Origin of the sequence: Cellulosimicrobium sp. Marseille-Q4280, assembly GCF_943181405.1 — a bacterium.
Lineage (GTDB): Bacteria > Actinomycetota > Actinomycetes > Actinomycetales > Cellulomonadaceae > Cellulosimicrobium.
Window position 1 is genome coordinate 686,166 of record NZ_CALPBY010000001.1, and the last position, 57,309, is coordinate 743,474.

At 73.3% G+C, this 57,309-nt stretch carries 54 protein-coding genes and 1 tRNA gene (2 of these 55 running past the window's edge); 15 read left to right on the plus strand and 40 right to left on the minus strand.

All coding sequences use genetic code 11. The features are described from left to right. Positions 1-41: the final stretch of a LacI family DNA-binding transcriptional regulator gene (locus NFS20_RS03060; protein ID WP_251150256.1), read on the plus strand. Its footprint begins 964 nt before the window's first position; only the last 41 of its 1,005 coding nucleotides appear in the window; the start codon falls outside the window, past its left edge; the stop codon is at positions 39-41. A gap of 109 nt (positions 42-150) precedes the next feature. Here NFS20_RS03060 and NFS20_RS03065 read toward each other — a convergent pair whose 3' ends face one another. The 3 genes from NFS20_RS03065 to NFS20_RS03075 are packed head-to-tail and all read right to left on the minus strand — an operon-like array spanning position 151 to position 3,843. Continuing rightward, entirely contained in the window at positions 151-1,146 is a 996-nt protein-coding gene (locus NFS20_RS03065) for a carbohydrate ABC transporter permease (RefSeq protein ID WP_251150257.1), read from the minus strand. Further along, complete coding sequence (locus tag NFS20_RS03070; RefSeq protein WP_502800771.1) at positions 1,143-2,192, minus strand: ABC transporter permease; 1,050 nt, start codon at positions 2,190-2,192, stop codon at positions 1,143-1,145. Before NFS20_RS03070 ends, NFS20_RS03065 begins: the two co-directional genes overlap by 4 nt. Before the next feature lie 7 nt (positions 2,193-2,199). After that, a complete protein-coding gene (locus NFS20_RS03075) occupies positions 2,200-3,843 on the minus strand; it encodes an extracellular solute-binding protein (protein ID WP_251150258.1) in 1,644 nt (547 codons plus the stop codon). A 294-nt stretch (positions 3,844-4,137) separates the two neighbouring features. Here NFS20_RS03075 and NFS20_RS03080 point away from each other — a divergent pair, with 294 nt between their 5' ends. Beyond that, the gene (locus NFS20_RS03080; protein ID WP_251150259.1) at positions 4,138-7,185 is read left to right on the plus strand and encodes a glycoside hydrolase family 3 protein; all 3,048 of its coding nucleotides are present in this window, start codon (positions 4,138-4,140) and stop codon (positions 7,183-7,185) included. Positions 7,186-7,267: 82 nt separating this feature from the next. Here NFS20_RS03080 and NFS20_RS03085 read toward each other — a convergent pair whose 3' ends face one another. The 26 genes from NFS20_RS03085 to argS all read right to left on the minus strand — a co-directional run bounded on the left by NFS20_RS03085 (position 7,268) and on the right by argS (position 34,019). After that, the gene (locus tag NFS20_RS03085; protein WP_251150260.1) at positions 7,268-8,539 is read right to left on the minus strand and encodes an N-acetylglucosamine-6-phosphate deacetylase; all 1,272 of its coding nucleotides are present in this window, start codon (positions 8,537-8,539) and stop codon (positions 7,268-7,270) included. 47 nt (positions 8,540-8,586) lie between these two features. After that, positions 8,587-9,108 carry a DUF1990 domain-containing protein gene (locus tag NFS20_RS03090; protein WP_251150261.1) on the minus strand — a complete coding sequence of 174 codons (522 nt, stop codon included), beginning with the start codon at positions 9,106-9,108 and terminating at the stop codon, positions 8,587-8,589. Continuing rightward, positions 9,105-10,106 carry a YndJ family protein gene (locus NFS20_RS03095; RefSeq protein ID WP_251150262.1) on the minus strand — a complete coding sequence of 334 codons (1,002 nt, stop codon included), beginning with the start codon at positions 10,104-10,106 and terminating at the stop codon, positions 9,105-9,107. Before NFS20_RS03095 ends, NFS20_RS03090 begins: the two co-directional genes overlap by 4 nt. After that, entirely contained in the window at positions 10,103-10,789 is a 687-nt protein-coding gene (locus NFS20_RS03100) for a TetR/AcrR family transcriptional regulator (protein WP_285821095.1), read from the minus strand. Before NFS20_RS03100 ends, NFS20_RS03095 begins: the two co-directional genes overlap by 4 nt. Positions 10,790-11,167: 378 nt before the next feature. After that, positions 11,168-11,863, minus strand: a complete 696-nt coding sequence (nucS, locus tag NFS20_RS03105; RefSeq protein WP_251150263.1) for an endonuclease NucS — start codon at positions 11,861-11,863, stop codon at positions 11,168-11,170. 43 nt (positions 11,864-11,906) lie between these two features. Beyond that, positions 11,907-12,326 carry a DUF2550 domain-containing protein gene (locus tag NFS20_RS03110; RefSeq protein WP_251150264.1) on the minus strand — a complete coding sequence of 140 codons (420 nt, stop codon included), beginning with the start codon at positions 12,324-12,326 and terminating at the stop codon, positions 11,907-11,909. 19 nt (positions 12,327-12,345) lie between these two features. Next, positions 12,346-12,615: a F0F1 ATP synthase subunit epsilon gene (locus tag NFS20_RS03115; protein ID WP_251150265.1), complete on the minus strand. Its 270-nt coding sequence runs from the start codon at positions 12,613-12,615 to the stop codon at positions 12,346-12,348. 170 nt (positions 12,616-12,785) lie between these two features. After that, complete coding sequence (gene atpD / locus NFS20_RS03120; protein WP_251150266.1) at positions 12,786-14,267, minus strand: F0F1 ATP synthase subunit beta; 1,482 nt, start codon at positions 14,265-14,267, stop codon at positions 12,786-12,788. A gap of 97 nt (positions 14,268-14,364) precedes the next feature. Beyond that, on the minus strand, positions 14,365-15,261 hold the full coding sequence (locus tag NFS20_RS03125; protein WP_251150267.1) for a F0F1 ATP synthase subunit gamma: 897 nt from the start codon (positions 15,259-15,261) through the stop codon (positions 14,365-14,367). Positions 15,262-15,263: 2 nt separating this feature from the next. Beyond that, a complete protein-coding gene (atpA, locus tag NFS20_RS03130; protein ID WP_251150268.1) occupies positions 15,264-16,895 on the minus strand; it encodes a F0F1 ATP synthase subunit alpha in 1,632 nt (543 codons plus the stop codon). A 116-nt stretch (positions 16,896-17,011) separates the two neighbouring features. Then, entirely contained in the window at positions 17,012-17,827 is an 816-nt protein-coding gene (locus NFS20_RS03135; protein WP_251150269.1) for a F0F1 ATP synthase subunit delta, read from the minus strand. After that, on the minus strand, positions 17,827-18,432 hold the full coding sequence (locus NFS20_RS03140) for a F0F1 ATP synthase subunit B (RefSeq protein ID WP_251150590.1): 606 nt from the start codon (positions 18,430-18,432) through the stop codon (positions 17,827-17,829). Before NFS20_RS03140 ends, NFS20_RS03135 begins: the two co-directional genes overlap by 1 nt. Beyond that, positions 18,432-18,665 (minus strand): ATP synthase F0 subunit C, encoded by a 234-nt coding sequence (locus NFS20_RS03145; RefSeq protein ID WP_141389322.1) that lies wholly within the window; start codon positions 18,663-18,665, stop codon positions 18,432-18,434. Before NFS20_RS03145 ends, NFS20_RS03140 begins: the two co-directional genes overlap by 1 nt. A gap of 108 nt (positions 18,666-18,773) precedes the next feature. Beyond that, a complete protein-coding gene (atpB, locus tag NFS20_RS03150) occupies positions 18,774-19,568 on the minus strand; it encodes a F0F1 ATP synthase subunit A (RefSeq protein WP_251150270.1) in 795 nt (264 codons plus the stop codon). 217 nt (positions 19,569-19,785) lie between these two features. After that, a complete protein-coding gene (locus tag NFS20_RS03155) occupies positions 19,786-20,325 on the minus strand; it encodes a Cg1360 family ATP-synthase-associated protein (RefSeq protein ID WP_251150271.1) in 540 nt (179 codons plus the stop codon). 1 nt (position 20,326) lies between these two features. After that, positions 20,327-21,550: a glycosyltransferase family 4 protein gene (locus tag NFS20_RS03160; protein ID WP_251150272.1), complete on the minus strand. Its 1,224-nt coding sequence runs from the start codon at positions 21,548-21,550 to the stop codon at positions 20,327-20,329. Beyond that, positions 21,547-22,275: an L-threonylcarbamoyladenylate synthase gene (locus NFS20_RS03165; RefSeq protein ID WP_251150273.1), complete on the minus strand. Its 729-nt coding sequence runs from the start codon at positions 22,273-22,275 to the stop codon at positions 21,547-21,549. Before NFS20_RS03165 ends, NFS20_RS03160 begins: the two co-directional genes overlap by 4 nt. Beyond that, complete coding sequence (gene prmC, locus NFS20_RS03170) at positions 22,272-23,207, minus strand: peptide chain release factor N(5)-glutamine methyltransferase (RefSeq protein ID WP_251150274.1); 936 nt, start codon at positions 23,205-23,207, stop codon at positions 22,272-22,274. Before prmC ends, NFS20_RS03165 begins: the two co-directional genes overlap by 4 nt. A gap of 148 nt (positions 23,208-23,355) precedes the next feature. Next, positions 23,356-24,447, minus strand: a complete 1,092-nt coding sequence (gene prfA / locus NFS20_RS03175) for a peptide chain release factor 1 (RefSeq protein WP_251150275.1) — start codon at positions 24,445-24,447, stop codon at positions 23,356-23,358. A gap of 191 nt (positions 24,448-24,638) precedes the next feature. Beyond that, on the minus strand, positions 24,639-24,857 hold the full coding sequence (rpmE, locus tag NFS20_RS03180; protein WP_251150276.1) for a 50S ribosomal protein L31: 219 nt from the start codon (positions 24,855-24,857) through the stop codon (positions 24,639-24,641). 181 nt (positions 24,858-25,038) lie between these two features. After that, positions 25,039-27,135, minus strand: a complete 2,097-nt coding sequence (gene rho, locus NFS20_RS03185) for a transcription termination factor Rho (protein WP_251150277.1) — start codon at positions 27,133-27,135, stop codon at positions 25,039-25,041. A 269-nt stretch (positions 27,136-27,404) separates the two neighbouring features. Then, positions 27,405-28,340, minus strand: a complete 936-nt coding sequence (gene thrB / locus NFS20_RS03190) for a homoserine kinase (protein ID WP_251150278.1) — start codon at positions 28,338-28,340, stop codon at positions 27,405-27,407. Beyond that, entirely contained in the window at positions 28,340-29,443 is a 1,104-nt protein-coding gene (thrC, locus tag NFS20_RS03195; protein WP_251150591.1) for a threonine synthase, read from the minus strand. Before thrC ends, thrB begins: the two co-directional genes overlap by 1 nt. 13 nt (positions 29,444-29,456) lie before the next feature. After that, complete coding sequence (locus NFS20_RS03200) at positions 29,457-30,812, minus strand: homoserine dehydrogenase (protein ID WP_251150279.1); 1,356 nt, start codon at positions 30,810-30,812, stop codon at positions 29,457-29,459. Between the two features lie 142 nt (positions 30,813-30,954). After that, positions 30,955-32,331 carry a diaminopimelate decarboxylase gene (lysA, locus tag NFS20_RS03205; protein ID WP_251150592.1) on the minus strand — a complete coding sequence of 459 codons (1,377 nt, stop codon included), beginning with the start codon at positions 32,329-32,331 and terminating at the stop codon, positions 30,955-30,957. A gap of 2 nt (positions 32,332-32,333) precedes the next feature. Continuing rightward, complete coding sequence (argS, locus tag NFS20_RS03210) at positions 32,334-34,019, minus strand: arginine--tRNA ligase (RefSeq protein WP_251150280.1); 1,686 nt, start codon at positions 34,017-34,019, stop codon at positions 32,334-32,336. 147 nt (positions 34,020-34,166) lie between these two features. Here argS and NFS20_RS03215 point away from each other — a divergent pair. Next, positions 34,167-34,239: transfer RNA gene (locus tag NFS20_RS03215), tRNA-Arg, on the plus strand. A 63-nt stretch (positions 34,240-34,302) separates the two neighbouring features. Beyond that, a complete protein-coding gene (locus NFS20_RS03220; RefSeq protein WP_251150281.1) occupies positions 34,303-34,935 on the plus strand; it encodes a CYTH domain-containing protein in 633 nt (210 codons plus the stop codon). Positions 34,936-34,978: 43 nt separating this feature from the next. Here NFS20_RS03220 and NFS20_RS03225 read toward each other — a convergent pair whose 3' ends face one another. From NFS20_RS03225 to NFS20_RS03240, 4 genes are all read right to left on the minus strand, one after another. After that, complete coding sequence (locus NFS20_RS03225) at positions 34,979-35,581, minus strand: hypothetical protein (protein WP_251150282.1); 603 nt, start codon at positions 35,579-35,581, stop codon at positions 34,979-34,981. Between the two features lie 35 nt (positions 35,582-35,616). Beyond that, positions 35,617-36,432 carry a M15 family metallopeptidase gene (locus NFS20_RS03230; protein ID WP_251150283.1) on the minus strand — a complete coding sequence of 272 codons (816 nt, stop codon included), beginning with the start codon at positions 36,430-36,432 and terminating at the stop codon, positions 35,617-35,619. Positions 36,433-36,631: 199 nt separating this feature from the next. Further along, positions 36,632-37,672, minus strand: a complete 1,041-nt coding sequence (locus tag NFS20_RS03235; RefSeq protein ID WP_251150284.1) for a hemolysin family protein — start codon at positions 37,670-37,672, stop codon at positions 36,632-36,634. Then, positions 37,669-39,027, minus strand: a complete 1,359-nt coding sequence (locus NFS20_RS03240) for a hemolysin family protein (protein WP_251150285.1) — start codon at positions 39,025-39,027, stop codon at positions 37,669-37,671. Before NFS20_RS03240 ends, NFS20_RS03235 begins: the two co-directional genes overlap by 4 nt. Before the next feature lie 140 nt (positions 39,028-39,167). On the opposite strand from NFS20_RS03240, the gene NFS20_RS03245 reads away from it, so the two are divergent. From NFS20_RS03245 to NFS20_RS03255, 3 genes are all read left to right on the plus strand, one after another. After that, positions 39,168-39,959 (plus strand): response regulator transcription factor, encoded by a 792-nt coding sequence (locus NFS20_RS03245; RefSeq protein WP_251150286.1) that lies wholly within the window; start codon positions 39,168-39,170, stop codon positions 39,957-39,959. Next, positions 39,956-41,131 carry a sensor histidine kinase gene (locus NFS20_RS03250; RefSeq protein ID WP_251150287.1) on the plus strand — a complete coding sequence of 392 codons (1,176 nt, stop codon included), beginning with the start codon at positions 39,956-39,958 and terminating at the stop codon, positions 41,129-41,131. The genes NFS20_RS03245 and NFS20_RS03250 overlap by 4 nt, the downstream gene beginning before the upstream one ends. A 313-nt stretch (positions 41,132-41,444) precedes the next feature. Continuing rightward, entirely contained in the window at positions 41,445-45,296 is a 3,852-nt protein-coding gene (locus NFS20_RS03255) for a multifunctional oxoglutarate decarboxylase/oxoglutarate dehydrogenase thiamine pyrophosphate-binding subunit/dihydrolipoyllysine-residue succinyltransferase subunit (RefSeq protein ID WP_251150288.1), read from the plus strand. 96 nt (positions 45,297-45,392) lie between these two features. Here NFS20_RS03255 and NFS20_RS03260 read toward each other — a convergent pair whose 3' ends face one another. After that, positions 45,393-46,388, minus strand: coding sequence for an aldo/keto reductase (locus tag NFS20_RS03260; protein ID WP_251150289.1), 996 nt, complete (start codon positions 46,386-46,388; stop codon positions 45,393-45,395). A 108-nt stretch (positions 46,389-46,496) separates the two neighbouring features. Here NFS20_RS03260 and NFS20_RS03265 point away from each other — a divergent pair, with 108 nt between their 5' ends. Both NFS20_RS03265 and NFS20_RS03270 read left to right on the plus strand, forming a co-directional pair. Next, entirely contained in the window at positions 46,497-47,411 is a 915-nt protein-coding gene (locus NFS20_RS03265) for an aldose 1-epimerase family protein (protein WP_251150290.1), read from the plus strand. 95 nt (positions 47,412-47,506) lie between these two features. Next, on the plus strand, positions 47,507-48,130 hold the full coding sequence (locus NFS20_RS03270; protein WP_353050408.1) for a GDSL-type esterase/lipase family protein: 624 nt from the start codon (positions 47,507-47,509) through the stop codon (positions 48,128-48,130). A gap of 34 nt (positions 48,131-48,164) precedes the next feature. On the opposite strand, the gene NFS20_RS03275 is transcribed toward NFS20_RS03270, so the two are convergent. From NFS20_RS03275 to NFS20_RS03285, 3 genes are all read right to left on the minus strand, one after another. After that, the gene (locus NFS20_RS03275) at positions 48,165-48,980 is read right to left on the minus strand and encodes a DUF4097 family beta strand repeat-containing protein (protein WP_251150292.1); all 816 of its coding nucleotides are present in this window, start codon (positions 48,978-48,980) and stop codon (positions 48,165-48,167) included. Between the two features lie 113 nt (positions 48,981-49,093). Further along, a complete protein-coding gene (locus tag NFS20_RS03280; RefSeq protein ID WP_251150293.1) occupies positions 49,094-49,693 on the minus strand; it encodes a PadR family transcriptional regulator in 600 nt (199 codons plus the stop codon). Further along, complete coding sequence (locus tag NFS20_RS03285; protein ID WP_251150294.1) at positions 49,693-50,616, minus strand: DUF4097 family beta strand repeat-containing protein; 924 nt, start codon at positions 50,614-50,616, stop codon at positions 49,693-49,695. The genes NFS20_RS03280 and NFS20_RS03285 overlap by 1 nt, the downstream gene beginning before the upstream one ends. A 247-nt stretch (positions 50,617-50,863) precedes the next feature. On the opposite strand from NFS20_RS03285, the gene NFS20_RS22350 reads away from it, so the two are divergent. Next, complete coding sequence (locus tag NFS20_RS22350) at positions 50,864-50,938, plus strand: 50S ribosomal protein bL37 (protein ID WP_375791718.1); 75 nt, start codon at positions 50,864-50,866, stop codon at positions 50,936-50,938. 87 nt (positions 50,939-51,025) lie between these two features. On the opposite strand, the gene rsrA is transcribed toward NFS20_RS22350, so the two are convergent. Beyond that, entirely contained in the window at positions 51,026-51,361 is a 336-nt protein-coding gene (rsrA, locus tag NFS20_RS03290; protein WP_251150295.1) for a mycothiol system anti-sigma-R factor, read from the minus strand. Further along, positions 51,358-52,086: a sigma-70 family RNA polymerase sigma factor gene (locus NFS20_RS03295; protein ID WP_251150296.1), complete on the minus strand. Its 729-nt coding sequence runs from the start codon at positions 52,084-52,086 to the stop codon at positions 51,358-51,360. The genes rsrA and NFS20_RS03295 overlap by 4 nt, the downstream gene beginning before the upstream one ends. 240 nt (positions 52,087-52,326) lie before the next feature. On the opposite strand from NFS20_RS03295, the gene NFS20_RS03300 reads away from it, so the two are divergent. The 5 genes from NFS20_RS03300 to hisN all read left to right on the plus strand — a co-directional run bounded on the left by NFS20_RS03300 (position 52,327) and on the right by hisN (position 57,247). After that, entirely contained in the window at positions 52,327-52,872 is a 546-nt protein-coding gene (locus NFS20_RS03300; RefSeq protein ID WP_251150297.1) for a ferritin, read from the plus strand. A gap of 240 nt (positions 52,873-53,112) precedes the next feature. Further along, the gene (locus NFS20_RS03305) at positions 53,113-53,793 is read left to right on the plus strand and encodes a DoxX family membrane protein (protein WP_251150298.1); all 681 of its coding nucleotides are present in this window, start codon (positions 53,113-53,115) and stop codon (positions 53,791-53,793) included. A 190-nt stretch (positions 53,794-53,983) separates the two neighbouring features. Next, entirely contained in the window at positions 53,984-55,366 is a 1,383-nt protein-coding gene (gene aroA / locus NFS20_RS03310; protein WP_251150299.1) for a 3-phosphoshikimate 1-carboxyvinyltransferase, read from the plus strand. Continuing rightward, a complete protein-coding gene (gene rsgA / locus NFS20_RS03315) occupies positions 55,366-56,415 on the plus strand; it encodes a ribosome small subunit-dependent GTPase A (protein WP_251150300.1) in 1,050 nt (349 codons plus the stop codon). The genes aroA and rsgA overlap by 1 nt, the downstream gene beginning before the upstream one ends. 37 nt (positions 56,416-56,452) lie before the next feature. Beyond that, entirely contained in the window at positions 56,453-57,247 is a 795-nt protein-coding gene (hisN, locus tag NFS20_RS03320) for a histidinol-phosphatase (protein ID WP_251150301.1), read from the plus strand. A gap of 37 nt (positions 57,248-57,284) precedes the next feature. Here the strand turns inward: hisN and NFS20_RS03325 are convergent, their stop codons facing one another. Continuing rightward, positions 57,285-57,309 carry the final stretch of a DUF6912 family protein gene (locus tag NFS20_RS03325; protein WP_251150302.1) on the minus strand. Its footprint extends 509 nt past the window's final position, so the window shows 25 of its 534 coding nt (coding positions 510-534); its start codon lies off the right edge, out of view — the gene reads right to left on this strand; the stop codon is at positions 57,285-57,287.

Consider the following 57,309-nt stretch of genomic DNA (forward strand, 5'->3'; position numbering starts at 1 on the left):
TCCTCACCGAGCGCGGGTCGACGCGCGCGGCTGCCCGCTGACGCGGCCCCGCACCACGACCGCAGCCCCGCACCACGACGAGCGGCCGACCGGCCGGCGCAGGGGCGTGCGCCGTCCGGTCGACCGGCCCGTCGGGCTGCCGGGCCGTGCTCAGCCCTTGATGGCCCCGAAGATCACGCCCTTCGTGAAGTGGCGCTGCACGAACGGGTAGACGAGGAGGATCGGGACCACTGCGAGCACCATGATCGCCATCTTGACCGGCAGGCCCGTGACCGCACCCGTCGCGACGTCGACCTGGCCCGTGCCGCTGCCCGGGAGCGTGACGCCCTGCAGGACGTACGAGCGCAGCACGAGCTGCAGGGGCCACTTCGCGTTGTCGTTGATGTAGAGCATCGCGTTGAAGAAGGCGTTGAAGTAGCCGACGCCGTAGAACAGCGCGACCACGCTGATCGCCGCCTTCGACATCGGGGCGACGATCTGCCCCATGATCCGCCAGTCCCCTGCCCCGTCGATCCGGGCCGCGTCCGTGATGGACGCGTCGATGTTCATGAAGAAGTTGCGCAGGATGAGGACGTTGAACGCCGAGACCGCCCCGGGGAGGATGAGCGCCCACAGGCTGTCGATGAGGCCGAGGTTGCTCACGAGCAGGTACGTCGGGATCATGCCGGCGCCGAAGAACATCGTGATGAGGAAGACGAACAAGATCGTCCGGTGCCCCAGGCTCGACGGCCGCGAGAGCCCGTAGGCCGCGAGGACCGAGACCACCGTGGAGAGCACGGTGCCGATCGTCGTGACGACGATGGAGACCATCGCGGCCCGCGTGACGATGCCGCCGGACAGGATCTGCTGGTAGGCCGCGGTCGTGAAGTCGCCGGGGACGACGACCATCCCGCCCGAGCGGTTGATGTCGGCCTGCGTCGAGAACGACGTGAGGACGACCGTGTAGAGGGGGAAGAGGACGACCAGCACGATGAGGAGGAGCGCCAGCCCCTTCCCGGCCTGGCCGAACGGGCTCGGCGTGCCCTCCCACGCCGCGCGGTGCGGCGAGCGGCGCCGCCGGCGACGAGCCGCCGTCGGCGGAGCCGGGAACGGCACAGCGTCGGGGTGGCTCAGGGGCCCCTGCCCCGTGTCGTTGGTGATGCTCATGATTTCTTGTACACCCCTGCCTCACCGAAGACGTGCGCGAGCTTGTTCGCGCCGAGGACGAGCGCGAGCGAGACGAGACCCTTGACGAGCCCGGCCGCCGCGGCGAATGCCCAGTCGCCGTTGACGACGCCCTGGTAGTAGACGAAGGTGTCGATGACCTCCGACACCTCGGAACCCACTGCGGCGCGCTGCAGGATGAGCTGCTCGAACCCGACCGTGAGCGCGTCGCCCAGGCGCAGGATGAGGAGCAGGACGATCGTGGGCCGCAGCGCGGGCAGCGTGATGTGCCACGTGCGGCGCATCCGGCCCGCCCCGTCCATCGCCGCCGCCTCGTGGAGCGCCGGGTCGACCGTGCTCAGGGCGGCGAGGAAGATGATGATCCCCCAGCCCGCGTCCTTCCACACCGACTGCATGGTGATGAGGACGAGGAACGTGTCGGGGTTCGTCATGAGGTCGAACCCGGCGTACCCGTGCTCGGCGAGGACCCGGTTCACGAGCCCGGCGCCGCCGAAGAGCTGCTGGAAGATCGTCACGACGAGCACCCACGAGAAGAAGTGGGGCAGGTAGACGATCGACTGGATGGTCGTCCGGATCGCGGGCGTGATGACGCTGTTCAGCAGGAGCGCGAGCGCGATGGGGATCGGGAAGTAGAAGACGAGCTGGAACGCCGTGATGGCGAGCGTGTTGCCCACCGCCTCGAGGAACAGCGGGTTCGTGAAGACCCGCTCGAAGTTCCACCAGCCGACGAACGGCGAGTCGAGGATGCCGACGTAGGGCGAGTAGTTCTGCCACGCGATGACGTTCCCGAGCATCGGGACGTAGGCGAACACGACGAGCAGCAGCACGCCCGGCAGCGTCATGAGGAGCAGCGACCGGTCGCGGCGCAACCGCGCCCGCCACGACAGACGACGCTGCCCGGCCGCGTCCGGTCGTGCCGGCCGCGCCGTGCGGGCCCTCCGGCCCGGCGTGCCCGCCGGGCCGGAGGGGTCCTTCGTCGCCGCGTCCGCGCTCGGCGCGTCCGTGACGTCGGAGATCTCGGTGCTCACGACGAGCTCACTCGCCGTCGGTCTCTGCCGACCCGCCGTCGAGGATCTCCTGGTAGTACGCGCGCAGCTCCTCACCGCCCGACGTCCGCCAGGTCTCGACCGCCGCGTCGAGGTCGTCGAGGGACTTGCGCCCGCGGGCGATGTCCTTCTCCAGGTCCTCGAACGGCTGGCCGAGCGACGCGTACTGCGCCGGCTCGGTGATCTGCAGACCGTAGAAGAGCGGCTCCTCGACGTAGGGCGCGGCGTCGGCCATCCACGTCGTGAAGTCCTCGACGAAGCCCGGGTACTGGACCTTGGCGTTCACCATGGGCGGGCCGACGAGGAAGATGTACGACGGCTGCACCTCGGTCGCGGCGAGCTCGGTGGCGACGGGGAGGCGGTTGTCGTCGAGCGTGTAGTGCACGTCCTCGACGCCGTAGTTGACGAGCTGGTACTCGGCGGTGCCGAACGGCGAGGCGAGGAAGTCGGCCGCGGAGAGGAGCTCCTCGATCGCGCCCTCGGTGTCGGTCTTCTTGAGGTACGAGCACATGCTCGCGGCGCCGCCCTTGAAGATCTTCGGCTCGCCGCCGTCGGCCGCGATGAGCGGGAGGGGCTGCTGCGAGAACTCGGGGTTCGACGGCAGGTTGCGGCCGAGCGCCTCGTGCCACGCCCCGACGCCGTCCGAGGTCACGAGGACCTGGCCGGACTCGAACCGCTCCTTGCCGTCACCGGACTCGGCGACCGCGTCGGGGTGCACGGCGCCGGACGCGTAGAGCGTCGCGATCCACTCGAGCGCGTCGCGGTACTCCTGCGTCTCGACGCGGTGGACGAGGTTGCCCTCCTCGTCCTGCGTCCACTTCGGCACAACGGAGAACATCTGCGTCGCGAGGATCCACAGGTCGTTGCTCCCCCACTGGCGAGCGTCGGCGTCGCTGAGCGACGAGACGAACTCGAGCGCCTCGTCCGCGTCCGTCGGCAGCTCCGTGCCCTCGGGCAGGAGGTCCGCGCGGTAGAACGTCGCGTCGTTGACCAGCTCGCCGGGGAGCGGCAGGCCGTAGAGCTTGCCGTTCCACATGCACGCGCGCCACGCGTCCGTCGGGATGTTCGCGAGGTTGGGGTAGGCCTCGACCTTGTCGCCCTCGAGGTACGGCGTGAGGTCGGTGAAGATCGTGTCGACCGCCTGGCCGAAGCGCGGCGGGACGTTCCACGACGGGATGGTGACCCAGTCCGCGACGTCCTTCGGCGAGGCCAGCACGGCGGCGAGCTTGTCCCCGTAGGTGTTGCCGTCGGAGATCTGGAACGTGAGGTCGGTGCCGATCGCCTCGTTCACCGCGTCGAAGTACTGGTTGCCCTCGGTCGGGGGGATGGTCCCCCACAGCGGCGTCATGACGGTGTACGAGCCACCGGAGCCGGGCGGGGAGTCGAAGACCTGCACGAACTCCTCGGGCACCGTCTCGAAGCCGGCCGTCGAGCCCTCGACGCTCGGGAAGTCCGGCTCGACGTACTCGACCGGGACGTGGTTCGGGAGCACGGCGTCGTTGCCCACCTGCTGGTCCGGGTCGGCGACGTTGCCGCCGCCCCCGCCGCTGCACGCCGCCGTGAGTGAGACCGCTCCCACAGCCGCGAGGACGGCGCTCCAGCGCCGGCCGTTTCCGTGCCTGAATGCCCTCATCGACGTCGCACTCCTTCGTGACCTCGGGAGGGCTGCCGCTCTGCCGCCCTCCGGTGCCCGGGCCCCCGGGCAGCCTCGACATGCTCGGTGATGTCGAAGCGCTTCAACGGAGAGTACGGGCTGCCTCGGCCCAGTGCAAGACTCGTCAGGTCACCGTCCGGTCTCGGTACGGCCGCCGCTGTCCGGCCCGAGACGTGTGGCACCATGGGCGCGATGCGTCGCACGGTCGCGACGCGGCGTCGAACCGTTTCGAACACGAATTCGACGTGATCCCGTGCCAGGAAGGACGATGCCGTGCCGCCCGAGGCGATCACCGACGTACCCCCGTACCTGCGCGAGGAGCTGCCCGTCCCGGTCCGGGCGGCAGACCTCCTCGAGCGGCTCACGCCCGACGAGCGGCTGGCCCTGCTGCACCAGCACGCCCCGGCCGTCGACCGCCTCGGGCTCGCGCCGTTCCGCACCGGCACCGAGGCGCTGCACGGCGTCTCGTGGCTCGGCACGGCGACGGTCTTCCCCCAGCCCGTCGGCCTCGCGGCGACGTGGGACCCCGAGCTGCTGCGCCGCGTCGGCGAGGCCGTCGGCACCGAGGTGCGCGCCAAGCACGCGGCGGACGCGACCGTGAGCCTCAACGTGTGGGCCCCGGTCGTCAACCCCCTGCGGCACCCGCGCTGGGGCCGGAACGAGGAGGGCTTCTCCGAGGACCCGCACGTGACGGCCTGGCTCGCGAGCGCCTACGGGCGCGGCCTGCGCGGGGACCACCCGCGCGTGTGGCGGACGGTCCCGACGCTCAAGCACCTCCTCGCGTACTCGAGCGAGACCGACCGCGCCGTCACGAGCTCGCACGTCCCGCTGCGCCTCCTGCACGAGTGGGAGCTCCCGGCGTTCCGCGGCCCGCTCGCCGACGGGACGGCCGGCGCGGTCATGCCCGGGTACAACCTCACGAACGGCCGGCCCAACCACGTCGCGCGCGGTCTCCTCGACGAGATGCGCTCGTGGACCGACGGATCGATCGCCGTGGTCTCCGACGCCGCGGCGCCCACGAACCTCGTCGTCGGCGAGCGGTACTTCCCCGACCACGTCGCCTCGCACGCCGCGTCGCTGCGCGCGGGCGTGGACTCCTTCACGGACAACGACGCCGACCCGCACCTCACGCTCGAGCGCCTGCGGGTCGCGCTCGAGCAGGGGCTGATCTCGCAGGACGACGTCGACCGGGCGGCGCTGCGGGTCCTCGAGCTGCGCCTGCGCACGGGCGAGCTCGACGTCGCCGACGACCCCTGGTCCGGGGTCGGGCCGGACGCTCTCGACCTGCCGGCGCACCGGGCGCTCGCGCGCGAGGCCGTCGCGCGCTCGGTCGTCGTGCTGCGCAACGACCCTGCCGGCACCGGGGCGCCCGTGCTGCCGCTCCCGGCGGCCCCGGCGCGGGTCGCGGTCGTCGGACCGCTCGCGGACCGCGTGCTGCACGACTGGTACTCCGGGACCCCGCCGTACACGACGTCGGTGGCCGCGGCCGTCGCCGCGCGCTACCCGGACGCCGAGGTCACGGTCGCCGACGGCTCCGACCGCGTCGCGCTGCGCTCGACCACCACGGGCGCCTACCTCGAGGTCGGCGACGACCCGGCGGTCGTCACCGCGAGCTCCGCGACCGCCGGCGCGAGCGCCCACCTGGACGTCACCGACTGGGGCGACGGCGTGCTCACGCTGCGCTCGGTCGCGACCGGTCGCCTGCTCAGCGGGGCCTCGTGGATCGTGTCGGCCGACGCCGACCGCGTGGGCGGCTGGGTCGTCCAGGAGAGCTTCCGGCGTCACCTGCACGGCGACGGCACGTGGTCCCTGCAGCACGTCGCCTCGGGACGGTGGCTGCGCGTGCAGCACGGCTCGGGCCTGCTCGTCGCGGAGGCCTCCGGGCCGGACGGGGCCGAGCGCTTCGTCTGGCGCACGGTCCGCGCGGGCCACGAGGCAGTCGCGCAGGCCGCGTGCGACGCGGACGCCGTGCTCGTCGTCGTGGGCAACGACCCGCATCTCGCGGGCCGCGAGACCGAGGACCGTCCGCACCTCGCCCTGCCGTCGGCGGCCGAGGAGGTGTGGCGCGCGGCGCGGGACGTCTCCGAGCGCGCCGCCCTCGTCGTCATGTCGAGCTACCCGTACGTCCTCGGTCCGGCGACGCACGACGCCGCCGCGGTCGTCTGGTCGTCGCACGGCGGCCAGGAGCTCGGCCCCGGGCTCGTCGACGTCCTGTCCGGCGACGCCGAGCCGTCGGGTCGCCTCGCGCAGTCGTGGCCGGCCGCCGAGGACCAGGTCGGCCCGCTGCTCGAGTACGACGTCCAGCGTGCGGGGGCGACGTACCGGTACGCGGACCGCGAGCCGGCGTTCGCGTTCGGGCACGGCCTGACGTACTCCCGCGTGACGTACGCGTCGGTCGGGCTCGACCGCGGCAGCGTCGACGCCCCGGCCGCCTGGTCGGCGCGCGCCGTGCCGGACGCGGGTCGGGTGGTGGCGCGCGTCGTCGTGCACAACGGCGGCGACCGCCCCGCGGAGGAGCTGGTCCAGCTCTACGCCCTCGCCCCCGCGGGCCTTCCCGTGCCCGCGCCGCGACGCGTGCTCGTCGCGCACGCGCGCGTGCGGCTCGACGTCGGCGAGCGCCGGGAGGTGACGCTCGCCGTCGACCTCGCGCGCCTCGCGGTGTGGGACGTGACGGCGACCCCCGCCGACGACCGGCTCGCCGACCTGCTCGCCGGCGCCGACCCCGACCTGCACGTCGGGGCGTTCCGTGTGCAGGGGGCTACCTACGTCCTCGCCGCGGGCCCGTCGAGCGCCGAGCTCCCCGTCCGCGCGACGCTCCGGGTCGACGGCGTCGACCCGGCTCCCCGTCACGGTCCGGGCCTGCGCCTCCTGGCCCACGCGTTCAGCGCGTACGACGGGGTCGTGACCGCCGAGAGGACGGCCGAGGCGGGGTGGGCCGTCGACGTGGCGCCGGGACGCCGCGACGGGTGGGTCGCGTTCGACCGGGTGGACCTCACCGGCGTGGGGACGGTCGTGCTCGACGTCGCCCGGACCGGGCCGGGTGCGGCACGCCCCGTGCAGGTCGAGGTGCGGGCGTCGGGGACGGACGACGCGTGGGTCGCGCTCGCGGTCGTCGAGCCCGGACAGGTCGCCGGGAACGACGGCGACACCCCGGTGCGCCACCGGTGGCACGAGGTCGCGGGCGGTGTCGACGGCCCACCCGCGCGACAGGCCGACGGCCCGGCCCACGGCCGGGCCGAGGCCCACGACGTGCGCGTGGTCGTGCCCGCAGGCGTACGGCTCGGGGCGGTCCGCTTCGCGGGGACCGCGTCGGACGGCTGAGCCGCACGGCGCGACGGGCGGGACGCGCCGACGAGCAGGACCGCCGGGAGGGACCGGACCGATCTCCCTCCCGGCGCGCCGGTCAGCGGTCCGTGACGTCCGCGCCGCCCCGCAGGACGAGCCGGACGCGCAGGTCGGCGTCGGTCACGACGACGTCGGCCCGCCGGCCGGCGACGAGGCCACCCACGTCGTCGCGGCCGAGCACCTGCGCGGGCGTCCAGGACGCTGCGCGGACGGCGTCGACGAGCGGCACGCCCGACGCCACCGTCTCGCGCACGACGTCGAGCAGGTGGAAGGTCCCGCCCGCGATCGCCCCGCCGTCGGTGAGCCGTGCGACGCCGCCCGCGACGGTGACGTGCACCGGCCCGAGCTCGTACGCGCCGTCGGCCATCCCGGCGGCAGCCATGGCGTCGGTGACGAGCGCGACGGCGTCCGGACCCGCAGCTGCCCCGCCGTCGACGCCTGCGCCGACGAGGTCCATGACGCTGCGGGTCGTGCCGGGCGCGAGGTGCGTGCCGTCGGCGACGAGCTCGACGACCATCTCCCCGCGGGCCGCGGCCGCGAGGCACGCGGCGATCGGGCCGGGCTCGCGGTGGTGGAGCGGACGCATGCCGTTGAAGAGATGGGTCGCGGTGAGGCGCGCGGTCGGGCGCCCGGCCGCGGCGAAGGCCGCGCGGGCCGCGGCGATCGCCGCGTCGGTCTGCTCGGTGCTCGCGTCCGTGTGCCCGATGGACGGGACCGCGCCCACCTCGACGAGCGTCTCGATCACCCCGCCCGGCCCGACGACGCCCGATACCTCCGGAGCGACGGTCATCGTGCGCAGGTGACCGCGCGCGGCGGCCGCGATCGCGCGGACGAGGGCGGGGTCGCCGTCGAGCATGTCGTGCGGGTTCTGCGCGCCGCAGCGCACCACGGACAGGAACGGTCCCTCGAGGTGGATCCCCGCGAGCTCACCCGCGTCCGCGAGGTCCGCGAGCGTCGCGGCGCGCTCCAGCAGGACGTCGCGCGGCGCGGTGACGAGCGACGCGACCAGGCTCGTGGTGCCGTGGCGCAGGTGCTCCCGGGCGGCGACGCGCGCCTCGTCGGCGCTCGTGGCGTCGGGGAAGCTCGCCCCGCCGCCGCCGTGGTCGTGCAGGTCGACGAGCCCGGGCAGGATCGTGACCTCGTCCGCCGGAGCTGTCGCGGGGTACCCCGCCGCCTCTGCGTCGGCGCGCGGTCCCACCCAGGCGAGGCGCTCGCCGTCCACGACCACGACCCCGTCGTCGAGCACCCCGTCCGGGGTGACGACACGACCGCTGAGGACGATCGGGGCCGGGTGCTCGCCGGGACGCGGCGCTGGGTGCTCGTGAGCCATGCGGCCATTGTGGCGCACTTCGTACACCCGGCGCACAAACTCCCCGGTCAGGCGCCGCGAGACCGCAGGAGCCGCGCCGCACCCCGGCCGAGATGGCCCGCGAACACGCGCTGGAACGTGGGCACGGCCCACGAGATCGGGCGCAGCCACCACAGCACGGGTCTGCTGAAGACCTCGACGCGCCACCACAGGTCGCCCGCGTCGTCGCGCTCGACGGCGAAGAGCTCCTCCCCCACGAACGCGTGCCCGGGGAGCGTCCCGTAGCCGAACGCGACGCGGTCCTCGCCGCGCTCGACCCAGACGACCTCGCAGCACTCCCGCAGCACGATCGGACCGACGCCGAGCAGCGTGGTCACCCGACCACCAGGGGCCGCGACGGGGGCGTCGGCCTCGACCCGGACCCGCGCCGCGGCGTGGACCTGCCACGCGAGGAGCTGCTCGCCCAGCCACACGAGGTCCTGCGGCGGGTGCGCACGCCGTGACAGCCGTCGACGCACGGTGAGGTACCGGTAGCCCGCGGGGCGGTCCCCCGTGCGCGTGGCCCCGACCTCGGGGTAGGTGAACGTCATCGTGTCCTCCAGGTGTCGGCCCTCTGCCGGGCGGGACGGTCCGTCGCGCGGTCGCGGACGAGAAGTCGCAGCCCGAGCAGGCTGCACAGCACGAACCCGAGCGCGTTCGCGACCCCGTGGGTCGCGGCCATGACGTCGAGGCTCGGGTGCGGGAGGTCGAGCGCCTCGCCCGCTGCCCACCACACGGCGAGCAGCATCGAGAGCGCGACGACGACGGCGCCTCCACCGACGAGCGCACGAGCAACGGGGTCACGCCCGCCCGGGGCGAGCGACCGCACCGCGGCGAGCGACCGCACCGCGGCGAGGGCGGTGGCCCAGAGCGCGGCCGTGAGCACGAGCGCGCCCAGCAGCTCGGCGACGTCGCCGACGAAGTAGCCGACGAGCACGAGGAGCGTGCCGACGGGGACGCCCCAGGCGCCGACGACCGCACCCGCGTCGTCGGGCGCGAGGTGCGCGACCGTCCCCGCGACGAGCGCCGCGCCGAAGCCCGCGTACAGCATGTGCGGCACGGTCAGCGCGAGATAGGTGCCCGAGAAGCCGAGCAGCCCCCAGCCCGCCCTTTCCGCGACGAGCGCGCTCGCGCCCACGGCCGGTGTCGCGAGCGCGACGACCGTCGCGAGGTCGGCGCCGAGGGCAGACCACCACGCGAGCCGGTGGCCGTGCTCGTCCGACGACGCTGTCGACGCGGGCACCGGCGGGCCGCTCGGCAGCTGAGCGCGGCGCGAGGTGATCGTCCGCCGCACCGCCCCGAGCGCGACGCGGGCGGCGGCGCCGAGCAGCACGACCGTGGCGGCGGCGAACGCCGCAGCGAGCACCGCGGCAACCGGCCCGCGTGGCAGCACGAGGCTCACCGCGCCCGCGAGGCCGGCCAGCGGCCACGCGATGCTGCGCGGCGCCGGCACCGGCGGCGCACCTAGCAGCCGCAGCCCCAGCGGGAGGACCACGACCAGCCCGAGCACGACGAGCGCCGTCACCACCGCCATGCCGCCGGCGCTCATGCCCGGTCACCCACGACGTCGGGGTGGACCGACCGCACGAGGCGCAGCGCGTCGTCGACGACGCCTCGCGCAACCGGGAGCCGGGCGAGCCGGACCACGTTCCCGACGAGCCCCGACCCTCCGGCGACGAGCCGGCGCGTGCGGGCGAAGCCCGGCGAGGTGTCGTGGACCCAGAAGAGCGTGACGCCGAGCTGGGCGAGCCACAGCAGCTCGGGCAGGTCGGCCCGCAGCCGCGCCGGGACCGCCGGCTCTGCTCCGGCCACGACCTCCTCGAACAGCTCGCGCGACTGTTCGCGGGCCCCGGTCGACGCGCCCGAGAACGGGCTGGCGTCGGAGCCGGGCCGGATCGCCACGGACACGAACTCGGCGCCGAAGGCGTGGAACGGAGCGAACGCGTCGACCGACGCGCCCCAGACGCCGCGCACCCGCTCGGCGAGCGTGCCCCCGGCCGCGAGGACCGGCGCCGCGAGCGTCGCGTGCTCGCGCTGCACGTCGAGGTAGAGCTCCTGGACCAGCGCGTCCTTCGACGGGAAGTGGTAGTACGCGTTCCCAGTGCTCACGCCTGCCTCGACGGCGATCGCGCGCATCGTCGTGCGCTCGTACCCGACGTCGCGCAGCATGCGGATGGCGACCTCCCGCACGTGCGCCCGCGTGCGCTCGGACTTGGCCGTCGCACCGCTCACCGCGCCACCCGGACCACATTTCTGAACATGTTCAAAACTTAGCAGACGAAGAGCGCACAGCCCCACCACGAAGGAAGAACCCACGCGATGCCGAGGCGAGGAGGACCTGTCGGGTGCCCCACGAGGACGGTCGAGGGCGAAGGTGAGAGCCGAGGCGCGACGCCAGAGGGGGATCGGTGGCGAGGGCGAGGAGCGGCGAAGGTGAGGAGCGACGAGGGCGGACGGGACGGGTCCCGGCGGGTCGTGGCGGGGCTTGCGGGGGGGGCCCGGGGAAGAAGGGTCGGGGGGGAGAACCCGCCGGGACCGCCCCCCCCCCACCACCGCCGCGACCACCACCACGACCACCCGCGACCACCCCGCCGCGGGCCGGACGACGGCTCAGAAGAGGCGCGAGTCCACGTCGTCGACGCCACGCATCGCGTCGTAGTCGAGCACGAGGCACCCGATGCCCCGGTCCGTCGCGAGCACGCGAGCCTGGGGCTTGATCTCCTGCGCCGCGAACACACCCCGCACCGGCGCGAGCAGCGGGTCGCGGTTGAGGAGCTCGAGATAGCGGGTCAGCTGCTCGACGCCGTCGATGTCACCACGGCGCTTGATCTCCACCGCGACCGTCGCCCCCGTGGAGTCCTTCGCGAGGATGTCGACCGGGCCGATCGCCGTCGGGTACTCACGACGGACCAGGGTGTGCCCGCCCCCGAGGAGCTCGATCTGCGCGGCGAGCATCTCCTGCAGGTGGGCCTCGACGCCGTCCTTGACGAGCCCCGGGTCGACGCCGAGCTCGTGCCGGCTGTCGTGCAGCACCTCGTGGAGCTCGATCTCGAGCCGGTCGTCGCTCTTGGTGTGCTGGACGGCCCAGACCTCGCTCACCCCGCGCTCGCGCGCCTCGGGAGTGGGCTCGAGCGCCGCGAGCGAGCACGGCGGGCTCATCCAGTTCAGCGGCTTGTACGACCCGCCGTCGGAGTGCAGGAGCACGCTCCCGTCGGCCTTGACGAGGAGCACGCGGGTCGCGAGGGGCAGGTGGGCCGACAGCCGGCCCGTGTAGCGGGCGGAGCAGCGGGCGACGACGAGGCGCATGGGGCGGCGGGTCCTCCGGGTCGGGGGGCGAGGAGGGTATCGGTCAGACGACGACGTCACGCCTGCCCGGTGGAGCGGCCTCGAGCCACGAGGCGAGGCCTTCGTACGCACCGCGGGACATCGTCAGCTCGAAGTCCTGGTCCTGGTAGCGGCAGCGCACGAGGTACGTGTCCGGTCGGGACTCCGCGGTCGTCAGCGGCTCCCGCCCGGTGATGAGCAGGTCGTGGCGCGACCAGGTCCGGGCGGGACGCAGGGAGAGGGACCAGCTGCGCCACCAGTCGATGCGCCCGACGCCGTAGTGCGCGATCCCGAGGGTCCACGACCCGTCGCCGCCCGCCGGACGGGCGCCGCACTCGAAGGAGCCGACGCGGTGCGAGAGCGCGCGCAGACGGAACGCTCCCAGCCCGGCCACCACCAGGACCGCGAGCAGCAGTCCGAGGGCGATCCAGGCGGGGAGCGTCATGGTCGTGCGGTCCCGGTGATCAGCGGCTCGGTACGGACTCGACCGAGTCCGCCACGATCGTCACCTGGTTCGAGTCCACCGAGATGAACCCGCCCGTCACGTGGATCTCGGCGGGGGCTCCCTGTCCGCCCTTGATGCGGACCTGGCCCTCGCGCAGGACCGAGAGCAGCGGCGAGTGGTCCGCGAGGATGCCGATCTCGCCGTCCGCCGCGGGAGCGCTCACCTGCTGCGCGGTGCCCGACCAGATCTTGCGGTCTGCCGACACGAGGTCGACGTTCAGCTCTGCCACTGCAACTCCTCCATGCCCGGCGCTCGGTCCGGATCGGGTCCGGACACCGTCCCGGCGCTCCGTGGCCGGGACGACGTCCGTCGACGTTCCCCACGGTCCGTGGACGGACCGCGTGATGACGGTGCCGCGAGGTCGGACCGAGCCGGCCCGACCCCGCGACGCACGTCAGGTCAGGCGCCGTACTCCTTCTGGATACGGGCCCAGTTGCGCTCGAGGTCCTCGAGACCACCGATGTTGAAGAACGCCTGCTCGGCGATGTGGTCGAACTCGCCGTCCGCGATCTTCTTGAACGCCTCGATGGTCTCGCTCAGCGGCACCGTCGAACCGACGACACCGGTGAACTTCTCCGCCATGTACGTGTTCTGGGAGAGGAACTGCTGGATGCGGCGCGCACGCGCGACGACCGTCTTGTCCTCCTCCGAGAGCTCGTCCACGCCGAGGATCGCGATGATGTCCTGCAGCTCCTTGTTGCGCTGCAGGATCGACTTCACGCGCGTCGCGACGTCGTAGTGCTCCTGGCCCACGTAGCGCGGGTCGAGGATGCGCGACGTCGAGGCCAGCGGGTCGATCGCGGGGTACAGACCGCGCGACGCGATCTCGCGGGAGAGCTCCGTCGTCGCGTCGAGGTGCGCGAACGTCGTCGCCGGGGCGGGGTCGGTGTAGTCGTCCGCCGGGACGTAGATCGCCTGGAGCGACGTGATCGAGTGACCACGCGTCGAGGTGATGCGCTCCTGGAGCAGGCCCATCTCGTCCGCGAGGTTCGGCTGGTAGCCCACCGCGGACGGCATGCGGCCGAGCAGCGTCGAGACCTCGGAGCCCGCCTGCGTGAAGCGGAAGATGTTGTCGATGAACAGGAGCACGTCCTGCTTCTTCACGTCGCGGAAGTACTCCGCCATCGTGAGGGCCGACAGCGCGACACGCAGACGCGTGCCCGGCGGCTCGTCCATCTGGCCGAAGACGAGGGCCGTCTTGTCGAAGACGCCCGCCTCCTCCATCTCGACGATGAGGTCGTTGCCCTCACGCGTGCGCTCGCCGACGCCCGCGAACACCGAGACACCGCCGTGGTTCTGGGCGACGCGCTGGATCATCTCCTGGATGAGGACCGTCTTGCCGACGCCCGCACCGCCGAAGAGGCCGATCTTCCCACCCTGCACGTACGGCGTGAGGAGGTCGATCGACTTGATGCCCGTCTCGAACATCGTGGTCTTCGACTCGAGCTGGTCGAACGCCGGGGGGCGGCGGTGGATCGGCCAGCGCTCGGTGACCTCGATCGTCTCGCCCGGCTCGGCGTTGAGGATGTCACCGGTCACGTTGAACACGCGGCCCTTGGTGACGTCGCCGACGGGCACGCTGATCGGCGCGCCGGTGTCGGTCACCTGGGCACCGCGGACGAGTCCGTCCGTGGGCTTGAGCGCGATGGCGCGCACGAGCGAGTCGCCGAGGTGCTGGGCGACCTCGAGCGTGAGCGTGAAGCTCTTCTCGTCCTCGCCCTGCGAGGACAGGTCGATGTCGACCTGGAGCGCGTTGTAGATGTCGGGGATGGCGTCCGCGGGGAACTCGATGTCCACGACGGGGCCGATCACGCGGGCGACACGGCCGACGCCGGGCCCGCCGGAGTGCTCGACCTGTGCTTCCACGGTGGTGGCGGTCATTTCTGGCCTCGCTTCGCAGTGCCGGAGCGGGGTCCGGCGGTCTCGATGGAGATGGTCTGAGGAGTGGTGTCGCCGGCTCGGGCGACGGTGCGCGCTGTCATGACGCTGCCAGCGCGTCGGCACCCGAGACGATCTCGCTGATCTCCTGGGTGATGTCCGCCTGCCGCGCCTGGTTGGCCAGACGCGTGTAGGTGCGGATGAGGTCCTCCGCGTTGTCCGTCGCCGTGTGCATCGCCCGCTGGCGTGCCGCCAGCTCGGACGCCGCCGCCTCGAGGAGGCAGCTGAAGATGCGGCTGCGCACGTAGCGCGGGAGCAGCGCGTCGAGCACGGCCTCGGGCGACGGCTCGAAGTCGTACAGCGGCAGCACGTCGTGCTTGCCGGCGGGCGCGACGCCCTCGACGACCTCGAGCGGCAGCATGCGCACCACGCGGGGGCGCTGCGTCACCATGTTCACGAACTGCGTGTACACGATGTGCAGCTCGCTCACGCCGCCCTCGGCGGCCGGCGCGAGGAACGCCTCGAGGAGCGAGTCCGCGATCTCGGCCGCGACGTCGGCGTCCGGGGCGTCGGACCCGTACGACCACGTCCCGGCGAGCTCGCGCCCGCGGAACGTGTAGTACGAGATCGCCCGACGTCCGGACGCGTAGAGCGCGACGTCCTTGCCCTCGGCCGTGAGGCGCTCCACGAGACGCTCGGACTCGCGCAGGATCGACGCCGAGTAGGAGCCGGCCATGCCGCGGTCCGAGGCCACGACGAGCACCGCGACACGGTTCGTGTCGGTGCGCTCGCTCGTGAGCGGGTGCGAGGTCGAGGAGTGCGTCGCGACCGCGGACACGGCGCGCGTGATGGCACGCGCGTACGGGACCGACGCAGCGGTCCGCGCCCGGGCCTTGCCGATGCGCGAGGCCGCGATGAGCTCCTGCGCCCGGAACATCTTCTTCAGGGACTGCGTCGACTTGATCCGCTGCTTGTAGACGCGCTGGGATCCGGCCATGCTCAGCCCCTCTTCTGGCGGACGATCTGCTCCTGCTCGACGTCCACGCCCTCGTCCTCCGCCGCGTCCCCGCCGACCAGCGGCGAGCCGTCGGCCTTGAGGAAGCCGGCCCGCACGGCGTCGACCGCCGAGGCGAGCTGCGCCTCGGTGTCCTCGGCCAGCTTGCCGGTGTCGGCGATCACCGAGAGCACGTCCGTGTTGCGGCGCAGGTGGTCGAGCATCTCGGACTCGAAACGGCGCACGTCCTCGACGGGGACGTCGTCCAGCTTGCCCTTGGTGCCCGCCCAGATGGACGCGACCTGCTCCTCGACCGGGTACGGCGTGTACTGGCCCTGCTTGAGCAGCTCCATGAGGACCGCGCCACGGGCGAGCTGACCGCGCGAGGCCGCGTCGAGGTCGGACGCGAACATCGCGAAGGCCTCGAGCGAGCGGTACTGCGCGAGCTCGAGCTTCAGCGTGCCCGAGACCTGCTTCATCGCCTTGACCTGCGCGGCACCACCGACGCGGGACACCGAGATGCCTACGTCGACGGCCGGGCGCTGGTCGGCGTTGAACAGGTCGGACTGGAGGAAGATCTGCCCGTCCGTGATGGAGATGACGTTCGTCGGGATGTACGCCGAGACGTCGTTCGCCTTCGTCTCGATGACCGGCAGACCCGTCATCGAGCCCGCGCCCAGCTCGTCCGACAGCTTCGCGCAACGCTCGAGGAGACGGGAGTGCAGGTAGAAGACGTCACCGGGGTACGCCTCGCGGCCCGGCGGGCGGCGCAGGAGGAGCGACACGGCACGGTACGCCTCGGCCTGCTTCGACAGGTCGTCGAACACGATGAGGACGTGCTTGCCCTGGTACATCCAGTGCTGGCCGATGGCCGAGCCGGTGTACGGCGCGAGGTACTTGAAGCCGGCCGGGTCGGACGCGGGAGCCGCGACGATGGTCGTGTACTCGAGCGCGCCGGCCTCCTCGAGGGCGCCGCGCACCGCGGCGATCGTCGAGCCCTTCTGGCCGATCGCGACGTAGATGCAGCGGACCTGCTTCTCGGGGTCGCCGGTCTCCCAGTTGGCCTTCTGGTTGATGATCGTGTCGGTCGCGATCGCCGTCTTGCCGGTCTGGCGGTCGCCGATGATCAGCTGGCGCTGGCCGCGGCCGATCGGGATCATCGAGTCGATCGCCTTGAGGCCGGTCTGCAGCGGCTCGTGGACCGACTTGCGGGCCATGACGCCGGGGGCCTGGAGCTCCAGCGCGCGACGGTCCTCGGTCTCGATCTCGCCGAGACCGTCGATGGGGTTGCCCAGCGGGTCGACGACGCGACCCAGGTAGCCCTCGCCGACCGGGACCGACAGGACCTCGCCCGTGCGACGGACCTCCTGGCCCTCCTCGATGCCGGTGAACTCGCCGAGGACGACGACACCGATCTCGCGGACGTCGAGGTTCAGGGCGAGACCGAGGGTCCCGTCCTCGAAGCGCAGCAGCTCGTTGGCCATCGCGCCGGGCAGACCCTCGACGTTGGCGATGCCGTCGGCGGCCAGGGAGACCCGGCCCACCTCCTCGGACACGGCGCCCTCGGGCTCGTAGGACTTCACGAAGCTGTCCAGAGCGGCCCGGATCTCCTCCGGCCGGATCGTCAGCTCAGCCATTGCTCTTCTCCTGTCGTAACCGCGCCTCGTGGTTCGGGTGCGGTCGAACGTGTGTGGGTTGTGCGGCCGGTGGCCGGCGGTCGGTCGTCGGTCGGGAGATCGTCGGCTCGCGGGCGTCAGCTCACGAGTCGCCGACGAGCGTCGGCGAGACGGGACAGGACGGTGGAGTCCACGACGTCGGCACCCACCTGCACGCGCAGCCCGCCGAGCACGGCCGGGTCGACCGTGACGTTGAGCTGCACGGCGCGGCCGTACGCCCGCTCGAGCAGCGCACCGAGGCGGGTGAGCTGCGCGGTGTCGAGGACGACGGCCGACGTGACCGAGGCCACGAGGCGCTGGCGCCGCTCGGCCGCGATGTCGCCGAACCAGCCGAGCGTGGGCACGAACCGCCGGCCGCGCAGCGCACGCGTCGCGTGCTGGGCGAGCACCGCCGTCACGCGGTCGACCTTCCCGTCGAGCAGCGTGGCCACGAAGGCCGCGCGCCGCTCCGGGTCGGTCCCGGCGTCGGAGAGGACCTGTCGGGCCTCGCGCTGCCCGACGAGCGAGCGCGACACGCGGAAGAGCTCGTCCTCGACCTTCTCGAGGGCGCCCCGCGACTCGGCCGAGGCGAGCACCGCGTCGAGGCCGAGGCGCTCGATCGCGTCGCCCAGGTCGCGCTCGTGCGACCAGCGCGAGCGGACGACGCCCGCCACGAGGTCGACGACGCGGCCGTCGAAGCCCGAGCCGAGGACCGCCGCCACGAGCGCGGCCTTGTCGTCGCCCGACCGCGAGGGGTCGGCGAGCCCGCGCCGCAGCGGCGCCGACGCGTCGAGCGCCGCGGTGACGGCGAACAGCTGCTCACCCAGGGTGAGGCCGTCCTCCCCCGCCGACCGCAGGACCGGTTCGAACCGCTCCCGGGCCCGGTTCAGGGACTCTCCGCTCGTACCGCGCATCAGCTCTCCTCTGCGGCCCGACCGCCGACGGCGCTCGCCGTCGCGGGACCCGCGGCCTCGAGCTCGTCGAGGAAGCGGTCGACCACACGGCTCTGGCGCGCCGAGTCGGCGAGGGACTCGCCGACGATCTTCGACGCGAGCTCGGTCGCGAGCAGGCCGACGTCGTTGCGCAGCGAGATCGCCGCCTGCTGACGCTCCGCCTCGATCTGGCGGTGCGCCGTCTCGACGATGCGCGCCGCGTCGTCGGACGCCTTGGTCCGCAGGTCGGCCACGATGGCGCCACCCTCGGCACGCGCCTCCTCGCGGATCTTCGCAGCCTCGGCACGCGCCTCCTGGAGCTGCTGGTGGTACTCCGCCAGCGCCGCCGCGGCCTCCGCCTGGGCGGACTCCGCCTTGGCGAGGCCACCCTCGATCTTCGCGGTGCGCTCGTCGAGCACCGACTGGAACTTCGGGAGGATCGCCTTGTAGAAGACGACCGCGATGACCAGGAGGACGACGGACGACCAGAGGATGTCGTACGGGGCGGGGAGGAACAGGTCAATGCCCTGCGGCTCCTCGCCCGTCTCCGCCGCGACGTTCAGCGCGGCGGTCGCCAGCGCCGACATCACGCCGTGAAGAGGAAGCCGGCGACGAGACCGAGCAGCGCGAGCACCTCGACGAACGCGACACCGATGAACATGGTGGCGCGGAGCTGCCCGGCGACCTCGGGCTGGCGGGCGATGCCCTCGATGGTCTTGCCGATGAGGATGCCGAGACCGATGCCCGGGCCGATCGCGGCGAGGCCGTAACCGACGGTGCCGATGTTGCCGGTGACCTCAGCGAGAGTGGTGACGTCCACGATTGCTCGTTCCTTCCGTTGGGCGCCCGACCGGGTGACCGGGCGTCGCGTTGGTACTGCGCTTGATGGTGTGTCTGGTGGAGCGGAGTCGGCGCACGACCCGGGGGGTCAGTGCTCCTCCTCGAGCGACATGTTGATGTACACGGCCGCGAGGAGCGCGAAGATGTAGGCCTGCAGGAACGCCACGAGGATCTCGAAGAGCGTGATCGCGAAGCCGCCGACGAGCGTCAGTGCGCCGAAGGCCTTCATCGCGGGCACGGCCTCGAACACGAAGTACTGCGTCGCTGCGAAGCACAGGACGAGCATGATGTGCCCGGCGATCATGTTGGCCGCGAGTCGGATGGCCAGCGAGGCGGGCCGGATCACGAGGATCTGCAGCAGCTCGATCGGCGTGACGATGAGGTAGATCGGCCACGGGATGCCCGGGGGGAAGAGGTTGTTCTTCAGGTAGCCGCCGAGGCCGTGCTTCTTGATGCCGACCGCCCAGTAGGTGACGAACACCCACAGCGCGAGCATGATCGGGAGACCGATGCGGGACGAGCCCGCCAGGTTGAGCCCGGGGATCACGCTCGTGATGTTGAACGCGAGGACGGCGAAGAAGATCGTCGCGATCATCGGGACGAACCGGCGCGCGTTCTCCTTCCCCATGATCTCCTCGACGATCTGGACGCGCACGAAGTCGATGAGCATCTCGAGGGCGTTCTGGAACCGTCCGGGGACGAGCCGCGCGCGACGCGCCCCGATGACGAAGATCGTCAGCAGGACGACGGTCGCGACGACGCGGATGATCCAGATGCGGTCGATCTGGAAGATCGTGTCCTCGAAGAGGATCGCCGGGGGGAAGAAGTCGGCGATGGACGGCGCGTGGAAGCCACCTTCGCTCTCTGAAGCAGCGAGGAGCACGGGGGTCGCAAGCGTGGACAGGGTGGACTCCCAATGGTCGTGTGGTCCGGGCACTCACCACGCGATCGTGGGCACGCCGTCGGACCTGGCCGTCATGGATTCGCCGCTAGCCTAACGTATGGATCGGCGTGCTCACGCCGATCCTGGGGTGCTTGTGACTTTTTGCTCATGCGCCCCGGGCAACCGTCGCAGCGGGGCGCGGGGCGCCTCGCGAGGGTCAGGCGCGCGGCTCGACGTACGGGATCCTGCCGCGGTTCACGGCCCGGTAGTCCATCACCGCGGAACCGATCACGCCGACGAGCAGGACGCCCGCGAACACCCACCGGTCGTAGAAGTCCAGGCCCCGCAGCACGACGAGGACGGCGATCAGGACGACCATCTTGACGAGCCAGCTCCCCATGACGACGGCCGCCGTCGTCGTGGGGCTCGAGTCGACGGTGCGGAGCATCGCCCAGACGGTGGTGGCCGAGAAGACGAGGGCCACCGCGACGCCGAGCAGCGCGCCCCAGACGCCCGGCACGCCCGCGACCAGCGCACCGACCGCGACGCCCAGCACCGTGAGCGCCCCGAGGAGCACCAGGACGTCGCGCAGCGCGGTGCGGAAGACCGCGCGCACGGCCTGACCGTGGGGCCCGATCGTCTGCTCGTCGGCGCCGACCGTCCGCTCGTCGGCGCCCCGGCTCGGCTCGTCGGGCCCCTGCGCGGAACGGGCGGTCTCGTCGTCGGGGCGCGCGGGCTCGGGCAGGTTCGTGGACATCTCAGGCTTCCTTCGAGGGGAGGGTCGGGCTGGTCGCGACGGTCGGAGCGGTCGGACCGGTCGGCACCGTGGGCTGCGCGGCGGTCGTCGGCTCCTGGTCGTCGAGGAACCGGCCGCGGGTGCGCAGCGGGCCGAGCGTGAGGAGCAGCGCGACGACGGCCGCCACCCCGAGCCCGATCGCCACCGTGCGCACGTCCCAGTAGACGAGGGCGACGGCGCCGAACGCGAACACCGCGGTCCAGACGTAGAGGATGAGGACCGCGCGCCGGTGCGAGTGCCCGATCGCGAGCATGCGGTGGTGCAGGTGCATGCGGTCGGGGTGGAAGGGCGACTTGCCCGCGAGCACCCGGCGCACGACGGCCATGCCCATGTCGAGCAGGGGCAGCAGGATGACGGCGAGCGGCAGGAGGAGCGGGATGTACGCGGGCAGGGTCGCGGCCCCGGACGTCACGCCGGGATCGATGTTCCCGGTGACGACGATGGCCGCGCCGGACAGGACGAGGCCGAGCACCATCGACCCCGAGTCCCCCATGAAGATGCGCGCCGGGTTGAAGTTGTGCGGCAGGAAGCCGACGCACACGCCCACCAGGGCCGCCATGACCAGCGTCGCGAGGCTCGAGTAGTCGTCGGGGTTCGTGCGCAGCGTCAGCACGTAGGAGTAGAGGAAGAAGGCGGTCCCGCCGATCGCCACGAGGCCTGCGGCGAGACCGTCCAGACCGTCGACGAAGTTCACCGCGTTCATCGCGACGACCACGACGAGGATCGTCACGGCGAGCTGCATGCGCGACGACGGCAGCGTCAGGAGGTCCCCGGTCGGGAGCGTGTAGAGCACGACGCCCTGCGCCGCCATGAGGCCCGCGGCGAGCACCTGCCCGGCGAGCTTGGTCATCCAGTCGAGGTCCCAGATGTCGTCGGCGACGCCCAGCAGGCACACGATCGCCGCGGCACCGAGGATGCCCCACACCCGGCTGTCCACGTAGGGCACACCACCGACGTCCCGCACGAAGACACCTTCGAGGAACGGCATCTGCGAGGCGAGCACGACGGCGACGACGAGCCCGAGCAGCATCGCGACGCCCCCGAGCCGCGGCGTCGGGATCGTGTGCACGTCGCGCGCGCGCACCGCGGTGATCGCGCCCGTCCGCATCGCCACCCACCGGGCGAAGGGCGTCGTCAGGAACGTCACCGCGGCGGCGACGAGCATGACGAGCAGGTAGACCCTCACCCGCCGTTCGCCTCCGGCGCGCTCTCCGTGGTCTCGTCGCCGGCCTCGTCGCGTGCAGGGTCCGGGGTCGCAGCGCTCGCGTCCTCGGGCCCGTCGACGGGCGCGATCTCGCGCAGGCGCTCGAGGGGGACGGCACCGGCCCGCACGACGCGCAGCGTGCCCGACGTCGCGTCGACGATCGTCGACGCCACTCCCCCGGGCGCGACGCCGCCGTCGAGGTAGACCGCGACGGACTCCCCGAGCTGGGCGCGCGCGTCGTCGACGTCGAGCGCGGCGGGACTGCCGGTCCTGTTCGCGGACGACACCGCGAGCGGCCCCGTGCGCCGCAGGAGGGCGAGCGCCGCCTCGTGGTCCGGCATGCGCAGCGCGACCGTCCCGTGCGTCTCCCCGAGGTCCCACGCGAGCGACGGCTGAGCCTTGAGGATGATCGTGAAGCCGCCCGGCCAGAGCTCCTCCACGAGGCGGCGCGCGTCGTCGGGCACCTCGGTCGCGAGGCCGTCGAGCGTCCGCGCGTCGGGGACGAGCACAGGAGGCGGCATCTGCCGGCCGCGGCCCTTCGCGCCGAGGAGCGCGGCGACGGCGTCGGCGTCGAACGCGTCGGCGCCGATGCCGTAGACGGTGTCGGTGGGCAGGACCACGAGGCCGCCGCGGGAGACCGCGTTGACCGCCTCGTCGATCCCGGGGCCCCAGCTGTTGGGGTCGGTCACGGGGTGGACGGAGCTCACGGGTCCAGTCTTCCACGCTCGTCGGCCCGCTCGGCGCCGCGCGCCGCGAGGGTGTCCGCGCGGCGCGCGACCACCATCCGGTCGCGACCGGTGAGGTCCGTCAGGGTGCGGACGTCGACGAACGCCCCGGTCGCCTCGACCATGGCGCGAGCCGCCGCGGCCTGGACCTCGGCGTGCTCCATGACGTACACCCCGCCCGGGCGCAGGAGGCGGACCGCGGCGGCGGTCACCCCGCGCGGCACCTCGAGCCCGTCCGCGCCGAGGCCGTAGAGGGCGACCGCCGGGTCGTGCTCCGCGACCTCGGGGTCGCGCGGGACGGCGTCGGGTGGCACGTACGGCGGGTTGGACACGACGACGTCGCACGCGCCGTCGAGCCCGCCGGCGGCCGGGGTGCCCGCGAGGGCGCGGCGGGCGTCGCCGCGCACGAGCTGCACGACGGCGCCCGTCACCTCGCGCACGGCCGCGACGTTGCGCGCCGCCCACGCGTGCGCGTCCGCGTCGAGCTCGACCGCGTGCACCTCGGCGCCCGGCACCTCGCTCGCCACGGCGAGCGCGATCGCGCCGGAACCCGTGCACAGGTCGACCACGACGGCGCGTCCCTCCCGCGCGACGACCACGGCGGCCTCGTCGACCGCGACCTGCGCCACCTGCTCCGTCTCGGGCCGCGGCACGAAGACCCCCGGCCCGACGGCGAGCTCGAGGTGCCGGAACGGCGCGCTCCCCGTGAGGTGCTGCAGCGGGACGCGGTCCGCGCGCCGGGCGACGAGGTCCGCGAAGACCCGCACCGCGTCGTCGGGCAACGGACGGTCGAGCACGACGAGCCGCCGCACCTCGCCCGTGGACACCGCGAGAGCGTGTCCGAGCAGGATCTCTGCGTCCGCTCGCGAGCTCGTCACACCGCTCTCGGCGAGCGTGGCCGCGGCCCACCGCACCCACGGCGAAGGACGGGGGTCCGACGGCGGAGGCGAAGCCGTCAAGCCGTAGCGGAGCGAGCGCAGCGAGCGTGAGCGAGGCGAGCCGCCGCCGTCGGACCCCCGTCCGTCCGAGCCGCCGTCGGGCGCGCGTCCACCCACGACCGCCTCAGGCATCGCCGGCAGCCGCGAGCCGCGCGGCCTCGTCCGCGTCGATCGCCGACCGGACGACCGGGTCGAGGTCGCCGTCGAGCACGTGGTCGAGGTTGTACGCCTTGTACCCCGTGCGGTGGTCCGCGATGCGGTTCTCGGGGTAGTTGTACGTCCGGATGCGCTCGGAGCGGTCGACGGTGCGCACCTGCGACCGGCGCAGGTCGGCCGCCTCCGCCGCCGCCGCCTCCTGCTGGGCGGCGAGCAGGCGCGCGCGCAGGACGCGCATCGCCTGCTCGCGGTTCTGCAGCTGCGACTTCTCGTTCTGCATCGACACGACGATGCCGGTCGGCACGTGCGTGATGCGCACGGCCGAGTCCGTCGTGTTGACGGACTGCCCGCCCGGCCCGGACGAGCGGTAGACGTCGATGCGCAGGTCGTTCGGGTCGATCTCGACCTCGCCGGCGTCCTCGACCTCGGGGAACACCAGCACGCCCGCGGCCGACGTGTGGATGCGGCCCTGCGACTCCGTCACGGGGACGCGCTGCACGCGGTGCACGCCGCCCTCGTACTTGAGGTTCGCCCAGACGCCGAGCTCGGGCGCGGTCGGGGCGGACCGTGCCTTCACGGCGACCTGGACGTCCTTGTAGCCGCCGAGGTCGGACTCCGTCGCCTCGATGACCTCGGTCTTCCAGCCGCGCCGCTCGGCGTACCGCAGGTACATGCGCAGGAGGTCGCCCGCGAACAGTGCCGACTCCTCGCCGCCCTCGCCCGCCTTGATCTCGAGGATGACGTCGCGGCCGTCGTCGGGGTCGCGCGGGACGAGCACGCGACGCAGCCGTTCGGCCGCCTCGTCGGCCACCGCGCGCAGCGCGGGGAGCTCCGCGGCGAAGCCCTCGTCCTCGTCGGCGAGCTCGGCCGCGGCCTCGGCGTCGTCGGACGCGTCACGCCACGCCCGGTAGGCGCCGACGACCTGGTTGAGCTCGGCGTAGCGCCGGCCGAGGGAGCGGGCCCGCGCCGCGTCGGCGTGCACGGCCGGGTCGGCGAGCTGTGCCTCGATCTCCGCGTGCTCGGCGAGGAGCGGCCGCGTCGCGGCGAACTGGTCGGTCACGAGGGCTCCTCGGGGCAGCGGGGACGTGCAGGGCCGTGCAGACGTGCAGACGTGCAGACTCCTGCTGGCACGTGCGGCGTGCGAGCGGTGTCGCGGGAAGGCCCCGGACAACGCGACAGCGCCGGCGGTCCGAGCTCGTCGACTGCCCCTGGAGAGGTTGTCGGACTCGGACCACCGGCGCTGCGGGGGTGCTACTTGTCGGCGTCCTTCTTGCCGTAGCGCGCCTGGAACCGGGCCACGCGGCCACCGGTGTCCAGGATCTTCTGCTTGCCCGTGTAGAACGGGTGGCAGGCGCTGCACACGTCCGAGCTGATCTTGCCGGACGTCTCCGTGCTGCGCGTCACGAAGGTGTTGCCACAGGTGCACGTCACCTCGGTGACGACGTACTCGGGGTGGATACCAGACTTCACGATTGCTCCTTGGGTGAGATGCCTCCGGGTCAGGCCGGGTCACCCCGTGCCTGTGAACCGCAGGCGGGCCCGCGTGACGCAGGCCGACGAACCATTGTGCCAGAACGCGGGACCGTGCCGAAATCTTCCCGGCACGGCCCCGTGAAGAGCCTCGGCCGCGGGCGCGGCCCGGAGGCGGGTGTCAGATCGTGCGACCGACGTTCTCGTCGTCCGCGAGACCGCTGGGCGTCGTCTTCTGCACGTGCAGCAGGAACTCGACGTTCGTCGCGGTCTTCTTCAGCTGGCCGAGCAGCAGCTCGATCGCCTGCTGCTGGTCGAGCGCACCCATGACGCGGCGCAGCTTGTAGACGATGCGCAGCTCGTCCTGCGAGAGCAGCACCTCCTCGCGGCGCGTGCCGGACGCGTTGACGTCCACCGCCGGGAAGATGCGCTTGTCGGCGAGGTTGCGCGACAGGCGGAGCTCCATGTTCCCCGTGCCCTTGAACTCCTCGAAGATGACCTCGTCCATCTTGGACCCGGTCTCCACGAGCGCGGACGCGAGGATGGTGAGCGAGCCACCGTTCTCGATGTTGCGCGCGGCACCGAAGAACCGCTTCGGCGGGTAGAGCGCCGAGGCGTCCACACCACCGGAGAGGATGCGGCCCGACGCCGGCGCCGCGAGGTTGTACGCGCGGGACAGCCGCGTGAGCGAGTCCAGCAGCACGACGACGTCCTGGCCCAGCTCCACGAGACGCTTCGCGCGCTCGATGGCCAGCTCGGCGACGATCGTGTGGTCGGACGCCGGGCGGTCGAACGTCGAGGCGATGACCTCGCCCTTGACCGTCCGCTCCATGTCCGTGACCTCTTCGGGCCGCTCGTCCACGAGCACCACCATGAGGTGGACCTCGGGGTTGTTCGCGGTGATCGCGTTGGCGATCTGCTGCATGATGATCGTCTTGCCGGCCTTGGGCGGCGCGACGATGAGGCCGCGCTGACCCTTCCCGATCGGGGCGACGATGTCGATCACGCGCGGGGTGAGGCGCGTGGCCTCCGGGTTCTCCAGGCGCAGCCGCTCCTGCGGGTACAGCGGCGTGAGCTTCGTGAAGTCGGGGCGCTCGCGCGCCTCGTCGGGCGACATGCCGTTCACGGAGTCGAGGCGCACGAGCGCGTTGAACTTCTGGCGCGCCGTGTTGGCCGCGTTCTCGCCGTCGCGCGGCTGGCGCACGGCACCGACGATCGCGTCGCCACGACGCAGGCCCGACTTCTTGACCTGGCCGAGCGAGACGTAGACGTCGTTCGCGCCGGGCAGGTAGCCGCTCGTCCGGACGAACGCGTAGTTGTCGAGGATGTCGAGGATCCCGGCCACGGGCAGCAGCACGTCGTCGTCGGCCACCTCGATGTCGTCGAGGCCCGCGACGTCCGGGCCCTGGCGACCGCGACCACGCTTGCGGTCCCGCTCCCGGCCACGGTCGCGACCACGGCGACGGCGCCCGCCGCGCTCGTCGTCGAGCAGGGCCTGACGGTCCGCTGCACGCTCGCCGCGCTGGGCAGCCTGGTCGCCCTGGCGCGGAGCCTGCTGCCGCTCGGCCTGACGCTCCTGCTGGCGGTCGGGCTGCCGCTCGCCGCGCTGGGCGGCCACCTCGGCCGTGCCGTCGCCCGACGGCGCGCCGGCGCCCCGGCCCGAGCGGCGCGACCCGCGCTCGCCCGTCACGAGGCCGACCGCCGCCGCAGCACGGGCGGCGCGCTCGTCGGGCGTCTCGCCGTCCTCGCGCGGACGCACGCCCTGCTCGCCGAGCGCCTCGGCGACCGCAGCGGCGGCCTCGGGACGCACGTCGCGGGAGCGGTCGCGCCGCGAGCCGTTGCTCCGCGCGTCGTCGGCGCGGACGGGCAGGTCGAGCACGGGGGCGGCGCTGCGGTCCTCGCGGCTCGCCGCCGCGGGCGCGTCGGAGCGCGTCTCGGTGGTCTCGGCCGCGGCGCTCGCGGGCCGGTCCGCGCGGCGGCTGCGCGCCCGCGCGGGACGTGCCTCGGCGCCGTCCTGGGACGCTGCGGCCGGAGGCGTGTCGTTCTGGGGCGCCGCGCCCGCGGCACGTGCGGGGGCGCTCTGCTCGCCGGTGCGAGCACGGATGACGTCCACGAGGTCGCTCTTGCGCATCTTGGACGTGCCCTTGACCCCGAGCTGCGAGGCGAGCGCCTGGAGCTCCGGGAGACGCAGCGCGCTCAGCGCGCCGGTCCGGGCCTGACCGCCTGCAGCGGCCGTACCGGTCGCGCTGCTCGTGGCGGTGTCGATGGTGTCTGTCACGAAGGACCCTTCCCCCTCGTTTGCGCCCACCTCTCAGAGGGTGGGCCGCGGGTGGTCGACGCCCGGCGCGTGACGGCCGGAGCGCAGGTGTTACCACGCGTCAGTGGTACGACGACGTCAGCTGACGTGGGCTGGATGGCCTTCTCTCGGGCGGTCCTCACCTCGGCCGCACGGGACGGCGGTCGAGATGTGCGCGACGGGACGCCTGACGGGGCGCCCGACGGTACGGGAGAACGTGACCGAAGGCTGACCCCATCCTAGCACCGGGACTACGCCGTCCGGAGCCGCTCGGCGACCACGCCGCGCTGGTCGATCTCGATCGCGCGGACCTCCCAGTCGGCCGCCCCGCCGACGAGCTCGGCGACGACCTGGCCCACCCTGTCCGGTCCGGCCGCGTCGTCGAGCACGAGGACCGTGGGCCCCGCGCCGGAGACCGTCGCGGCGAGCCCTTCGGCACGCAGCGCCTGCACGAGCTCGAACGTCGACGGCATGACGTCGGACCGGTAGCCCTGGTGCAGCCGGTCCTCGGTCGCCTCGAGCAGGAGGTCGGGCCTGCGGGTGAGCGCCTCGACGAGGAGGGCCGCGCGCCCGGCGTTGAACGCGGCGTCGGCGTGCGGCACCGTCTGCGGCAGGACGCCGCGGGCGCGGCTCGTCGCGAGCCGCGCCGAGGGGACCAGCACCGTCGCGCGCACGTCGGGGTGCACGTCCAGGCGGGCGGCGCGCGCCCCGCCCGTCGTGCCGGTGAGCCATGCCACGGTCGCCCCACCCAGGAGGGCGGGCGCGGCGTTGTCGGGGTGCCCCTCGAGCTCGCTCGCGAGGTCCAGGACCGTGGCGTCGTCGAGCGCCGTCGGGTCCGCGACGAGCGCACGCGCCGCGACGATGCCCGCGACCGCGGCCGCGGCGGACGAGCCGAGGCCTCTCCCGTGCGGGATCCGGTTGACGCACGACAGATGCAGGCCGGTCTGGGGGGCCCCCGCGACGTCGAGCGCGGTGCGCAGCGCGCGCACGACGAGGTGGCTCTCGTCACCGGGGACCTCGCCCGCCCCCTCGCCCACGACGTCGACCACGACCGCGTCGGACGCGAGCGCCCGCACCTCGATCAGGTCGTGGAGCGCGAGCGCGAGGCCGAGCGCGTCGAAGCCGGGCCCGAGGTTCGCGCTCGTCGCGGGGACGCGGACCCGCACGTGGTCGGCGCCGAGCTGCATCAGCCGAGACCGAGCGCGTCGGCGATGGACACGACGTCGGCACCGACGCGCGTCGGCACGACCTCGCCGCCGTCCGCCGTGCGCAGCGCCCACTGCGGGTCCTTGAGCCCGTGGCCCGTGACCGTGACGACGATCCGCGCGCCGGCAGGGACGAGCCCGCGCTCGGCGCGCGCGAGGATCCCGGCGACGCCGGCCGCCGACGCGGGCTCGACGAACACGCCGACCTCGCTCGACAGGACGCGGTGCGCCGCGAGGATCTGCTCGTCGGTGACGGCCTCGATGACGCCGCCCGACTCGTCGCGCGCCGCCTCGGCGAGCTCCCACGACGCGGGGTTGCCGATGCGGATCGCGGTCGCGATCGTCTCGGGCTCGGTGATCGGGTGGCCCGCGACGATCGGCGCGGCGCCCGCGGCCTGGAAGCCCCACATCTGCGGGACGCGCGTCGCGACGGCGGGCAGCCCCTCGCCCGGGTGCCCCGGTGCCCCCTGACCCGCGTACTCGCGGAACCCGCGCCAGTAGGCCGTGATGTTGCCCGCGTTGCCGACGGGCAGCGCGTGGATGTCCGGGGCGTCGCCGAGCGCGTCGACGATCTCGAACGCGCCGGTCTTCTGGCCCTCGATGCGATCGGGGTTGACCGAGTTCACGAGCTCGATCGGGTGCGTGTCGGCCAGCTTGCGCGCAGCGACCAGGCAGTCGTCGAAGTTGCCGTCGACCTGCAGGAGGCGCGCGCCGTGCGCGATCGCCTGGCTGAGCTTGCCCATCGCGATCTTGCCGTCGGGGACGAGCACGGCGCACAGCATGCCCGCGCGCGTCGCGTACGCCGCGGCCGACGCCGACGTGTTGCCGGTCGACGCGCACACGACCGCCTTCGCGCCGCGCGCCGCCGCGGCGGAGATCGCCGTCGTCATGCCGCGGTCCTTGAAGGACCCTGTCGGGTTCATGCCCTCGACCTTGACGAAGACCTGCGCGCCGGTGCGGTCGGACAGCGCGGGCGCCTCGACGAGCGGCGTGCCGCCCTCCCCCAGCGTCACGACGCGCTCCGACACGTGCGCGGGCAGGCGGTCGGCGTACTCGGCGATGATGCCGCGCCACTGATGGGCCATCCGGCCGGTCATCTCAGGCTCCTTCGACTCTCAGGACGGACGTGACGGTGCGGACGGGCTCGAGTCCCGCGACGGCCTCGACGGTCGCCGCGAGCGCCGACTCCGGCGCGGTGTGCGTGGTGATGACGAGCTGGGCGACCGCCGGCCCGGCCGCGCCGCCCTCGACCGGCTCGGTGGCCTCGGGCGTGCCGGGCTGGCGCACGGCCTCGATCGACACGCCGTGCGCGGCGAGCGCCTGTGCGACCTGCGCCAGGACGCCGGGACGGTCGTCGACCTCGAGCCGCACCTGGTAGCGCGTGAGCGCGGCGCTGGGGGGCAGGATCGCGAGCTCGGCGTAGGTGGACTCCTGCGGGCCCTTGCCACCGAGCACGCGGTGGCGCGCGGCGGAGACGACGTCGCCGAGGACCGCCGACGCGGTGGGGGCGCCACCCGCGCCGCGGCCGTAGAACATGAGCTCGCCCGCCGACTCGGCCTCGACGAACACGGCGTTGAACGAGCCGCGCACGTTCGCGAGCGGGTGCGACGTGGGCACGAGGGCGGGGTGCACCCGCACGGAGACCCCCGCCGCGTCGCCCTCGGTCGCGCCGGAGCGCAGCTCCGCGATGGCGAGCAGCTTGATGACGTGGCCGGTCTGCGCGGCCCACGCGACGTCGTCGGCGGTGACGGACATGATGCCCTCGCGCGCGACGTCGTCCAGCGAGACGCGCGTGTGGAAGGCGAGGCTCGCGAGGATCGCCGCCTTGGCCGCGGCGTCGTAGCCCTCGACGTCGGCCGTCGGGTCGGCCTCCGCGAACCCGAGGTCCTGGGCCTCCCGGACGGCCTCCGCAAGGCTCATGCCCGTTGTGGTCATCTGGTCGAGCACGTAGTTCGTGGTCCCGTTGACGATGCCCAGCACGCGGCGCACGTGGTCGCCCGCGAGGGACTCGCGCACCGGGCGCACGATGGGGATCGCGCCCGCGACGGCGGCCTCGAAGTAGATGTCGACCCCGGCGTCGTCGGCGGCCTTGTAGAGCGTCGGGCCGTCCTCCGCGAGCAGCGCCTTGTTCGCCGTGACGACGGCCGCGCCCGCACCGATCGCGCGGAGCAGCAGGTCGCGCGCCGGCTCGATGCCGCCCACGACCTCGACGACGATGTCCGCGCGCTCGACGAGCGCCGCGGCGTCCTCGGTGAGCAGCGAGCGGTCGATCGCCGCGTCGCGCGGCGCGGCCGCGTCCCGGACCGCGATCCCCACGAGCTCGAGGCGCGCGCCGACGCGCGACGCGAGGTCGTCCGCCTGCTGCGTCAGCAGCCGCGCGACCTGCGTCCCGACGACGCCGCAGCCCAGGAGGGCGACGCGCAGGGGCGGGTGGGGCACGGCAGCAGCGGGCACGACGGACCTTCCTCAGGCAGTCAGGGGCGAAGCGGATCCGGCGCGCCTGGACGGGCACCGGCACCGCGCCGACAGGATACGGGCGCCCGGCCACCGGGCGCGCCCGCGCCCACGGGTCGGGAACCGCGCCGGCACGAGCCGCTCAACCCTGGTCGAGCGCGAGGAGGTCGTCGACCGTCTCGCGCCGCACGAGCACGCGTGCGGTGCCGTCCGAGACGGCGACGACCGGGGGCCGGGTCAGCAGGTTGTAGTTCGACGCCATCGACCGCCCGTAGGCCCCGGTCGCCGGCACGGCGAGGAGGTCACCCGCCCGCACGTCGCCCGGCAGCATCACCTCGTGCACGACGATGTCGCCGCTCTCGCAGTGCTTGCCGACGACGCGCGCGAGGACGGGCGCCGCGACGGAGGCCCGGCCGACGACCTCGGCGTGGTACTGCGCGCCGTACAGGGCGGGACGGATGTTGTCGCTCATCCCGCCGTCGACGGACACGTAGGTCCGGACGCGGCCGTCGTCGAGCGCCACCGGCTTGACCGTGCCGACCGTGTAGAGCGTGAGCCCCGCGGGTCCGACGATCGCGCGACCGGGCTCGATGGAGAACCGCGGGAGCGGGGTGCCGAGCCGGGCCGCGACCGCGTCCACCGCCCCTGCCACGTCCTTCGCTATCCGCTCGGGGTCGAGCGCGACCTCGCCGGGGAGGTAGGCGATGCCGTAGCCGCCGCCGATGTCCACCTCGTCGACGAGCACGCCGGTGCGGGCCGCCAGGTCGGCGCGGAGCTCGAGCACCGCGCGGGCCGCGACCTCGAACCCCGTCGGGTCGAGGATCTGGGACCCGATGTGCGAGTGGATCCCGAGCAGGTGCAGCTCGGGGCGGCGCACGACGTCGAGCAGCGCGGTCATGGCCGGCGAGTCCCCGGGTGCGTCGGAGTCGACGCCGGAACCGCGCGGCGCGGCGATCGACAGCCCGAACTTCTGGTCCTCGTGCGCCGTCGAGATGTACTCGTGCCCGCCGGCGTGCACGCCCGTCGTCACGCGGACCATGACCGGCGCGACGACCCCGCGCGCGCGGGCGGCCGCGGCGACACGGTCGATCTCCACGAGCGAGTCGACGATGATGCGCCCGACGCCGACCTCGAGCGCGCGGTCGAGCTCCGCGTCGGACTTGTTGTTCCCGTGCAGGCCGATCTCGGTGCCCGGGATGCCCGCACGCAGCGCGACCGCGAGCTCCCCGCCCGACGCCGTGTCGACCCGCAGGCCCTCCTCGCGCGCCCAGCGCGCGACGGCGACCGTCAGCAGCGCCTTGCCCGCGTAGTACACGTCGACGTCGGTCCCGACGGCGCGGAAGGCCGTCTCGAACGCCGTGCGGTAGGCACGGGCCCGGGCACGGAAGTCCGTCTCGTCGAGCACGTACGCGGGCGTGCCGACCTGCGCGGCGAGCTCGTGGACGCCGAGGCCCGCGACCTCGACCACGCCGTCGTCACGACGGCGCACGCCCCTCGACCACGGCTCGCCGGGGTGCATGCTCACATGCGCTCCGGTGCGGTCACCCCGAGCAGGCCCAGGCCGTTGGCCAGGACCTGGCGCACCGCGTCGTTGAGCCACAGCCGCGTGCGGTGCGTGTCCGTGACGTCCTCGTCGGGGTACGGGAGCACGCGGCGGTCCTTCTGCTGATACCACGTGTGGTAGTCACCGGCGAGGGCCTCGAGGTAGCGCGCGACGCGGTGCGGCTCGCGCAGCTCGGCGGCCTGGGCCACGATGCGCGGGAACTCCGTGAGGCGCCCGATCAGCGCCGCCTCCGTCGGGTGGTCGAGCAGCGACGGGTCGAACCCGTCCGCCCGGGCCACCGCGCGGTCGGCCGCGTTGCGGTCCACCGCGCAGGTGCGCGAGTGCGCGTACTGCACGTAGTAGACCGGGTTCTCGTTGGTCGCCCGCGTGAGCAGGTCCAGGTCGAGGTCGATGCTCGAGTCGGCGGACGAGCGCGTCAGCGAGTAGCGCGCGGCGTCGACACCGACCGCGCCCACGAGGTCGTCGATCGTGAGCACCGTGCCGGCGCGCTTGGACATGCGCACGGGCTCGCCGTCCTTGACGAGGTTGACGAGCTGACCGATGAGGATCTGGAGGTTCCTGCCCGGCTCGTCGCCGAACGCCGCGCACACGGCCATCATGCGGCCGATGTACCCGTGGTGGTCCGCGCCGAGCATGATGATGACCTCGTCGAAGCCGCGCTCGCGCTTGTCCAGGTAGTACGCGATGTCTCCCGCGATGTAGGCGGCCTCGCCGTCGGACTTGATGACGACGCGGTCCTTGTCGTCGCCGAAGTCCGTCGTGCGCAGCCAGGTCGCGCCGTCCTGCTCGAACACGTGACCGGTCTCGCGCAGCCGCGCGACGGCGCGCTCGACCGCGCCGGACTCGTGGAGCGAGTCCTCGTGGAAGTACAGGTCGAAGTCGACGCCGAAGTCGTGCAGCGACGCCTTGATCTCGCCGAACATGCGCTCGACGCCCCGGGCCCGGAACGCCTCGCGCGCCTCGTCGTCGGGCAGTGCGCGCGGGTCCGGCTCCCCCGCCGCGAGCGCGTCCGCGACGACCGCGTCGGCGATCTCGGTGATGTACTGGCCCCCGTAGCCGTCCTCCGGCGCCTCCTCACCGCGAGCGCGGGCGAGGAGCGAGCGCGCGAACCGGTCGATCTGCGCGCCGTGGTCGTTGAAGTAGTACTCGCGCGCCACCTCGGCGCCGCTCGCCTCGAGCACGCGCGCGAGCGAGTCGCCGACTGCCGCCCAGCGCACACCGCCGATGTGGAGCGGCCCCGTGGGGTTCGCCGAGACGAACTCGAGGTTGACGCGCTTGCCTGACTCCGAGTCGCCGCGGCCGTACGCGACACCCGACTCCACGATCGTGCGGGCGAGCTCCCCCGCAGCACCCGCCTCGAGCGTGATGTTGAGGAAGCCCGGCCCCGCGACGTCGACCGCCTTGACGCCCGGCGTCGCGGCGAGGCGCGTCGCGAGGTCCTCGGCGAGCGCGCGCGGCGTCGTGCCCGCCTTCTTCGCGAGCTGCAGCGCGACGTTCGTGGCCCAGTCGCCGTGCTCGCGCTGGCGAGGTCGCTCGACGTGCACGGAGGCCGGGACGGCCTCGGCAGGCAGGGCGAGGGTGCCGTCGGCGACGGCGGCGGCCAGGGCAGCGCTCAGCGCTTCGGAGAGCTCGTCGGGGGTCACGGGAGAATCCTACCGACGCACCACCCCGGGCCCGTCGCTGGTCGCGGTGGACGGCGGTCCCCCGGCGCGCGCGAACCGGTTGCCGACACCCTCCGGCGGGCTGGTAGTCTCGTGCATCGCGCCGCCGGGTCATCCCGAACGGCGCACGCCCTCGTAGCTCAGTGGATAGAGCGTCTGCCTCCGGAGCAGAAGGTCGTAGGTTCGAATCCTATCGAGGGCACCTCAGCCCCACAGGCGTCGGCATCTCCCGGACGCCGGCCCCGCACTTCGTTACGGTGTCCCCATGACCGACGGCGGCTACGGGGACTTCGAGTTCGAACGACGCTTCCTCGTGCGCGACATGCCGGAGGAGCTGCGCGACGCGCCCGCGCTGATCGTGCAGAGCTACTACCTCGCCGACGAGGGGTACGCGCTGCGCCTGCGGGCCACGGCCCCCGGTGTCGACGCACCCATGGACGCCGGCACGGACGCGGTCACGCTCCTCGACCGCTACGCCTCCGAGGTCGACCTGTGCACGCTCACCGTGAAAGGCCCGATGGCGGGAGGCACGCGGTACGAGGCCGAGCGCGAGGTCGACGTCGCCGTCGGGCTGCAGATGATCCGGCGCGGCGGGTCGCGCATCGTGAAGACGCGCTGGTCGGTGTGGCTCGGCGACGACGGCTGGGTCGTCGACGTGTTCGGCGGGGCGGACCACCCGCTCGTCGTCGCGGAGTGCGAGCGCTCCGGCCCCGTCACCGACCTGCAGATCCCCGCGTTCTGCGTCACCGAGCTCACGGACGACCCCCGGTTCTCGAACGACGCGCTCGCCAGCCGGCCCTTCGCCGGGTGGCGCACGGCCTACGCGGCCGAGCTCGCGGCGTCGGGCCCGCGCTTCCTCCAGGACTTCGGGCGCAACGAGCGCCTCGCCGGCCCGTAGCCGCAGGGCTCGGTCTCGGCCTTCCGGCCGTCGTGGCCGGGTGCTAGCGGGAGAGCGCGTCCGCGGCGGCGCACACGGCCGCGACGTCGGCGCGGACGGACCGGTGGTCCACCGGGACCCACCCCGGCTCGTGGCCGAAGAGAACCGCCCACGGGAGCAGCACCGGCGAGACGTGCGCGCGGTCCGCGTCGCGTCGTCGGGCCTCGGCCACCTCCTGCTCCACGGTGTCCTCGAGCGCGACGAGGTCGGCGCGCAACGCCTGCCCCTTCTCGGTCAGGTGGTCGCCGCGCCCCCCGGCGAGGTAGCCCTCCCGCCGCGCCGCGCGGGTGACGCGGGCCGCAGCAGCCCTCAGCCGCTCCCGGAGGCCCGCGTCATCGGGGTCGAGCCGCACGCGCACCCCGGGGAGGCAGGGGTCACCGAACAGCGCCACGAGGACGTCGGGCTCGTGCCCGGTCGCCCGCGACGGGTCGACGACCTCGAGGACCGGCACGACGGCCGGGGTCGGGTCGGGAGGCACCTCGGGTCGTCCTGGGGACGCGTCACGGATCTCGCGCACGACGCCGTGGAGCGCGAGGGCGAGGACCTGCGCCGCGAGCGCGTGCTCGGGACGGCGCAGGACGACCGCGGCGAGCAGGAGGTCCGCCATGCTCCGACCATAGCCGGGCCGGTCCGCACGGCGGGTCAGGCGCCGCCCATCTCCTCGACGCCCTCGGTGAACTCGAAGTGCCACGGCTCGTAGGCGCCGCCCCCGCCGCGCTTCGCCCACGGCGGGTTGGCCCAGCCATAGGTCTCGCCGTTCGCGTTGAGCCACGCGTACACGTCGCGCGACCCTGTCTCGATCGAGCACAGGTCGATGGCGAGGCCCCAGCCGTGCATCGACGTGCCGGGCCGGGCGGCGAAGCCGCCGCGCGTCGACTTGAGGGAGACCTGCGTGGAGAGGGTCCGGTACGACGAGACGAGGCACAGGTCGCGGCCGAAGCTCGCGCGGAACGCCTCGTTGAGCGCGGACAGCGCGACGGCGGCGTCGGGGCGGAGGAAGTCGCCGGCCTGCCACAGCTCGCACAGCTCGTGCTGGTCGAGGTTGCCGTTGGTCCCCGTGGGGCGGACGGTGGGGTCGCACCCGGGGAGGGGTTCGCGCTCGAACGACCGGGACGCGGCGTCGCTGCGCGCCGCGGTGCGCGGTGCGGCCGCGACGTTCTCCGAGAGCGCGGGGACGGTCGAGGCGGCCGTCGCGAGATCGAGGGCGCTCGGGCCGGCCGGACGCGCGTCGGGCTCGAAAGGTGACCTGGCCCCCAGGCCGTCGTCGGCGCCGGCGGACAGCGGCATCGCGATCGTCGCCATGGCGAGGGTGCTGAGCACGGCGACCCGGGGGACCCAGCGGTGCTGGCCCGGCACCTGGGCCTGGCTGCGACGCGGTCGACGCGGACCGTGCTCGGCCTCGCGACGTGCGCGGCGGGACTCGAGGGCGGGGACGTCGTCGGTCTGCTGCGACTGCACCCGCCACCTGCCTTCCCCGCTCGGAACGGACGTCGGACCGACCATGGCCGGCCGGTGAACGACACTGGCGACCGCGGTCAATCACGGAACAGTAACGAAGGCCTCCGGCGTTGCCAAGTCCCCTGGTCAGGGCTGCGGGAAGGTTCCCACACCACCCGGCCACCCCGACACCGCCACCCGGGGCCCTGCTGTGGCAGCCTCAGTGTGGCCGCCGCTGCATCGCGTCCCGCACCTCGCCGACGAGCTCCTCGAGGATGTCCTCGAGGAACACCACGCCCAGCGAGCCCTGCGGACCGTCGACGCGCGCAAGGTGAGCGCCCGAGCCCTGCATGGCGCGCAGCGCGTCCTCCACCTCGTCGTCCGGTGCCGAGACCGCGAGCGCCCGCACGCGCCAGCCCGGTACCGGGTCGTGACGCGTCGTGTCGTCGGCGTAGAGGACGTCCTTGACGTGGAGGTACCCCACGAGGTCGCCCGACGCGTCCGCGACGGGGAACCGCGAGAACCCGGTGCGGGCGACGAGACGCTCGAGCTCGTCCGGCGTGCACCCCTCGACGACGGTCACGAGGTCGGCGACGGGGACCATCACGTCGCTCGCGGTGCGCTCGGAGAACTCGATCGCACCCGACAGCAGGCCCTGCTCGTCCCGCAGCACGCCCTCTGCCTGGGAGTGCTCGACGATCGACTGGACCTCCTCGGCGGTGTAGGCCGACGCCACCTCGTCCCGGGGCTCCACGCCCGACCACCGCACGACGTGGTTCGCGACCCAGTTGAGCGCGACGATGACCGGACGCAGCACCCTGCCGATCCACACGAGCGGCGGCCCGAACCACAGCACGGCCCGGTCCGGCCCGGCCACGGCGAGGTTCTTGGGCACCATCTCGCCGAGCACCACGTGCAGGTAGACGACGACGGCCAGCGCGACGACGAACGCGATCGGGTGCGCGAGCGACGAGCTCACCCCGAGGGCGTGCAGGGGGTCCTCGATGAGGTGCGCGAGCGCCGGCTCGGCCACGACACCCAGACCGGTCGAGCACACGGTCACGCCGAGCTGGGCGCACGCGAGCATGAGCGAGACGTTCTCCATCGCCCACAGCACGGTCTGCGCACGCCGGTCGCCCCGTGCCGCGAGGGGTTCGATCCCCGAGCGCCGGGCCGAGATGACCGCGAACTCCGCGCCGACGAAGAAGGCGTTGCCCACGAGGAGCACGAGGCCGAGGAGGAGCGCGGTGGACGAGCTCATGCGCCCACCTCCGCGGGCGCCGGACGGACGTTGACGCGCTCGACGCGACGACCCTCCATCGCCTCCACCCGGACGACGACGCGGTCCGTGCCCTCACCCACGACGATCTCGTCGCCCGTCACGGGCACGCGCCCGAGGCGGGACATGACGAGTCCGCCGAGCGTCTCGTAGGCGGCGTCCTCGGGGACACGGAGCCCGGTCACCTCGGTGAGCTCGTCCGGGCGCAGGACGCCCGGGACGAACCAGGAACCGTCCGCACGCCGCGCGGCGCCGGAGCGGCGCCGGTCGTGCTCGTCCGCGACGTCGCCGACGAGCTCCTCGACGACGTCCTCGAGCGTCACGACGCCGGCGGTCCCTCCGTACTCGTCGACGACGACCGCCATCTGCAGCCCGAACCCGCGCAGCTCGACGAGCAGCGGGCCGAGGCGGACCGTCTCGGGGACACGAGGGGCGTCCACCATGAGCGCCGCGGCCGGCACGTCGGCGCGGCGCTCGTGCGGGACGGCCACCGCCCGGCGCAGGTGCACGAGGCCGACGACGTCGTCCCGGTCGTCGCCGATGACCGGGAACCGCGAGTGGCCGGTGCGACGGGCGGCGTCGACGACGTCGGCCGCCGTCGCGTCGCGGTCGACGACGACCATGCGCATGCGGTCGGTCATGACGTCCACGGCCGAGAGCGTGTCGAGCTCGATCGAGTTCGTGAGCAGCGTGGCGACGGACACGTCGAGCGTGCCCTCCTGCGCCGAGCGACGCACGAGGGCGGCGAGCTCCGTGGCGGACCGCGCGCCCGACAGCTCCTCGCGCGGCTCGACCCCCACGCGCCGCAGGATGGCGTTCGCCGACCCGTTGAGCACGGCGATCACCGGGCGGAAGAGCTTGGTGAACTGGCGCTGCAGGGGCACGACCTGCCGGGCCGTCGCGTAGGGGGCGCTCAGCGCGAAGTTCTTGGGGATGAGCTCGCCGACGACCATCGAGAAGGCGTTGACGGCGACGAGGGCGAGGACCCCGGCGAGGACGCCCGCGACGGCCTGGCTGAGCGGGGTGCGCCCGAGCCCGTCGGAGAGGAGGGAGAGGAGCGCGGGCTGCGCGGTGTAGCCGAGCAGGATCGTGGTGAGCGTGATGCCCACCTGCGCCGAGCTCAGCTCGGTCGACAGGTGCTTGAGCGCGGCGCGGACGCTGCGGTCGCGCCGGTCGTCGCGTCCGTCGGGTCTGTCGCCCTCCTCGTCGGACGGCTCGTCACCGGCACCGACGACGGCCGGGTCGAGGGTGACCAGGGAGAACTCCCCGGCCACGAAGACGGCGGTTCCTGCGGTGAGGAGCACCCCGAGCGCGACCATGACCCAGTCGCCTACCACGAGGTGCTCCACGGATATCGGGAGGTGCTCTTCATCGTGCGCAGCATGCTAGCGCCCGGGCGCGTCGGCGTCCCCGGGGCCGGTCGCCGGTCGTCCGCAAATCCGGCCGACCTGGGCTGACGTGTGCCACGCTGTACCCCATGGCAGATCCGAGGGCAGCGAGCGCATTCCCCAGCGGCGCGGGTGCAGGGCCGACCACGAGCCGCACCCCCGCTCCCCCGACCGGACCGGCCGGCCAGCAGAGCGCGACCGTGCTCGTCGTCGAGGACGAGCCGGCGATCGCGACGGCGATCGCGCAGCGCCTGAGCGCCGAGGGCTGGCGCGTCGAGGTCGCGCGCGACGGGCTGTCCGGCGTCGACGCCGCGACCCGCCTGCGTCCCGACGTCATCGTGCTGGACGTCATGCTGCCGGGCATCGACGGGCTCGAGGTGACGCGCCGCATCCAGGCCGAGCAGCCGGTGCCCATCCTCATGCTCACCGCGCGCGACGACGAGACCGACATGCTCATCGGGCTCGGCGTGGGCGCGGACGACTACATGACGAAGCCGTTCTCGATGCGCGAGCTCGTCGCGCGCATCAAGGCCCTCCTGCGGCGCATGGACCGCGCGGCGCAGGCGGCGAGCACGACACCCGCGGAGCCTCCCATGGCCGTGGGCGACGTGACGATCGACAAGGCCCAGCGTCGCGTGTACCGCGCCGGGGAGGAGGTGCACCTGACACCCACGGAGTTCGAGCTCCTCGTCATGCTCGCGAGCTCGCCCAAGACGGTGCTCACGCGCGAGCGCCTCCTCGCCGAGGTCTGGGACTGGGCCGACGCGAGCGGGACCCGCACCGTCGACTCGCACATCAAGGCGCTGCGGCGCAAGCTCGGCGCGGACCTCATCCGGACGGTGCACGGCGTGGGCTACGCGTTCGAGCCGCCCGCCGGATGACGACGCCCACCGGTGGGCAGGATCTCTCGGGTCCGTCCCGCAACCCGCCGCACCGGTCCCACACGATCCGGCCCCACCTGCCCGACGTCCGGCCGCTCGACTCGTTCCGCTCGCTGAAGATCAAGCTGGGCGTGCTCGTCGCGGCGACGGTGACGCTCGCCGTGCTCATCACGTGGATCGGGCTGCAGAACCAGCTCGGCCCGTCGCGCACCTTCCCCCTCGCGATCGTCCTGTCGCTCCTGCTGACCCAGCTCCTGGCGCGGGGCATGACGTCCCCGCTGCGCGAGATGACCGCCGCCGCCCGCGCGATGGCCGACGGCGACTACACCCGCCGTGTCCGGGCCACGAGCCGCGACGAGGTCGGGCAGCTCGCGGTCGCGTTCAACGTCATGGCGGAGGACCTCGCGACGAGCGACCAGGTGCGGCGCGAGCTCATCGCCAACGTGTCGCACGAGCTGCGCACGCCGATCGCCGCGCTGCAGGCGCAGCTCGAGAACGTCGTGGACGGCGTGACGCAGCCGACGCCCGCGACGATGGAGATGGCGCTCGCCCAGACGGAGCGCCTCACGCGCCTCGTCGCCTACCTGCTCGACCTGTCGCGCATCGAGGCCGGCGCGGCGGCGCTGAACATCACCGAGATCGAGGTCGGCGACTTCCTCGAGGAGAACGCCGAGGCGGTCTCCATGGTTGAGGCGGCCAAGGGCCTGCGGTACGTCGTCGACGTCACCCCGCCGGACCTCGTGCTCGAGGCCGACAGGGAGCGCCTCCACCAGGTGGTCGTGAACCTGCTCCAGAACGCGATCCGCCACTCTCCCCCGAACGGCGAGATCCGGCTCGAGGCGTACCCGGTCGACGACGAGGTCGTGATCGAGGTCGTCGACGAGGGTCCGGGCATCGCGAAGGAGGACCGCGAGAGGATCTTCGAGCGCTTCGCGCGGGCGAGCGCGACGGGGTCGCACCCGACGGGGTCGCACCCGACGGGGTCGCACCCGACGGGTGGCGGCTCGACCGGCGGTACCGGGATCGGGCTCGCGATCGTCCGGTGGGCCGTCGACCTGCACGGCGGCCGCATCGAGGTCGCCGACTCCCGTCGGGGTGCGACGATGCGGGTGACCCTCCCGGCGAGGGCCGGAGACCTCGCGCCGTCCCCCCTGGACGACGACGCGCTGTGACCACGCCGAACCGGTGAGATGCGTCACACACCGACCGCCCCATACCCCGTGATGGCCTGGAATTCCGCGCTCTTGCCCGGAGTCGAGGAGGGCGTTGCACCGCGTTTGCCTCGCGCAGACGCGACGTGAAGAACCTTGGCACGGCTCGCGCGGGAACGTCCCCCGCGGCCCTGCGAGCGGGGCCCGAGGGCCTAGGCTGGTGTGGTCCGGATGCCGGACGAGTCTGTGCCGGGGCGCGTCGTCGTCTAGCCGTCACGCGCCGACACGACTGTGACCGTACAGCGACCTGTGTGTGAAAGTGGGCGATCCTCGCGTGTCCCCGAAGGCTGAGTCAGAGGCGATCAGCGACGTCAGCTCCGTGTTCGGAGCGAACGAGTGGCTGGTCGACGAGCTCTACGAGCAGTACCTCAAGGACAAGAACGCGGTAGACCCCGCGTGGTGGGACTTCTTCGAGGACTACCGTCCGACGGAGCGCGACGACACGGGCGACGAGCCCGCACCGTCTGCGGCACCGGCGTCGGCGTCCACGAACGGCAGCCCCGCGCAGAGCGCGCCCGCTGCCCCGGCACCGGCCGCCCGACCCGCGGAGGCCACGAAGCCCACGCCGGTGACGGACGGCTCCGCCGCGGCCGAGGCCGCGCAGCGCGTCAAGGCCCCGAAGCTGCCCGCGGACCCCGCGGTCAACGCGGCGGTCGAGGCCGTGCGTGCGCACAAGCCCGTCGCGACGGCGCAGCCCGCCACCGCGCCGTACGCGCAGGTCCCGGCACGCAAGGTCGCCGCTGCGCCGGACGAGCAGACGGAGGCCGTCGACGACGTCCAGAAGCTGCGCGGCCCCGCCGCGCGCGTCGTGACGAACATGGAGTCGAGCCTCCAGGTCCCGACGGCGACGTCCGTGCGCGCCGTCCCGGCCAAGCTCATGGTCGACAACCGCATCGTCATCAACAACCACCTCGCTCGCGGTCGTGGTGGCAAGATCTCGTTCACGCACCTCATCGGCTTCGCGCTCGTCGAGGCGCTGGCGGACATGCCGGCCATGAACTCGAGCTACACCGAGCTCGACGGCAAGCCGGCCGTCAGCCAGCCGGCCCACGTGAACTTCGGCCTCGCGATCGACCTCGCCAAGCCGGACGGCACGCGCCAGCTCCTCGTCCCGAGCGTCAAGAAGGCCGACACGATGGACTTCGCCCAGTTCTGGGCGGCCTACGAGGACCTCGTGCGACGGGCGCGCGGCGGCAAGCTGGGCGTCGACGACTTCGCCGGCACGACGATCTCGCTGACGAACCCCGGCGGGATCGGCACGGTGCACTCGGTGCCGCGGCTCATGCAGGGCCAGGGCACGATCATCGGCGTCGGCGCGATGGACTACCCGGCGGAGTTCGCCGGGGCCTCGACCGAGCGCCTCGCGCGTCTCGGCATCTCGAAGGTCCTGACGATCACGTCGACCTACGACCACCGCATCATCCAGGGTGCCCAGTCCGGCGAGTTCCTGCGCATCCTGTCGCAGAAGCTGCTCGGCGAGGACGGCTTCTACGACCGCGTGTTCGCCGCGCTGCGCATCCCCTACGAGCCGGTGCGGTGGGTCCGCGACAACACGACGGACGCCGAGATCGAGGCGGCCAAGCCCGCCAAGATCGCCGAGCTCGTCCACTCCTACCGCTCGCGCGGTCACCTCATGGCGGACACCGACCCGCTCGCGTACCGCCAGCGCAAGCACGGCGACCTCGACATCCAGAACCACGGGCTCACGCTCTGGGACCTCGACCGCACCTTCCCCACGGGCGGGTTCGGGGGGAAGACGAAGTCGTCGCTGCGCGACATCCTCGGCCTCCTGCGCGACTCCTACTGCCGCACGGTCGGCGTCGAGTACATGCACCTCGCGGACCGCACGCAGCGCAAGTGGCTGCAGGAGCGTCTCGAGTCCGGCTACGCCCGCACGCCGCGCGAGGACCAGCTGCGCATCCTGCGCCGGCTCAACTCCGCCGAGGCGTTCGAGACGTTCCTCCAGACGAAGTTCGTCGGGCAGAAGCGCTTCTCGCTCGAGGGCGGGGAGTCCCTGATCCCGCTGCTCGACGCGATCCTGTCGAAGGCCGCCGAGAACGGCCTCGACGAGGTCGGCATCGGGATGGCGCACCGCGGTCGCCTCAACGTGCTCGCGAACATCGCCGGCAAGAGCTACGCGCAGATCTTCGCGGAGTTCGAGGGCAACCTCGACCCGAAGAGCGTGCAGGGCTCCGGCGACGTGAAGTACCACCTCGGGACCGAGGGCACGTTCACGGCCGAGTCCGGCGCGACGACGAAGGTCTACCTCGCGGCCAACCCGTCGCACCTCGAGGCCGTCGACCCGGTGCTCGAGGGCATCGTGCGCGCCAAGCAGGACCGCATCGACCTCGGGGGCGACGGGTTCTCCGTGCTCCCGATCCTCATCCACGGCGACGCGGCCTTCGCCGGTCAGGGCGTGGTGCCCGAGGTGCTCAACCTCGCCCAGCTGCGCGGCTACCGCACCGGCGGCACCGTGCACGTCGTCGTCAACAACCAGGTCGGCTTCACCACGGGCCCGTCGTCGTCGCGCTCGACGACGTACGCGACCGACGTGGCCAAGGGCTACCAGGTGCCGATCTTCCACGTGAACGGCGACGACCCGGAGGCGTGCGTGCGCGTCGCCGAGCTGGCCTTCGCGTTCCGCGAGCAGTTCGACCGCGACGTCATCATCGACCTCATCTGCTACCGCCGCCGCGGTCACAACGAGGGCGACGACCCGTCGATGACCCAGCCGCTCATGTACAACCTCATCGAGGCGAAGCGCTCGGTGCGCAAGCTCTACACCGAGAACCTCGTCGCGCGCGGCGACATCACGCTCGAGGAGGCCGAGCACGTCCTGCAGGACTACCAGGCGCAGCTCGAGCGGGTCTTCACGGAGACGAAGGAGGGCGGCTACACGCCGTCGGCCTCGAAGGAGCCCGTGGCGGGCCTGGAGCGCCCGGAGTCGCAGCTCGAGGACGCCGGCACGATGGTCGGCTGGCGCACCGCGGTCGACCCGGACGTCGTCGAGCGCATCGGTCAGGTGCACGTCGCGCCGCCCGAGGGCTTCACCGTGCACCCCAAGCTCGCGCAGCTCCTCGAGAAGCGCCGGCAGATGTCCGTCGAGGGCGGCATCGACTGGGGCTTCGGCGAGCTCCTCGCGTTCGGCTCGCTCCTCGCCGAGGGCACGCCCGTGCGCCTCGCCGGTCAGGACTCGCGCCGCGGCACGTTCGTGCAGCGCCACGCCGTCCTGCACGACCGCGAGACCGGCGCCGAGTGGACCCCGCTGCTCTACCTCTCCGCCGACCAGGCGAAGTTCTGGGTCTACGACTCGTCGCTGTCCGAGTACGCGGCGCTGGGGTTCGAGTACGGCTACTCCGTCGAGCGTCCCGACGCCCTCGTGCTCTGGGAGGCGCAGTTCGGGGACTTCGTGAACGGCGCCCAGACCGTCATCGACGAGTTCATCTCGTCGGCGGAGCAGAAGTGGGGCCAGTACTCCTCGGTCGTCATGCTGCTCCCCCACGGCTACGAGGGCCAGGGACCGGACCACTCGTCCGCACGCATCGAGCGCTTCCTGCAGCTCGCGGCCGAGGACAACATGACCGTCGCGCAGCCCTCGACCCCCGCGTCGTACTTCCACCTGCTGCGCCGCCAGGCGTACGACCGCCCGCGCCGTCCCCTCGTCGTCTTCACGCCGAAGCAGCTGCTGCGCCTCAAGGCGGCCGCGTCCCCGGTCGAGGAGTTCACGCAGGGCACCTTCCGGCCCGTGATCGCCGACGCCGCGGCCGACCCGGCCAAGGTCGACCGCGTGCTCCTGTGCACGGGTCGCGTCTACTACGACCTCCTCGCCGAGCGCACCAAGCGCGGGGACGAGAGCACGGCGATCGTCCGCCTCGAGCAGCTCTACCCGCTCGACGTCGACGCGATCCGCGCCGAGATCGCCCGGTACGGCGACGCCGAGGTCGTGTGGGTCCAGGACGAGCCGGAGAACCAGGGTGCCTGGTCGTTCGTCCACATCAACCTGCCGGACGACCTGCCGCGCGTGCGCGTCGTCTCGCGTCCGGCGTCGGCCTCCACGGCGGCCGGCACGGCGAAGAAGCACCAGGCCCAGCAGGCGGTGCTCCTCGAGCAGGCGTTCGCCCGCTGACGACCGACCGGCTCGCCGGGACCTGAGCACGACGAAGGCCCCCCTCCCACGGGAGGGGGGCCTTCGTCGTCGGCTCCGTCCGGCCGGGCCTGACCCTCACCAGCGGTCGTGGACCGCCGCCCGGATGTGCTCGTCGTAGATCTCGCGGATGCCGGACGCGAAGAGCGGGCCGAGCACCTCGGCCGATCCCGCGACGGCGTTGGACCGCGCCTGCTCGACGTTGCGCGCGCCCGGGATGACCGTCGTGACGCCGGGCTGCTGCCAGATCCACGCGATGGCCGCCTGGGCGGGGGTGAGGTCCTGCGCGACCGTGTCGCGCACGAGGTCGGAGAACTGGTGCGCCGCCTCGACGCCGGTCTCGAAGTCCACCCCGGCGAACGTCTCGCCGACGTCGAACGCGCTGCCGTCACGGTTGTAGGTCCGGTGGTCGTCGTCCGCGAACGTCGTGTCGCGCGTGTACTTGCCGGACAGCAGGCCGGACGCGAGCGGGACGCGCGCGATGATGCCCACGCCGGCCGCGGACGCCGCCGGCAGCACCTCGTCCAGGGGCTTGAGGCGGAACGCGTTGAGGATGATCTGCACGCTCGCGACACCGGGCCGCGCGATGGCGGTGAGCGCCTCGTCGACCGTCTCGACGCTCACGCCGTAGGACGCGACCGCGCCGTCGGCGACAAGGGTGTCGAGCGCGTCGTAGACCTCGTCGCGCGAGTAGACGGCCGTGGGCGGGCAGTGCAGCTGGACGAGGTCGAGCCGCTCGGTCCGCAGGTTCGCGCGCGAGCGGTCGGTCCACTCGCGGAACTTCGCGAGCGTGAAGTTGTCCGGGTCCTGCGCGTCCCGGCGGCCCATCTTCGTGGCGACGGTGATCCCGTGGCCGGGGTTGTCGGCGAGGTACGAGCCGATGATCTGCTCGCTGCGGCCGTCGCCGTACACGTCCGCGGTGTCGAAGAAGGTCACGCCGGCCTCTGCGGAGGCGTCGAGCACCGCGCGGGCGTCGCCCTCCTCGACGTCGCCCCAGTCGGCGCCGAGCTGCCACGTCCCGAGTCCCACCACCGAGACGAGCCGTCCCGTGCGTCCGAGCACACGTCGTTCCATCGTTCCTCCTCGTGCTGCGTCGGGCGCGCAGGCGCACGTGCCCGGGCACCGAGTCTGACGGGCGCGGGCCCATCGTGCACCCGCGCACGCCGAGTACCGTATGTGAGCGTGAACACCGACGCACCTTCCGGCGCACAGCTGCGCATCGCCCACGGCGACCACGTCGCCACGATCACCGAGGTCGGAGCGGCGGTGCGCGAGTACGCAGTCGCCGGCCGGCCGGTCTTCGTCCCGTTCGCCGAGGACGAGGTTGCCCCCGCGTTCAACGCCGCGGTGCTGCTGCCGTGGCCCAACCGCCTGCGCGACGGCCAGTACGAGATCGACGGCACGAGGTACCAGGTACCCGTCACCGAGTTCGCGCGCAGCACGGCGCTCCACGGGCTCGCGTGCTGGCAGCGGTGGACCGTCGTCGAGCACTCCGGCTCCGCGGTGACGCTCGAGCTGCGCCTCGTCCCCACGCCCGGCTACCCGTTCGCGCTCGTGTCGCGCGTCGAGTACTCGCTGAGCGACGCCGGGCTGCGCGTGCACGTCCGCACGACCAACGCCGGCCGCGGCACGGCGCCGTACGGGATCGGCTTCCACCCGTGGCTCTCCCCGGACGGCGCGGACCTCGACGACTGCACGATCCGTCTCGACGCCGTCTCGCGCGTCACGACCGACGACCGCCTGCTGCCCACCGGGACGGAGCCGGCGTCCGGCTCCTTCGACCTGCAGGAGACGCGCTCCCTGCGGGGTGTCGACCTCGACGACGCGTACGTCGACGTGACGCGCGACACGGACGGTCTGTCGTGGATCCGGCTCGGCGCCCCGGACGGGCGCACGGCGGCCGTGTGGATGGACGCGTCGATGGACACGTGGCAGATCTGCACCGGCGACCACGTGGGCGACGCCGCGTTCCGCCGCTCGGGCGTCGCGGCGGAGCCGATGAGCTGCATCGCCGACGCCTTCCGCACCGGGGAGCGGCTCGTGCGCCTCGCGCCGGGCGACTCGCACGAGGTGACGTGGGGCGCGACCCTCCTCTGAGCGCGGGCCGGTGGCCCGTGCGCGACGGTCGCGCCGGGCGCCGACACGCCGGGCGGACGGCCCGGGATCGACCGCGGCTCCCGACGTCGGGGAGAATGACCCCTGTGGAGGACGCAGCACGTCGAGAAGTCCGGATCTGCGTCGTCGGCGACGAGCTGAGCGCCGGCGTCGGGGACGCCAAGGCCCTGGGGTGGTCGGGGCGCGTCGTCGCGCGCACGCGCTTCGGCCAGCCCGTCTACGTCTTCCCGCTCGCGATCCCCGGGGAGACGACGACGGCCCTCAGCCAGCGCTGGGAGGCGGAGACCGCGCGGCGGTTCTCCCCCGAGCCCGACGTCGACAACCGGCTGGTCATCGGACTCGGTCGGCACGACCTCGACTCGGGCCTCTCCGTCGCGCGGTCCCGGCTCAACCTCGCGAACGTCCTGGACGTCGCGGAGTCGCGCCGCCTGCCGACGTTCGTCGTCGGGCCGCCGCCCGGCCACCCGCAGGACGCGGACCGGCTCGCCGAGCTCTCCAACGCGTTCGCGGACGTCGCGAACCGTCGTCGCGTGCCCTACGTCGACACGTTCAGCCCGCTCGTGACGCACGAGCAGTGGCTCGCGGACCTCGCCCAGAGCGGCAACGGGTTCCCTGGCCAGGCCGGTTACGGCCTCATGGCGTGGCTCGTGCTGCACACGGGCTGGCACGCCTGGCTCGGCCTGCCCGACGACGCGCCCTGAGCAGCGCCGTCGGGCAGGCCGGGCAGGCTGCGCCTCAGCCGCGCGAGACCGTGAGGTCGCCGGACACCGTGCTCGCGGACACGTAGGCGCCGCCCGCGGTGGGGGTCTCGACGGGGCGGTCGACGTGGTCGACCGACGTCGTGCGCTGCGCGGAGCTCTCGAGGCGCACGCCGTCGAGCACGGCCTTTCCGGTGACGCTGCGCGCCTTGAGGTTGACCGGCGCCCCGGCACCCAGGCGCACGGCGACGTCGCCGGAGACGGTGCGCGCGTCGACGAGCGGCGTGCTCTCGCGCGCGACCACCTCGACGCCGCTCGTCACGGTCGTGACCGACACGCGGCCGAGCGAGCCCGCGACGTTCACGGCGCCCGACGCCGTGCTCACGCGCACGTCGCCGACGTGCTCGACGACGTCCACGGGCGCCGAGGCGGTCTTCACGGAGACGGGGCCCGTCGTGCCCTGGACGCGCACGGGACCGGTCGCGGTCGTCACGGACAGGTCGGCCGTGGTGCCGGTGACGGTGGTGGCGGCACGCGCCGTCGTCACCTTGACGGGCACGTCGGCAGGGACGGTGACGCGCACGACGGCGCGGTCCTTGTCGCGCAGTCCCTTCGCGCGGTCGACGACGCCCTCGATGCCGGCGAAGTCGTACCCGATGCGCAGCTCGCCGTCGTGCGCGCTGACCTGCAGGGGACGCTCGGTGACGTCGCCGATCTCGACGTGCGCCCCGTCGGCGCGGTTCGGGTCCGCGACGACGTCGACGGAACCGTCGGTCAGCTGGACGACGACGCGGCGTACCTCGGCGACGTCGAGGGTCTGCGGGGTGGCGACCACCCAGGTCTCGGTGCTCATGCGATCTCTCTCCTCGTTCGGGGTCTGGTGCGGCTTCTGGTGCTGGTCCTGGTGCGGGATCTCGGTCGGCGTGCGGTCGTGGTGCCGCAGGGGTGCGTCTGATCCACCGTGCGTCACGGCAAGGTCGCCCGCACGGCCTTGCGCGCGCTGTCGAGGACGGTGCGCAGCGTGTCCACGGTGAGCTCGGTGACGACGCTCGACGCGTCGGCGCGGCGCAGGTCGGCGCGCACGTCCTCGCGGAAGCGCTGCACGAGCGCCTCGGCCTCCATGCGCCAGGCGTACGACTCGCGCCGGCGAGGGTCGGGCTCGCCCTCGCGCGGACGCGCGCGCGCCGACTGCGCGGCGGCGGCGAGCTCGGCGCGCAGCCCTTGGAGCGAGCCCTGGACCTCGGCGCGAAGCGCCTGCGCGCGCTGCCGGACGGTCTCGGCGATGCCGTGCTCGAGCTGTGCGACGTCGCCGCGTCGCGCCTCGATCTCGGCACGACCGGCGGGCGTGAGCTCGTACGTCGTCTTGCGTCCCTCGACGCTGCGCCGCACGAGCCCTTCGTCCTCGAGCCGTCCCAGGCGTGGGTAGATGGTCCCTGCGCTCGGGCGGTACGTGCCACCGAAGCGTTCGGTGAGCTCGGTGATGAGCTCGTACCCGTGCTTGGGCCCGGCGTCGAGCAGGGCGAGGAGGTACAGGCGCAGCTCGCCGTGGGCGAAGACCGTGGCCATCAGCGGTCCACCGGGCCGCTCGCGGCCGCGCGTGCGCGGGCTCCGGGCGTTCCCCAGGCCGGGCCGTCGCCGGTCGCGCGCCCGGGTGCGTCGGTCGAGGAGCGCTCCGCGTCCTCCTCGAAGGAGCCGCGCAGCACGGTCACGTTCCCGGAGACGGCGGACACCCGGACGGACGCCGCCGGTCCGTGCTGCGCCGGTCGGCTGAACGAGCCCGCCGCGCTCCGCTGCTCCGTCCCGTCGACGAGCAGCCGGCCGCTCACGCACCGGATCGCGTAGGACATGGCGTCGGGGTCGGGGAGCCGGACGAGCACGTCGGCGGAGACGGCGCTCACGCTGACCTCGGAGGGCGTCGTGCGGGTGTCGACCGTCACCGCGCCCGAGACGGACTCGAGCCGCAGCGAACGCAGCGCCCCCGTCGCCGTGAGCCCACCCGAGACGGACTCCATGCGGACCGTGCCGTCGTGCTCGCTCGCGGAGACCTCGCCCGAGACCGTGTCGACGCGCAGCTCGCCCGCCGTGCGGCTGGTCATGACCGAACCGGTGACCGTGCCCACGCGCACACCGTTCCGGAGACCTGCGACGAGACCCTCGCCCTGCACGGTGACGACCTTGGCGTACGTGGTCGCCGGGACGGCCACGTGCACGTCGGCCGCGTCCTTGCCGGTGTAGGTGCGAAAACGCTCGAGGAAGCCCTTCCAGCCGGCCTCGTACGAGCCGTAGCCGATCCGCAGGGTCGTGCCGTCCACCGCGACCTCGAGCGCGCGCCCGGTCACGGAGTGCACCTCGACGACGACGTCGGTCTGGGCGGGGTCCTCGTGGGCGACCACGTCGATGCGACCGCCGATGACCGTCGCGTCGAGCAGCGCGACGTGCTCGACCCCGATCGTCCGCGGACCGGTGACGGTCCAGCTCTCGTGCGTCATCCTGCGCCGTCCTCTCGTCCGCCGGGGCCCGCCCCTGAGGCAGTCCGCGGTGCTGCCCGCGCGGGGGTTCACCCTCGCGCAAAGTTGCGATATATCGCGTTCTCCGAGACACGATATATCGCGTTCAGGCGGAGGGCAAGGGATGACGTGTGGGACCATGGGAGGCGGACCGACACGCAGAGGGCGGCCGTTCCCGCCGAGATCCCTCGAGGACGGCGGCACTCCCCGAGACCATCAGGAGAACATCATGAGCAAGCGCGGACGCAAGCGTCGCAGCCGCAAGGGCAACGGCGCGAACCACGGCAAGCGCCCCAACGCCTGAGGCACGCACGCGCGAAGGGCCCGGACCGACGTCGTCGGTCCGGGCCCTTCGTCGTACGGGGAGCCGGCTGCGCGGGCCCCGCCGGACTCAGCGCGTCTCGACCACCGTCGTGGTCGTCGTCATGACGATGAGCTGCGCGTGGATCCGTGCGCGCAGGCTCGGCGGTGCCTGCTCGTGGCACGAGCGACGCACGAGCCGCTTCACGAGCTCCTCCACGCTCAGCTCGGCGAGGCACGGCGAGCAGTGCGCCACGTGGGCGCGCATCCGCAGCTCGTCGTCGGAGGTCATCTCCGAGTCGAGGTACTCGTAGAGGTGCAGCAGAGCGTGCTCGCACTCCGACTCCCCCTCGGTCGAGTGCGGGATCGGCGTGACCGTCTCGTCGGTCGCCCGCAGGCCCGGCGTCCGGCTCTCTGACGTGCTCACGACTCACCTCCAGGAGCCTTCGCCCCTACCAGTCCTCGCTGCGCGGCGTAGTCGGCCAGCAGCTCGCGCAGCTGGCGCCTGCCCCGGTGCAGGCGGGACATGACCGTACCGATCGGTGTCCCCATGATCTCCGCGATCTCCTTGTACGGGAAGCCCTCGACGTCCGCGTAGTACACGACCATGCGGCGGTCCTCGGGCAGCTCCTGCAGCGCGCGCTTCACGTCCGTGTCCGGCAGGCGGTCGAGCGCCTCGGCCTCCGCCGAACGCAGCCCCTGCGACGTGTGCGACGCGGCGCGCGCGATCTGCCAGTCCTCGACGTCCTCGGCCTGGGACTGCTGCGGCTCGCGCTGCTTCTTGCGGTACGTGTTGATGAACGTGTTCGTGAGGATCCGGTACAGCCACGCCTTGAGGTTGGTCCCCGGGCGGTACTGGTGGAACGCCGCGAACGCCTTGGCGAACGTCTCCTGCACGAGGTCCTCTGCGTCGGACGGGTTGCGCGTCATGCGCAGCGCCGCCGAGTACAGCTGGTCGAGGTACTGCAGCGCGTCGCGCTCGAACCGCGCGGCCCGTGCGGCGTCGTCCTCCGCGGCCGGCGCACGGTTCGTGTCGGTGTCGTCGTCCGTACCGGTGGTCGCGGAGACGTCGTTCTCCGTCCCCTCGGGCAGCGCGGAGGTCGGCGTCGCGGACGGCGCCGTCTCGGGGCTCCCGGGGATCTGCTCAGTCATCGACAACGAGCCTAGTCCCCTGTTCGTCAGGTTGTTCGCTGGGACGGACCTCGCGGCAGGACCGGCCGAGAAGGCCGCCACGAGTGCCTCGTCCGGGGAGGCCGGGGCGACCGCCTGAGCGGCGGTCGACCGGGCGTCGAGCAGGATGGTCACGAGGTGTGCAACCACCGTGCGCGGCGGCCCATTCCCGCGGGCAGGCACCTGGTGTGCCACGAGCCGGACATCGCTAGCGTGGCGACCATGACCACGACCGAGATCCCGTCACGCTTCCTCACCCTCCTGCGCGAGCAGGTCGCGCACGAGCTCGACGCGCACCAGCAGTACATCGCCATCGCGGTGTGGTTCGACTCCCACGACCTGCCCCAGCTCGCCGCGCACTTCTACCGCCAGTCGGTCGAGGAGCGCAACCACGCGATGATGATCGTGCAGTACCACCTCGACCGGGACCTGCCCGTCGTCATCCCCGGCACCGGCGACGTGCGCAACGACTTCTCGTCCGTCGTCGAGCCGCTCCAGCTCGCCCTCGACCAGGAGAAGCAGGTCACGGCCCAGATCGAGGCGATCTTCCGGGCCGCGCGCGAGGAGGGCGACGCGCTCGGCGAGCAGTTCCTCCTGTGGTTCCTCAAGGAGCAGGTCGAGGAGGTCGCGTCGGCGACCACCCTGCTCACCGTCGCGCAGCGCGCCGGGGACAACCTGTTCGACCTCGAGAACTACGTCGCGCGCGAGACGATCGGCGACTCGGGAGAGTCCGCGGACGCGCCCGAGGCCGCCGGCGGAGCGCTCTGAGGGCACCTCGTGTCCTGATCGCACCACCAGGTGAGGTGAGGGAGGGCGCGCGCGATCTACCACCCGCCCGGCCCGCCACGATCGCGCGCGCCCTCCCTCACCTCCCCCTCGCCCGTCGTCTCGCCCTCGTCCCGTCTCTCCCTCGTCTTCCGCGGTTCTCAGGCCCTCAGCACCCGTCGCCGGTGGCGCGCGGACCGCGGGCGCGGCAGGCTGGAGCGACACGCGACCGAAGGAGTACCGATGCTGCTGCGTCACCTCGCGAGGCCCATGCTGGCCTCCTGGTTCGTCTACGACGGCGTCCAGACCGCCCTCAAGCCGGCCGAGCACGTCCGCGCCGCACGCAGCGGCATCGAGATCGTCGAGAAGGGCGCCGGCGTGGAGGCCCCGCTGAGCGACGCGCAGGTCACCGCCCTCGTCCGAGTCCACGGCGTCGCCACCGCCGTCGCGGGCCTGTGCCTCGCCGTCAGCAAGGCGCCCCGCACGGCGGCGCTCACGCTCGCTGCGCTCACCGTCCCGCTCGCCGTCGTCAACCAGCCGTTCACCGGTGGTGAGGCCACCCGCACGGAGCGCACCCGCAAGTTCGTGGCCAACATCGGGGCGATCGGTGCCGCGCTCATCGCCGGGGCCGACTACGAGGGACGGCCGGGAGTGCAGTGGCGGCTCGAGAAGGCACGCCACGACCTGGCCCGGGCCAAGCAGGCGAAGCAGGACGCCGTCGTCACGAGCGCCAAGGGCACGGCGAAGAGCGTCAAGGGCACGGCGAAGGGCGTCACGGGTTCCGCGAAGCAGGCGTCCGCCGACGCCGGGCGCGCTGCGCGGCGGGCCGCCAAGGCCGCACGCGAGGCCGCCGAGCACGCCGCGAGCCTCACGTCGGGGGTCGTGCACGACGCCGGCGCGGCCGTGCGCTCCAAGGTCGCCTGAGCCTGCCGGACCCGGGGGTCGTGCGCCCACGGCGGGGCTGTCGTGGCACACGGACCCGGGCTCGGCGCAGGGCGTGCCGCGCAGACCAGGGTTCGGTGGTGCGGTGCTCGGCCGGGGTGAACCCGCGTCGCGCGTCCAGCGCCCGGGAGGGTCCGGCGTCAGGCCCTGCACCTCCACTAGCCTGGACGCCATGACCGACGCGCACCTCGCCGCCCCTGCCCCCGCCGACGCGGACGGCTGGGCCGCGCCGACGGCCGCCGGCCCGCTCGCCGCGACCGTCGAGGTGCCGGGCTCGAAGTCGTTGACGAACCGCCTGCTCGTGCTCGCGGCCCTCGCGGACGGCCCGGGCGTCCTGCGCGGCGCGCTGCGCAGCCGCGACGCCGATCTCATGGCGGCCGGGCTGCGCGCGCTCGGCGTGGGCGTGACCGAGGGCTCGTCCCCCAGCGAGCTGCACGTCGTCCCGGGCGCTCTGCGCGGGCCGGCGGACATCGACTGCGGCCTCGCCGGCACGGTCATGCGGTTCCTCCCGCCCGTCGCCGCGCTCGCCGACGGGACCGTGCGGTTCGACGGCGACGAGGGCGCCCGCGTGCGGCCCATGGGACCGGTCCTCACGGCGCTCCGCGCGCTCGACGTGAGCGTCACGGACGACGGCAGCGGTACGCCCACCACGCTTCCCTTCACGATCCGCGGTCGCGGCAGGGTGCGCGGAGGCTCGGTCGACGTCGACGCGTCGGCGTCGAGCCAGTTCGTCTCGGGGCTCCTGCTCGCTGCCGCGCGGTTCGACCAGGGCCTCACGCTGCGCCACGTCGGCACCACGCTGCCGAGCATGCCGCACATCGACATGACGGTGGAGGTCCTGCGCGAGGTCGGCGTCGTGGTCGACGACTCGCGGCCCGCGATCTGGCGCGTCGAGCCGGGCCCGATCACCGCGCGCGACGTCCAGGTCGAGCCGGACCTCTCGAACGCCGGGCCGTTCCTCGCCGCCGCGCTCGTCGCGGGCGGTACCGTCCGCGTCCCCGGCTGGCCGACGACGACCACCCAGCCCGGCGCGATGCTGGGCGAGCTCCTCTCGTCGATGGGCGGCACCGCGAGCCTCGACGGCGGGGTCATGTCCGTGACGGGGACCGGCGAGATCCGCGGCGTCGACGTCGACCTCCGCGCGGCGGGCGAGCTGGCACCGACGATCGCCGCCCTCGCGGCGCTCGCCGACTCCCCGAGCCGCCTGCGCGGCATCGCGCACCTGCGGGGGCACGAGACCGACCGCCTGGCCGCGCTCGCCACCGAGATCACCCGTCTGGGCGGGCAGGCGGAGGAGACGCGCGACGGGCTCGTCATCACGCCGCGTCCCCTGCACGGCGCGACGTTCCGCACGTACCACGACCACCGGATGGCGACGTCGGCCGCGCTCCTCGGCCTGCGCGTCGCGGGGGTCGCGGTGGAGAACGTCGAGACCACGGCGAAGACGCTGCCGGGCTTCGCGGGCATGTGGGAGCGGATGCTGGCCGGCGACGCCGCGCACACGTCCTCGCCGAGCCTGCCGACCGGACCCGTCGAGGGGGTGGCGGCCCGCTGATGGCACGCCGCGTCCCCGACGAGTCGGACTTCCGGTCCCGCCCCGGCAAGCGGGGCAGCCGACCGCGCACCAAGCAGCGCCCCGACCACGCGGACGCGGTGACGGGGTTCGTCACGGGGGTGGACCGCGGGCGGTACACGCTGCTCGTCGACGCGGACGGGCCCGACGAGCGGGTGGTCGTCGCGATGAAGGCCCGGGACATCGGGCGCACGCGCGTCGTGTGCGGCGACCGGGTCGACCTCGTCGGTGACGTGAGCGGCGACGACGGCAGCCTCGCGCGCATCGTCCGGATCCAGGAGCGCAGCGCCGTCCTGCGGCGCACCGCCGACGACACCGACCCGTACGAGCGCGTCATCGTCGCCAACGCGGACCAGCTCGTCGTCGTGACCGCCCTCGCCGAGCCCGAGCCGCGCACGCGCATGATCGACCGGTGCGTCGTCGCGGCGTACGACGCCGGCATGGACGTCCTGCTGTGCCTCACCAAGGCGGACCTCGCCGACCCGGCGCCGCTGCGCGCGCTCTACGAGCCGCTCGGCGTGTCGGTCGTCGAGACGCGGCGCGTCCCCGACGGGCTCGCCGCGAGCGGCTGGGCGATCGAGCCGCTCGACGCGGTCCGCGCCGCCCTCGCCGGACGCGCATCAGTGTTCGTCGGCCACTCGGGCGTCGGCAAGTCGACGCTCGTCAACGCGCTCGTGCCCGACGCGCGGCGGGCGACGGGGGTCGTGAACGACCACACGGGCCGTGGACGCCACACGTCGACGTCCGCGGTCGCGCTGCGTCTGCCCGGCGGCGGCTGGGTGATCGACACCCCCGGCGTGCGGTCGTTCGGGCTCGCGCACGTCGAGGTCGGGAACTTGCTGCGCGCGTTCGACGACCTGGACGAGGTCGCCGAGGCGTGCCCGCGCGGGTGCACGCACCTCGACGACGCGCCCGACTGCGCGCTCGACGAGTGGGTCGAGGCGTCGCCCGACGACGAGACGCGTGCGGCGCGGGCCGCACGGCTCGAGTCCTTCCGCCGCGTGCTGGCGTCGCGCACCGGCGCGGCCTGAGCCCGGAGCGGACGGTCGCACCGCTACGGTGTGAGCCATGACGCCCCCCTCGACGCGGAGCTACGACGACGACCTGCGCCTCGCCCACGTGATCGCCGACCAGGTCGACGGCCACACGATGTCCCGGTTCAAGGCGATCGACCTGCACGTGGAGTCGAAGCCCGACTCGACGCCGGTGAGCGACGCCGACCGCGCGGCGGAGGAGATCATCCGCGCCGGGCTCGGGCGGGCGCGAGGACGGGACGCGATCGTCGGCGAGGAGTACGGCGAGTCCGGGCACGGGTCGCGACGCTGGATCGTCGACCCGATCGACGGGACGAAGAACTTCGTGCGCGGCGTGCCGGTGTGGGCGACGCTCATCGCTCTCGCGGACGGCGACGAGGTCGTCGTCGGGCTCGTCTCCGCGCCGGCGCTCGGCCGCCGCTGGTGGGCCGCGAAGGGCACGGGCGCCTGGACGGGCAAGTCGCTCGCTGCGGCGTCCCGACTGCACGTCTCCGCGGTCTCGCGGTGGGAGGACGCGTCGCTCGCGTACTCCTCGCTCACCGGCTGGGAGGAGCGCGGACGTCTCGACCCGTTCCTAGACCTCATGCGGGGCGCGTGGCGCACGCGCGGCTACGGCGACTTCTGGTCGTACATGCTCGTGGCCGAGGGGGCCGTGGACGCCGCGGCCGAGCCCGAGCTCGAGCTCTACGACATGGCAGCTCTCGTGCCGATCGTCACCGAGGCGGGTGGTCGGTTCACGTCGCTCGACGGCGCTCACGGCCCGTGGGGCGGCAACGCCGTCGCGACGAACGGCCTCCTCCACGACGAGGTGCTCGGCCGCCTGGGCTGATCCGGCGGCGAGCGCGGAGGCGTCCGGGCGCGCCGTGTCAGGCGCGCGGCACGTCCGGGATC

Bases quoted from the DNA above. Each gene is read 5' to 3' on its own strand.
- NFS20_RS03065 (WP_251150257.1), bottom strand. From the start codon at position 1,146: ATGAGCATCACCAACGACACGGGGCAGGGGCCCCTGAGCCACCCCGAC.
- NFS20_RS03075 (WP_251150258.1), bottom strand. From the start codon at position 3,843: ATGAGGGCATTCAGGCACGGAAACGGCCGGCGCTGGAGCGCCGTCCTC.
- NFS20_RS03085 (WP_251150260.1), bottom strand. From the start codon at position 8,539: ATGGCTCACGAGCACCCAGCGCCGCGTCCCGGCGAGCACCCGGCCCCG.
- NFS20_RS03090 (WP_251150261.1), bottom strand. From the start codon at position 9,108: ATGACGTTCACCTACCCCGAGGTCGGGGCCACGCGCACGGGGGACCGC.
- NFS20_RS03095 (WP_251150262.1), bottom strand. From the start codon at position 10,106: ATGAGCGCCGGCGGCATGGCGGTGGTGACGGCGCTCGTCGTGCTCGGG.
- nucS (WP_251150263.1), bottom strand. From the start codon at position 11,863: ATGCGCCTCGTCGTCGCCCGCTGCTCCGCCCGCTACACGGGCCGGCTG.
- NFS20_RS03110 (WP_251150264.1), bottom strand. From the start codon at position 12,326: ATGACGCTCCCCGCCTGGATCGCCCTCGGACTGCTGCTCGCGGTCCTG.
- atpD (WP_251150266.1), bottom strand. From the start codon at position 14,267: ATGACCGCCACCACCGTGGAAGCACAGGTCGAGCACTCCGGCGGGCCC.
- NFS20_RS03125 (WP_251150267.1), bottom strand. From the start codon at position 15,261: ATGGCCGGATCCCAGCGCGTCTACAAGCAGCGGATCAAGTCGACGCAG.
- atpA (WP_251150268.1), bottom strand. From the start codon at position 16,895: ATGGCTGAGCTGACGATCCGGCCGGAGGAGATCCGGGCCGCTCTGGAC.
- NFS20_RS03135 (WP_251150269.1), bottom strand. From the start codon at position 17,827: ATGCGCGGTACGAGCGGAGAGTCCCTGAACCGGGCCCGGGAGCGGTTC.
- NFS20_RS03140 (WP_251150590.1), bottom strand. From the start codon at position 18,432: ATGTCGGCGCTGGCGACCGCCGCGCTGAACGTCGCGGCGGAGACGGGC.
- NFS20_RS03155 (WP_251150271.1), bottom strand. From the start codon at position 20,325: ATGTCCACGAACCTGCCCGAGCCCGCGCGCCCCGACGACGAGACCGCC.
- thrB (WP_251150278.1), bottom strand. From the start codon at position 28,340: ATGCAGCTCGGCGCCGACCACGTGCGGGTCCGCGTCCCCGCGACGAGC.
- thrC (WP_251150591.1), bottom strand. From the start codon at position 29,443: ATGGCCCATCAGTGGCGCGGCATCATCGCCGAGTACGCCGACCGCCTG.
- lysA (WP_251150592.1), bottom strand. From the start codon at position 32,331: ATGCACCCCGGCGAGCCGTGGTCGAGGGGCGTGCGCCGTCGTGACGAC.
- NFS20_RS03220 (WP_251150281.1), top strand. From the start codon at position 34,303: ATGACCGACGGCGGCTACGGGGACTTCGAGTTCGAACGACGCTTCCTC.
- NFS20_RS03225 (WP_251150282.1), bottom strand. From the start codon at position 35,581: ATGGCGGACCTCCTGCTCGCCGCGGTCGTCCTGCGCCGTCCCGAGCAC.
- NFS20_RS03235 (WP_251150284.1), bottom strand. From the start codon at position 37,672: ATGAGCTCGTCCACCGCGCTCCTCCTCGGCCTCGTGCTCCTCGTGGGC.
- NFS20_RS03245 (WP_251150286.1), top strand. From the start codon at position 39,168: ATGGCAGATCCGAGGGCAGCGAGCGCATTCCCCAGCGGCGCGGGTGCA.
- NFS20_RS03250 (WP_251150287.1), top strand. From the start codon at position 39,956: ATGACGACGCCCACCGGTGGGCAGGATCTCTCGGGTCCGTCCCGCAAC.
- NFS20_RS03260 (WP_251150289.1), bottom strand. From the start codon at position 46,388: ATGGAACGACGTGTGCTCGGACGCACGGGACGGCTCGTCTCGGTGGTG.
- NFS20_RS03270 (WP_353050408.1), top strand. From the start codon at position 47,507: ATGACCCCTGTGGAGGACGCAGCACGTCGAGAAGTCCGGATCTGCGTC.
- NFS20_RS03275 (WP_251150292.1), bottom strand. From the start codon at position 48,980: ATGAGCACCGAGACCTGGGTGGTCGCCACCCCGCAGACCCTCGACGTC.
- NFS20_RS03280 (WP_251150293.1), bottom strand. From the start codon at position 49,693: ATGGCCACGGTCTTCGCCCACGGCGAGCTGCGCCTGTACCTCCTCGCC.
- NFS20_RS03285 (WP_251150294.1), bottom strand. From the start codon at position 50,616: ATGACGCACGAGAGCTGGACCGTCACCGGTCCGCGGACGATCGGGGTC.
- NFS20_RS03295 (WP_251150296.1), bottom strand. From the start codon at position 52,086: ATGACTGAGCAGATCCCCGGGAGCCCCGAGACGGCGCCGTCCGCGACG.
- NFS20_RS03300 (WP_251150297.1), top strand. From the start codon at position 52,327: ATGACCACGACCGAGATCCCGTCACGCTTCCTCACCCTCCTGCGCGAG.
- NFS20_RS03305 (WP_251150298.1), top strand. From the start codon at position 53,113: ATGCTGCTGCGTCACCTCGCGAGGCCCATGCTGGCCTCCTGGTTCGTC.
- aroA (WP_251150299.1), top strand. From the start codon at position 53,984: ATGACCGACGCGCACCTCGCCGCCCCTGCCCCCGCCGACGCGGACGGC.
- rsgA (WP_251150300.1), top strand. From the start codon at position 55,366: ATGGCACGCCGCGTCCCCGACGAGTCGGACTTCCGGTCCCGCCCCGGC.
- hisN (WP_251150301.1), top strand. From the start codon at position 56,453: ATGACGCCCCCCTCGACGCGGAGCTACGACGACGACCTGCGCCTCGCC.